The following is a 57,671-nucleotide window of genomic DNA, read 5'->3' on the forward strand; positions in this document are numbered from 1 at the left end:
AGCCTTATCACACTAAATGAGTTCACTGCCTATTGGAAGAACTGGTATCAATTACATGGAAGGCTGCATACCTTCTTATGTTACCATAGAATAAGAGGTTACTAGTTCAAAAGTAGGTGATTGCACGATGAAGCAGACACTAAATAAGAAGAATTTACAGCATAAAATCAATGACTTCAAGCGGTTTGGATTCACGCTTTTAGCCCTGAGTGTGTTTATGTACCTGGGTGTTGTGATCCCTTCCGAAACCGTGACACCGGTCAAGATGATGACCCTCATGTCAGGGACAGTAATTTTACTTGGACTTTCACTCGTCTTTTTTACGAAAGCGATAAAATATAAAAAAGCTCTGCAATCTGCGGATGAATAAAAAAATGGGCCCTTCCTCAGGGTCCATTTTTTTATGTCACCCATTCTTCACGAAAATAGATTATTTGCCGTCTCACATGTTGCAATCCGGAATAAGATGATAAAGCATTGGAAAGAATCGAAATTTGTAGAGAATAAAATGTTTACAATTCATGGATAATTGGATATACTAACCAATGTAAGAAAAAATCACACTAAAAAGGAGGTCGAAAAAAATGATCATTGCTGCATTGAACTCAGGAACAACAACAGAATATTATTTTAACCATTCGACCACCAGTGGGATGATTTTCATTTAAATTCTGAATTGAAATTTTAATGAAGCCGCGGGGAGAATGTGCTTGCCTGCGGCTTTTTTGTGCCGCTCGGGGAAGAAATCTCTGTGCGGTTTTTTAATGCCTGAAAAAGGCTTTGAAAGGGGTGATAAGTATGACACTGAATCTTTTATTCATGACGGTTACGTTTAAAAAGAAACAAGAATCGTTTGAGGAAGCAGAACATAACTGCAGCGTGATGAAGCAATATGAACAAACGAAAACGAGGCAGCAATTTACAACAAACATCTATTAATTTTGATGATCATGCAAGCAAATAAGGAGAGGAGAATGAAACGATGATGAATATACAGGAGAAGAGACGAAATGCGTTATGGGTAGAGAAGGATTCTGCCTAGATAGTCGAAAGAAGGTGGAAGAATTGTTTCTGAATATTTTAGTATGGACAGCTGTCTTTCATAAGAAAAAGAAAAAAAATGACAGATGATCAAAAGGGATGCCTCTTTAAAGCGGGGCATCCCTTTTTTCTCGTTAACAGAACTAGGCAGGATAAGGCGAATCCGGTCACAATTCTGTCATTTATTAGTAAAGAGTTGTTCACGAATGCCCCGGGAATTCCGAGGCAAAAGTGATACATTAATAGTAAGAAGGAAAGTTGATTCATGATTCAAAAAAGGAGTGAATGAGATGTTTTCCATGATAATGGGTCTTGTCTTAACATCTGTCATTGGTTTGATCATTGCTGCTGAAGTCAGTGTGGAATAGGGTTAGAAAATCAAAAAAGCGATCCATCCGGGTCGCTTTTTTAAAATAATTGAATTCTTGTCTTTCCATTGTGAATGCCATCCGCTCACATATTTCTTTTTTCTTTTTCTTCACGGTAGAACTCGTGAAACATTTTCATGAGCGCCCGTTTTTCTATTCGTGAGACATAGCTTCGGGATATACCCAGTTCTTTGGCAATTTCCCTTTGTGTCTTTTCTTCTTTTAAATCCAGCCCAAAACGGCCGACGATGACTTCTTTCTCCCGTTCATCCAACACGCAGATATATTTACGGACTTTCTCGAGCTCCATACTCAATTGTATCGTATCGATGACATCGTCTGTTTCTGATTTTAAAATATCGATCAGACTTATTTCATTTCCTTCTTTATCCTGACCGATCGGATCATGTAAAGAAACGTCTTTTTTGGTCTTCTTAAGCGCGCGGAGATGCATAAGGATTTCGTTCTCGATGCATCTTGCCGCATAGGTTGCAAGCTTTGTTCCTTTTCCTTCCGAATAGCTTTCGATCGCCTTTATCAAGCCTATGGTCCCAATGGAAATTAAATCTTCTGGGTCTTCGCCTGTATTCTCAAATTTTTTCACGATGTGCGCAACTAGACGTAAATTGTGCTCGATCAGCAGATTTCGTGCATGGTCATCGCCATCAGCCATCCTGCGTAAATACTTTTTTTCATCTGCTGCCGATAAGGGTTGAGGAAACGCGTTGTTTTTTACATAAGAGACGAGAAATATTAATTCCTTGAAGAAATACCCCAGTGCTGTTAGAACGCCAGACATATTTACACCTCCATGAAGGACTTATACTAGAAGCATATGAATCAGGAAGCGAGTCCTTGCACGTCCCTAAAAAGTATACAGGCCATTTGGCCAAATATAGAGGGTGATTGCCCATACAGAAGCTCTGCGGGACACATATATTAATCATAATAAGTAAGTAAGGAGGTAATCTTATGCCATATGGTTATCCTGGTTATCCCTATTATTACCCCCCGTATTACGGCGGCGGAGGGTTCTACTTTGCACTGGCAGTTGTCCTCTTGATCCTGCTCTTCCTATTCGGTGGCTGGTGGTACTACAACAACTGTTAAAAGAAAACCTCTAACCTCTAGCCGGCGGAGCTGGACAAAAGAAAAGCGGAGGCGGCTTGCTCAGAACTTCAGGAAGGACCGGCGATCATTGTCGCCGGTCCTTCTGTTTACACCTTTTTCAACGTAAACGAACTGATCATCAATAAAGATAAAATGATAGTAAAGAATAATACCAATTCACTAGGTATATATGGAATGGCTAAGTAGCTCAATGTTAATAGACAGCCTGCAGCGGTTATGGGCAGCCCGGTAAAATACCCTGTATTATCAGAAATATTAAAGCGAGCAAGCCGGAAGGCACCGCATCCGATATAGAAAATCGTGAAAAACATTCCCGGAAAAGAGAATTCATCTAAAATAGCTGTATAGATCAGCAAGGCAGGGGCCACGCCGAAAGAAATGATATCACTCATCGAATCCAGCTGTTTCCCGAGGTCCGATTCTATATTCAGTTTTCTCGCGGCCATTCCATCAAACCGGTCTGTTAATGCAGCGATGAAGATGAGGAGCAGACTTAGATTCAATTGATTGTGAAGAGTTGCAAGAATACTGAATCCTCCGAGGGACAGATTAGTTAATGTCAAGAGATTGGCGGTTTGTGATTTTAACTTTCTTACAGTATGGTCAACGACATCGGAGAGTAACAAAATGCATTCACCTCCTCTAAATCCATTTTACAAATCCTTATGCTAGTTTCAGTTAGAAAATGAATTCCTGCAGATAAAAATCCCTTTCCATATAGTATATAATGATAATTTATTATATACTTATTAAATTGCGAAAGGTAATCGTTTGTTAACGAAGGGAAAGGGTCAATGTGAAACAATCTATCTATCGTTTATGTATTGAACTGACAAATAAAAAATGGTCATCTTTTATATTGAAAAAATTTGTGCAGTCCCGTTTGAGTATGCCGTTTATTTCAAGCTTCATCCGGACATTCGAGATCGATGTAAACGAACTTGAAGGAAGTATAAAGGAATATCGGACACTCCATGACTTCTTCATCAGAAAGCTGAAAGAGGATGCGAGAGTGATCCATTATGGAGAAAATGATGCTGTAAGTCCCGTAGACGGGCTGCTTGCCGAAACTGGCACAATATCTGACGACCTTGAAATCAGGGTGAAAGGGAAAGCTTATTCTGTTCTTGAAATGTTAGGAACTAGAGAAAAAGCTTCATCTTATATTGGAGGAGAATTTGCTGTCTTTTATTTAAGTCCGGCGAATTATCATCGCATCCACAGCCCTATCGATGGGACTGTTCTGGATAGGTGGTCACTGGGGAGGCATTCGTATCCGGTGAATGACTTAGGACTGTTGTATGGCAAGGCTGCTCTCTCTAAAAATTATCGTGAGATTACTGAGCTCCAGCATCAGCTTGGGAAAGTGTCAGTCGTCAAAGTGGGAGCTATGTTCGTAAACAGCATTGAATATGTAACCGAACGCAATTCCTGGAAGCAGGGAGAAGAAGTGGCTTATTTCACATTCGGATCAACAGTCATTCTTCTATTTGAAAAAGACCGCTTCCGGTTCTCTTCAGGTAAAGCTGTTCCGCGTGAAGTGAAAATGGGAGAAATGATAGGGAAGTTCAATGGATAAAAAAAGAGGACGGATACCTGATCCGTCCGTTTTCTTATTTAGGAAGAAGCCTTTATGCGATGTGATAGTGACCGACGGTGAATTTCCATTTCGATGAGGCGAATGAACTCAGAGTTAAGTTTTAAATGGCATGCTTTGTAATAAGAATCCAACAACAGCTCGTCCGATAATTTCCTCATTAATTTCACCTCCAGATCGTTATATATTTTTATTTTGAAACATATCGTTAGTAAGTTATGAAGTAGTAATTAAACTTTACCAAATATATTTTTTCAGAACAAGCGTTCCTTTATCCACAGTTATCGGTGGATAAGTTGTGATTAAATTGTATACAACTGGTAAAATTACCTAACTTTATTATGGGAATAATGTGAATAAGGTTATCCACAGCAGTGAGGAGCCGGGAAATTTGTCGAAAAATATTTATGAATAGTTGTAATATTCATTGACCGGACCCATATTATATGGTTTATTTTGAATCTGCAAGTAAAATTGGTTATCATTGATTTAATTAAGGTTATAGTACGTTATAAATGATATAGAAATATGAGGTGTATAGACGGTGTTAAAGCATTTTTTACCTGATGAACAGGTTCAGGACATATTCAGTATCCGTCCGGAGTACTTAAAGGAAAAAGGAATAAAAGCGATCATTACAGATTTGGATAATACACTTGTTGAATGGGACAGGCCCAATGCGACGCCTAAGTTGATCCAATGGTTTAAAGAAATGCAGGAACATGGAATTCTTGTGACGATCGTTTCGAATAATAATCAAAAACGAGTCGGGGCATTTTCTGATCCTCTTGGCGTGCCATTCATTTTCCAGGCACGGAAACCGATGGGACGTGCTTTCAGACGTGCCATTAAACAAATGGGTGTGAAGAGGGAAGAAGCAGTTGTGATCGGGGATCAGCTTTTGACGGACGTACTTGGCGGAAACAGAAATGGTTTTCATACGATCCTGGTTGTTCCAGTAGCTCAATCTGACGGATTCATAACAAAGTTTAACCGGAAAGTCGAAAGAAGAATCATGAAGTTTTTCAAGCGGAAAGGATTGCTTGAGTGGGAGGAAAAGAAGTGAGTGAAGTAGTTTGTGTAGGCTGTGGTGTAGGGATTCAGACAGAAAATAAAGAAGGCATCGGTTATGCCCCGCCTTCCGCATTGCAGAAAGAAGAAATCATCTGTCAAAGATGTTTCCGGCTGAAGCATTATAATGAGGTTCAGGACGTTCCGCTGACCGATGACGACTTTTTAAAGATCCTGAATGAAATAGGGAATTCAGAAGGGCTGATCGTGAAAATAGTGGACATCTTTGACTTTAACGGAAGCTGGCTGCCTGGGCTTCATCGTTTTGTCGGATCCAACCCGATCCTGTTAATCGGGAACAAAGTTGACTTACTACCGAAATCGGTGAAGCACTCCAAGATGATCCACTGGATGAAGCATGAAGCGAGCCAATTGGGATTAAAGCCGATCGATGTCCAGTTGGTGAGTGCAGCTAAAGGGTTGGGCGTGGAAGAGGCGATCCGGTCGATCGAGAAGTACCGCAATGGGAAAGATGTATATGTGGTAGGCTGTACAAATGTCGGGAAATCCACCTTCATCAACCGAATCATCAAGCAGGTTTCCGGAGAACAGGATGTCATCACGACTTCCCATTTTCCAGGAACCACTTTGGATATGATCCAAATTCCGCTGGATGACAATGAATCCCTCATCGATACGCCGGGAATCATCAACCATCATCAAATGGCTCATTTCGTGGATAAGCAGGATTTGAAAATCATTACCCCTAAAAAGGAAATCAAGCCGAGAACGTTCCAGCTGAATCCTGAACAGACATTATTCTTTGGAGGTCTGTCCCGGTTCGACTTTTTAAGAGGGGAACGTCAGGCGTTTACTGCGTACTTCTCTAATGAATTGACGATTCATCGGACGAAATTGGAGAAAGCCGACGATCTTTATAAGAATCATGCAGGGGAGCTGCTGCAGCCTCCTCGCAGGGAGGACATGGAGACATTCCCTGAGCTTGTAAAGCATGAATTTAAAGTGAAAGAAGCTAAGACGGATATCGTTTTCTCTGGATTAGGCTGGATTACAGTGAATGAGCCGGGAGCCAGTGTTGCTGCCCACGTACCGAAGGGTGTAAGTGTATTCTTAAGAAAATCATTGATTTAGGAGGGGTAGAGTGGATGATCTATACGGTGTAATAGGATATCCGATTGCCCACTCCATGTCTCCTGTCATGCACAATGCAGCGTTCCGGGATGCAGGGATCCGGGCGGCATATGGCAGGTTTCATGTCTCAAACGATGAATTGCCTGATGCAATCAAAGGAATCAGGGCGCTCGGGTTAAAGGGCATCAATGTGACGGTTCCCCACAAAACGACCGTCATGCCTTTATTGGATGAAATAGATCCTTTGGCATCCTCTATTGGGGCTGTGAATACGATCGTTAACCGGGAAGGAAAACTGATCGGCTACAATACAGACGGCATAGGATTTGTGGAAGGATTGAAGAAGGAATTAACAGGTGATTTATCTAGTAAGTTAGTATTAATCATAGGAGCGGGCGGGGCCGCAAAGGCGATTTATTATACGCTGGCTTCATTTGGAGTAAGGAAAATCGATATTACCAATCGTTCGGAAGATAAGGCCGTCGACATGATCAACTCTTGTCCGGTGGATATCGAGTCGCATTACTGCCAGCTGCAGGAAGCCGAGATGAATTTGCATCAATATGATATCGTTATTCAGACGACATCGATCGGTATGTTCCCTAAAGTTGATGATTCCCCTCTTAAAGTTGGCAGGGTAAAAAGGGGAGCGGTGTTCTGTGATATCATTTATAATCCGCTTCAGACTTCCTTTTTGAAACAGGCTGAACATCATGGTGCAGTCATTCAAAATGGAATCGATATGTTTGTATATCAAGGGGCGCTGGCATTTACAAAATGGACACGGGTCACTCCTAATACGGATCTGATGAAAAATATCGTTTTAAAACAACTGGGAGGTTAACAATGTTAACAGGTAAGCAAAAGAGATATTTACGTTCGGAAGCACATCATCTATCGCCGATTTTTCAAGTTGGAAAAGGCGGCGTCAATGAAAATATGATCAAACAGATTGACGAAGCATTGGAGAAAAGGGAGCTGATGAAAATCAGTGTCCTTCAGAACTGTGAGTGGGATAAAACAGAAGTGGCAGAAGCACTTGTGAAAGGTACAGGCGCTGAACTTGTGCAAGTCATCGGCAGCACGATCGTACTTTACAAAGAGTCGAAAGAAAATAAGCAAATCACTCTGCCAAGATAAGGGTGAAAGGTAAATGAAGAAAAAAGTAGGGCTTCTGGGAGGAACCTTCAATCCTCCCCATATAGGCCACCTTGTCATAGCACAACAGGTCCTGGAAAAAGCACAGCTGGATGAAATACGGTTCCTTCCTAACCATGTCCCTCCTCATAAAAAGAATGATGAGACTGTATCCGCCGAACAGCGGCTGAGGATGCTTGAGGGAGCAATTAACGGAAACCCTAAATTTCAGATAGAGAAAATTGAACTTCAAAGGCAAGGCACTTCATATACGTACGACACTGTCAAAGCCTTGAGTGAGAGAGATCCCGAAATTGATTACTCTTTCATAATCGGAGGGGATATGATTGAATATCTCCCAAAATGGTTCCGTATTGATGAGCTTATTGACATGGTGCATTTCATCGGGGTGAACAGGCCCGCTTATTCTCATGAAACCCCTTATAACGTGCACTATGTGGAAGTGCCCGATCTTGCCATTTCTTCCTCCTATATTCGTGAGTCCGTAAAGGAAAACAGATCGATCCGCTATTTGGTGACCGATGAGGTGTATCGAATCATAAAGGAGGAGAGGCTGTATGGATAGACAGAAAGCGTTGGAGACTGTGAAAGAACATTTGACAGAACACCGCTTTATTCATACGTGCGGTGTAATGGAAACGGCCATTGGGCTTGCCCGTCAATATGGCGCTGATGTCAAGAAAGCTGAAACTGCGGCGATCTTTCATGATTACGCAAAATTCCGGGATAAAAATGAAATGAAACAGATGATCATATCTGAAGGTTTGTCACAAGATTTATTAGAATATAACAGTGAGCTTTGGCATGCTCCTGTAGGCGCGATCCTGGTAGAACGGGAAGCGGGTATTTGTGATACAGAAGTGTTGGATGCCATACGTTATCACACTTCCGGATGCGAAGATATGTCCACCCTGGATAAAGTGATCTATTTAGCTGATTATATAGAACCGAACCGTCATTTCCCCGGAGTGGAAGAAGTGAGGGAGTTAGCCAAGGAATCCCTTGATAAAGCATTAATAAAGGCACTTCAGAACACCATCGTGTTTCTGATGAAAAAAAACCAGGCAATCTATCCCGACACATTCAGGTTTTATAATAAACTGGTACTTGAACAGAGGAGATGAAAATATGGAACAACGTTTATTGGAATTAGCTTATAAAGCAGCGGACGACAAACGCGCAGAGGATATAGTTGTACTTGATATGAAAGGTGTGTCAATGATTGCGGATTATTTTCTGATCTGTCACGGAAACTCAGATAAGCAAGTCCAGGCCATTGCGCGTGAACTGAAAGACAAAGCAGAAGAGAACGGCTATACTGTAAAACGTCTTGAAGGATTTGATCAGGCAAGATGGATTCTTGTTGATCTTGGAGATATCGTTGCTCACGTCTTCCACAAGGATGAGAGAGGTTATTACAACCTTGAGCGTTTATGGGGAGATGCCTCATTCGTTGAGGTAAGCGAAAGTCTTTAATGAGTTATGAGCGTTTTGCCTATGTTTATGACTATTTAATGCAGGACGTCAATTATGACGGCTGGCTTGATTTTGTCAACCGCCAGTCCGAAACCTATGCTGTAAAAGGGAAAGACATTGTTGATATTGCATGCGGCACAGGGGAATTGTCTTTACGCCTTTCAGGGGAAGGTTATGCGGTAACCGGAGTCGATCTGTCTGAAGATATGCTTATGATTGCTCAGCAAAAAGCCCAGGATAGAAACAGCAAGCTGTCCCTTTTTCAACAAGATATGGCACAGCTGGATCTGGAGAGAGAGTACGATCTGATTACAATATTTTGCGATTCCCTCAACTACTTGGAAAAAGAAGAAGATGTAATCAATACGTTCAGGCATGTATACAATCATTTAAAACAGGACGGACTTTTTTTGTTTGACGTGCATTCCTTGTATAAAATGTCGCAAATTTTCATGAACCAGACATTTACGCTGACCGATGAAACCGTATCCTATATATGGGATTGTTTTCCGGGTGAAGCTCCCAATAGTGTGGAACATGAACTTACCTTCTTTGTCCGGGAAGAAGGAACCGACTTGTATCAAAAAGTAGAGGAGCTTCATAAACAGCGGACCTATCCGGTTTTACAGCTTACGGAATGGCTTGATCATGAAGGGTTCGAGGTGCTGGAAGTTTCGGCAGACTTTACAGAATTGCCGCCATCAGACGACAGCGAAAGGATTTTCTTCACATGCAGGAAAAAATAAACCAAGGAAGTCCATCGTGACCTCCCTGGTTTTTTTGTTTTGTTTTTGTAAAGAAGCAGGAGTTTAGCTATTTGTGTCGAAATAAAAATAAGGAGTCCATTTAGACTCCAAATTGAGATCGGGTTTCTGTCAGATCATCTTCAAATTTCTCTTGTGTTGCTTGGAATAGCTTCTCAAATACCTCTCCCAATTCCTTTTCCATTACAGCGATGCCTTTACCAGTTACACCGCCTTTCACACAAACTTTCTCTTGCAATGCAGGTAATGTGTAAATGTCTTTCTTCAATAAATCCCCCAAACCGACCAGCATTTCCGATGCCAGGACCGTTGCCGTTTCTCGATCTATTTCAGTCACCTCGACAGCCGCGTTGATAAATCGCTGAGTCAGATAACTAAAGAATGCCGGCCCGCAGCTTACGATGTCAGACGCAACCCTTGTGATATCCTCATCTATAACGACAGGAGCAGACACATGTTTTGCAAGAATTGTCAGTTCCCGTTTCCACTCTTCAGAGCAACGACTTCCAAATGTCAGCAGTGAAACCCCGCTAAGCGCACGGTTCGTAATACTTGGAATAAATCGTGCACAAGAACACGGTATGATGGATTGCAATTGATCTACACTGACTGGACTCGTTATGGACACTACACATTTATCCCTGGTGAAGCAATCCTTATTTTCCTCTATGACGCGATAAACATCATGCGGTTTCACGCAAACAAACACTATGTCAGAAGACTTTATGACTTCTTCATTTGAATTCATGACATGGCCGCCGTTTTTTTCTTGTATTTCCTTCGCTTTCTCTAATGTCCTATTTGTCATATTCAGGTCGGAAGGAGAAATTGCTTTTGATTCAATAAAAGCTTCTATAATCACTTTCCCCATATTTCCAGTTCCGATTATACCTACTTTCATATGCAGCCCTCCTTCTTTTACGATTTTTTCAATAAACGCTGTTGAAGTCCCTGCAAGCCTTCGTCATCGATATTATAGCTTTAGCTCCAATCAACTGATGAACGAATCAAATTATGCAATAGCCAATTAGAAACAGTTTTCTCCTACAACTTATGAAATACCGCCAGTGAATATTCCAAACGAGGTGAATTTCAAACATGCATCCCATTGTTGAAAAATACAAAAGTATCCTGTTGATAGCGGCATTCGCTGTGATTATATTAGTATTCTATCTTCTGGATTTTTCTAAGGGAGATTCGGAAGAAGGGGAGTTTACAACACTGAGTATCCAGGCTGAAGAGCCGAAGGCGATTGAACAGGAAGTATCAGAATTGCCGGCTGCGAAGGAAGAAAATACAAGCGTGTATGTTGATGTAAAGGGAGAGGTGAAGGAGCCGGGTTTATATGAAGTCAAAAAGGGAGAAAGATTGAAATTCGTCATCGACAAGGCTGGGGGCTTCACTCCGCAAGCAGACAGAAATCTCATTAATCTTGCCATTAAGGTAACGGATGAAATGCTTATCTATGTTCCTGAAATAGGGGAGGTAACCTCGACAGTCCCAGTCATTCAAGGAAATCAAAGCACCTCTCAAGAAAAGAAAATCAACCTGAATGAGGCTTCCGAGGAAGAGTTCGAATCATTACCGGGAATCGGACCTGCAAAAGCCGCCACTTTCGTACAGTACCGAGAAGAAAACGGTCCCTTTACTAAAATCGAAGACATCAAAAACATTACCGGAATCGGAGATAAGACATTTGAAAAATTAAAGGAATATATTTTTGTACAATGAATTGACGAACCATCAAGACTATTTATACACTTATAGAAAGACATGAACATCGCTGAAGGGAGAAAGAGAATGAAGAGAATTGCATGGCATCAATATTTCATGGCTCAAAGCCATTTGCTTGCGCTTAGAAGCACCTGCACCCGGTTGACTGTGGGAGCCACCATCGTACGTGATAAACGAATCATTGCGGGTGGATATAACGGTTCAATAGCAGGAGGGGACCATTGTATAGATGAAGGCTGCTATGTCATCGACAATCATTGCGTCAGAACCATCCACGCAGAAATGAACGCACTCCTCCAATGTGCAAAATTCGGAGTCGGAACAGATGGAGCTGAAATTTATGTCACTCACTTTCCATGCCTGCAATGCTGCAAGGCCATCGTTCAAGCAGGTATTAAAACGGTCTACTACGCAGCTGATTATAAAAATCATGCTTATGCAGCCGAGTTGTTTCAGCAGGCAGAAGTACGTGTCGAAAAAGTACCTTTTCATGAAAAAAGCCTGGATCCCAAAAATAAAGAAAAATCCCGCTTTGTCTTGGAGTTAATTGAGGAACTTCGTCACAATGGCGGTAATCAGGAATTGATTGAGAAATATGAACAGCAGTACATAAAGTTGTTTAATGAATAAAGTCATTCCCTCTTATTTTCTGCTTTTTTTGGCAGTATCGACCATTTCGGGAACCCTCCTGGCACTTCAATCCTATTGGGGTGCCTTCTTTCTTGCCTTACTTCTTCCGATGCTGCTGCTCAGGAAATCCTTCATATCCACGTGGTCTTCCTGCTCCTTTATATTCATTTCTTCGTTTGTGTTAACCACTATTCATGAAGATAATCAAATTTCTATCTTATCTCCCCAAACATCAATTCATAAACTAACGATTGAATCCATCCCCTTCATTGATGGGAATTCCTTACGGGGGTTTGGCAAACTTAACGAAGAAGGGATCGCTTTTCGATATCGGATTCCGACAGAAGACCAGGTTAAAACGGCAGAAGCGCTGAAACCAGGACTGACATGCAGGGTTTACGGAGACCTTGTGGAACTTTCAGAGAACTCAAACCCCAATCTGTTCAACTATAAAAGGTATCTGTATGAACGGGATATCCATTGGGTTTTGCAAGTGGATTCTTTTGAAGGATGCAGCCAAACGAAAGATGAATGGAAATACTTACTGGTACAGTGGAGATTCGCAGGGTTAACGTATATTGAAGAACATTTTCCATCAAAGACCTTCGGTGTGACGCAAGCATTGATATTCGGTGAGACAGGCAGGATTTCAGAAGAAATGATGAACTCATACCGTGCCTTGGGCATTGTTCACCTATTGGCGATTTCAGGCCTGCATGTCGGACTTGTTTACGGGATGCTTTATTTCATACTTCTCAGGCTTGGCATCACACGGGAGTCCTCCTTATGGATATCAATCATATTTTTGATAATTTACATGGTGATAACAGGCGGAGCCCCGCCGGTAATCAGGGCTTCATCTATGCTGATCATACTAATACTTGCAAGGAAATCTCCGATTAGAATAAGTAATTTGGACAGCTTATCCATCGTTTTTATGATCCTCCTTTTTTGGAATCCTTTTTCGGTATTCAATATAGGATTTCAGCTCTCATTTACCGTCAGCTTCTGCCTGGTTTTATCTTCTGAGGCGATTCTGACTTCTTCAATTTCCAATCTGATTCAATTATTCAAAGTGACCGTTATCGCACAACTATCTTCCTTGCCTATCATCCTATTCCACTTTTATGAGTTTTCTCTCATTGGGTTCTTAACCAATCTTGTATTTGTCCCTCTTTTTTCTCTTATCGTTCTGCCGATGGCATTGATATCATTTTTGATGGAACTCTTGGTACCCGGGGAGGTGTTGTGGCTGACCCACTCATATGGGTTGATTGTCAAGGGAATCGAGGCTTTTGCTTCTTTACTCTCCGCTATCCCATTAAATACAATGATACTGGGAAAACCCCCTGGTCTTGTCATCGTTTGTTATGTTCTTATGATTCTGTACGTATTTAGAAACTTGGAGAGAGGAGTATGGCGGCTTCCGTCAGTTATTCTGTGCAGTTTCGTTCTTATACATGCGGCGTTGAATCAATTCAACCCTTACGGTGAAGTCGTATTCATTGACGTAGGACAAGGCGACTCCACCCTCATCGACCTGCCATATAATGGAGGGACCTATCTGATTGATACAGGGGGAACTGTAGAATTTCCAAAAGAAGAATGGGAAAAGAAATCAAAGTCATTTTCTGTCGGGGAAGACGTGATCATTCCTTTTCTGAAAAGTAAAGGGATTATCAGTCTTGATAAGCTTATTCTGACTCATGGTGATATCGATCATATCGGAGGGGCTGAAGAACTGATTGAACATATTAGAATAAAAGAAATCTTGATAACTCCGAACAGCCAGGAGAAAAAAGAGATGAGGGAAATCATTTCACTTGCGGAAAAAAAGGGGATCCCTGTCAAACAAGTTCGAGCTCCTTACAGATGGGAAGCAAATAACCATTTTTTTCACGTCCTTTCACCGCGGGATGACGAATATGAAGGGAATAATGACTCTCTCGTTGTTTATTCTGAAATGGGGGGGATCGAGTGGCTGTTTACCGGGGATTTGGAAGAGAAGGGGGAAAGGGAATTCGTTGATTCTTACGATATAGAGGCAGAGGTATTAAAAATAGGTCATCATGGCAGTGATACTTCTACAAGCGAAGCTTTTCTTGAGGAGATACAGCCTTCGATTGCCGTCATCTCTGCAGGCAGGGACAATCGGTTCGGTCATCCGCACCCGGAAGTGGTAAAGAGGCTGAGAAAACAGGGGGTCAGGATTCATACTACTGCCGATCATGGTGCATTGACTTATCGTTTTTTGGGAAAACAAGGAACGTTTTCTGCCCAACATCCATAGTATGTAGTACCAACACACATTAAGCGCTAAAGAAAAAAGGGGCAGACCTAGAAAGTGTCAGGCCTTCAACCCAATTTATGTTACTTAGTTCAGTACCATATATGGAAATTGAAGAAACCGATTCTTTTTGGGTCTTCCCCTTATCTTCTTTTTTTCATTAAGATCCAATCAGCTTAATGACAGTCGCGATAACAAACATCGTAGCAAAAAATCCAAAAGAAACAATAAAGCCGACGCCTGAATCTACAGCATCATTTCTCTTTGATTGTACGTTTTTTTCAAATTGGTTCACAACTACCCCTCCTATTTCTATTCTAGTATAGAACATCAGTATTAAAAAATCTATACTTTCACTGTACATTTTCCTTTACTGACAAGAGTTGTCACCTATAAGTTGCCCACTCTGGGGTGACAATAATCACTACAAAGGAATACCGTCAGCGTGAAAGGGTCCTAGGTCTTTCCCGCAGACGTTAATATAGATATAGGGGGTGTCCCTCTTTGCCTGGGCGTCCCCTTACCACTTGTCAAATCCCCAAAGCTTTTTTAACATAGAGTAGATAAAAAAGATATTGGAGAGTGCTGACTTGGTTATTGACACATGGAAGAAAATTGAGAGATCTCAGTTTGCTGCTATCTATTTAGTATATGGAAATGAATCGTTTTTAATCAATGAAACGAAGCAGCGAATTGTTTCTGCTGCCTTGACGGAAGAAGAAATGGATTTTAACTTCTCAAGGTATGATTTGGAAGAAACGCCTGTGGAAGTTGCGATTGAAGATGCGGAAACCTTCCCGTTCATGGGGGAGAAGCGGGTCGTGATCCTGGACAATCCTGTTTTCCTGACTGCTGAGAAAACAAAGGAAAAAGTCGAGCACAATATCAAGAGGTTTGAACAATACATACAATCCCCCGCTCCTTATACGATTCTTGTGCTGACTGCACGTTATGAAAAACTTGATGAACGGAAAAAAATCACCAAAGCCCTGAAAAAAGATGCCGAAGTAGTAGAAGCAAAGAAACTCAATGAACAGGAGTTAAAGGTCTGGGTGAGAGAAAGGTCAGCTGCAAATTCTGTTCAAATCGATGAAGATGCAATCGAACTGCTGCTGACATTGGCCGGGACAAACCTGATGATGCTCACCCAGGAATTGGACAAGCTGTCGCTGTACGCGAGCGATACAAACCATATCGATACTGCTGCGGTAGAGAAATTAACCGCCCGTTCCCTTGAACAGAATATCTTTGCATTGGTTGACAAAGTTGTGCAAAGAAGGATTGATGAAGCGCTTCGGATTTATTATGACCTGCTCAAGCAAAATGAGGAACCGTTGAAGATACTTTCCATTCTTGCTGGTCAATTCAGGTTGATTTACGGGACGAAAGAGTTATCAAGAAGAGGATATGGACAGCAGAAAATTGCGTCTTATTTGAAAGTGCATCCTTTCAGGGTGAAGCTTGCTGCAGGTCAGGCCAAGCATTTCGATGACAGCCAACTGGCAAGGATCATTGAGATGCTCTCGGAAGGAGACTACGAAATCAAAACCGGCAGAGTCAAAAAAGAACTCATGATCGAGATGTTTTTATTAAAACTGAATGAGATTTAGAAAAGCGAAGGCGGCTCGTTCTGGGACGACAAGCATAAGGCGATCCATCCGGAAAGGCGCACTTTGCCTTTTTGGATGGATTGACTTATGACCTCGAGTCCCAAGCCGCCGGAGCTGGACAATAGAAAAGCGAAGGCTGCTCGTTCAGCCCCGACAAGCAAAAGATTAATGGGCTGGGAAGGCGTTCTTTGCCTTCTTGGCCCATTTAACTTATGACCTCGAGGGGCTAGCTGCTGGAGGTGGACAATAGAAAATCGGAGGCGGCACGGCAGGAAAGCAGAAATTATAAATGGTAGAACCCAAAAAAAACCACTGGATAAACTCTCCAGTGGTTTTCTTAATTGTCTAGCTCCAGCGCCTAGCCTCTCGAGACGTTTCAGCCTGACGAATGAAGTCAAAGAGCGACTTCACCCGTCGGTCCTCCAACGCTTTTCGGGGCTGAACAAGGCGCTTACGCTTTTCGAATTAGTTTGCTTTTTTCATTAGACGAGATTTTTGACGATCTGCAGCGTTTTTGTGGATAAGACCTTTTTGAGCTGCTTTGTCTAATTGACGAATCGCATCGTTAGTTAATTCTTTAACGTTTTCAGCACCGTTAGCAGCTGCAGCTTCTGCTTTCTTCACAGCAGTACGCATAGAAGATTTTACAGTAGCATTTTGAGCGTTGCGCTCGTTGCTAGTTTTAACGCGCTTGATAGCAGATTTAATGTTTGGCATTCCTGTCACCTCCTAAAAAAGGATCGAGATTCTATGTGACTCGATTTAAATTCCTAATCTATAAGAACAAATGATATTTTATCAAACGAATGGTGAGATTGCAATACTAAGGAAAGAAATAAACAAGTGAATGAAGCCCTGGTGAAAAGGTAAACCTAAAAAATAATCATGAAAGATTCAATGTTTGGAGGGTGACGGAAAATGGATAACGAAAAGAAAAGAAATCAGGAAGAAATAGACTTAAGTGTATATTCTGTACGTACGGATCTCGCAGTTGAAGCAAGAGAAATGGCGGTTTCCGAAAAAGGAAAAAAAGATTCTCAAGATACAGGCGAAGTAACCTCTGAGATAAAAGGTGTTGTCATTAAAGAGAGAGAGGAGGAAGGGGTGAAAATTTCCCTTGTCACAATCACTCCAGAAGGCGAAGAAAATATCGGGAAAAAAGCAGGGAACTATTTGACGATTGAAGCCCATGGGATACGGGAGCAAAACTCAGAGCTGCAGCAGCAGGTAGAGTCTGTTTTTGCGAAAGAATTCAGTCAATTCCTGGAAAGCAACAATATAGAAAAAAACGCCAGTTGTTTAATTGTAGGACTGGGAAATTGGAACGTTACTCCCGATGCCCTCGGCCCTCAGGTATGTGAAAATGTGTTAGTGACCCGGCACCTGTTTGAGCTTCAGCCGGAATCCGTCCAGGAAGGGTACCGACCTGTAAGTGCACTTGTTCCCGGAGTAATGGGACTGACCGGTATAGAAACAAGCGATATCATCTTCGGAGTGGTAGAGAAGTCCAAACCCGATTTCATCATTGCGATCGATGCCCTTGCTTCCCGGTCGATTGAGCGTGTTAACGCCACTATCCAGATATCCGACACCGGCATTCACCCGGGATCCGGAGTGGGTAATAAGAGGAAAGGGCTCGATAAAGAAACGCTGGGTGTTCCTGTCATCGCCATCGGAGTGCCAACTGTGCTGGATGCTGTAACGATTGTAAGTGACACCGTCGACTTCTTATTGAAGCATTTCGGGAAAGAAATGAAGGAAGGTGATCGTCCATCCCGCTCGCTCGCTCCTGCCGGTCTGACGTTCGGTGAGAGAAAGAAGCTTACCGAGGAAGACCTTCCTGAAGAAAAACATCGTCAAACTTTTATGGGAATAGTGGGTACTCTTGAAGATCAGGAAAAACGGAAACTGATTCATGAGGTGCTCGCCCCAATCGGCCACAACCTCATGGTTACGCCAAAAGAGGTGGACGTATTCATAGAAGACATGGCCAACTTAGTAGCGAACGGTCTGAATGCCGCACTGCATGAGGCAGTGAATCAAGAAAATGCCGGATTTCAGACAAGATAACGGACTTTTAAAAAAGCTGCAGGAGAGTGTTCCTGCAGCTTTTTTCTATTATGCGGCTAAAGAAATGTTGATTGGAGCGAAAGTGGTAAAAACGGAGTCTTGCACGAAAAATTACTAGAAAACTTTTCTCCTCATTGTTTAATCCTTGATATAAATCCTCATAATGACTACTAAATGCAGTTCTACTTTATCTATCAACAGCATAGCTTGTACTAGAGTAGATTTTAGGAAGGGTGAGGAAATGAGATCGTATAAAGCCACTAATTATGTAGTAGCGGTTAATATGACGACCATTTTAAAAGGGGTCATTATTTTAACGATGGCCATGCTCTCGGTCTTTTCCGTAACAGGCATCCTGACCTCGATGAAGCCCGAATATAGAATTACATCCGATTCAATAAATCAAGCGGCTTCCGGTGTAAAGGGGGAAGTACTGTATAAATTGTTAGCCTTGGAAAATCGGTCCTTTAACAGCATTTTAGTCAAAGAAGAAAAAGAACTTCCAAATATATCATCTCTACTATTCAGTGTAGCGACCAATGTCAGTTTCGACGATCCGAGGAGTTTCCTTGGAAGGGAGCTGCCCGGGTTTTCAATCTTTGATGGAGATATCCTGGTAGCCGGGGAAGGTACCGATTTTACGAATATGCCGATTGAATCAGTTCCTCCTCAGGAAGCTCTCGATCCAGAAAATGAAGCGCAGCTGAAAAATATTGAAGAGATCAACAAAGGTGATGAGAGCAGGGATGCAGGTACATCCGTTCTGACCACGGGTGATAAAAAGACGGTGCATCTTTACTTTACCCATACAAGGGAATCCTATCTTCCTTATTTGGATGGAGTATCAGAACCCGACTCTGCCATGCATTCAAAGATTAATGTCACAAAAGTCGGCGATATGCTGAAGTCGGACCTGGAACACTTGGGGATCGGCACCAGCATAGATAAGACGGATGTGATTCAAAAACTGAATGAAAAAGGGCTGGATTATTATAGCGCTTACCAGGAATCACGGCCTTTGGTCCAGACAGCGATGACAAACAATAAAGACTTATTATACTTGATTGATATACACAGGGATTCCCAAAGAAAAAATGTCACCACGACAGAGATAAATGGGAAGTCATATGCAAAGCTTGCCTTCGTGGTAGGTGAAGAGCATCCGAATTATGAGCAGAATCTGAGGGTTGCAACTGACCTTCATAAACTTCTTGATTCGAAATACAAGGGGCTTTCCCGGGGAGTCATTTCTAAAAAAGGAAGCGGTACAAATGGGAAATTCAATCAGGACCTTTCCGGAAATGCTCTGCTTCTCGAGTTTGGCGGGGTCGATAACACATTTGAAGAGCTGCAGCGATCATCTATCGTTTTTGCGGAAATATTCGCTGACTATTATTGGCAGGCAGAAAAGGTAGATCACAATCTTTCTCCTAAGCCGGTAAGGCAGTAAGACAAAGGGTGAAAAAGAATGGGTAAATTTATCATTAAATGCTTCGTTCTGATCTGTTTTCTCTTTGTAGGGGTGCTGATCGGCATGCAGCATGCCAACCAGGGAATTGTGGAAATGAAAGGCCACGAAAAAGAATCATTCACTTCTCCTGTCGGGGTGACGCAGGACGAAGAAGGGAATGTCGAAGCCAGTTTCCTTGGGAATGAGGTCGAAAGCCAGACCCTATCCGAAAAAAAAGAGAAACTTGAAGAAATGAAAGCTTTCAACGCGTTTTCATCAATAGGAAAAGCCCTTGCCGACCTGATAGAAGCAATAACCGGCAAGCTAGTTGAGTTTATTGCATCATTGATTTGATGCGCAACAGGCAATGGTCACTTCCTGGAACATTTCTAGTATAAAAGAATATAGTTGATTTATGGCACATTTCCGTCAGATAGAGACGAAACCAGCGAATACATGCATTTCTTCGCTGGTTTCGTTTCTATCTGTCGACCTTTCAGCATAGCTGAAAGGCGGGTGAAACGTTCGTTTCACCCTAATAAGCCTAAAATCGTTACTTTACCATCAAGAGCCTTCCGGTTTAGATTGAATAATATATACTGTACTGCTATAATTCAACATAGTGTACATGTGTGGATATAACAGGAGTTGAACGAAGAATGAACCGTGAAGAAAAATTGAAAAGACAATCGAAAATAAGAAACTTCTCTATCATTGCCCATATAGATCATGGTAAATCGACGCTTGCCGATCGTATTTTGGAGAAAACAAAAGCGTTGACGGCGCGTGAAATGAAAGAGCAATTACTAGATTCAATGGACTTGGAAAGAGAACGCGGAATCACGATTAAATTAAATTCCGTACAGTTGAAATATCAAGCGAAAGATGGCGAAGAATATATCTTTCATCTGATCGATACACCGGGACATGTCGATTTTACATATGAAGTATCCCGGAGCCTTGCAGCTTGTGAAGGGGCGGTACTCGTAGTGGATGCTGCTCAGGGAATCGAAGCCCAGACGCTTGCCAACGTGTATTTGGCACTTGACAATGATCTGGAAATCCTGCCGGTCATCAATAAGATCGACCTTCCGGCAGCAGACCCTGAACGGGTGCGTCAGGAAGTGGAAGACGTAATCGGACTGGATGCGTCGGAAGCAGTTCTTGCTTCTGCCAAGGCAGGGATTGGAATCGAAGAAATTCTTGAGCAGGTCGTTGAAAAGGTTCCTGCACCACAAGGAGATCCCGATGCCCCGTTAAAAGCATTGATATTTGATTCCCTATATGATGCATATAGAGGGGTTGTTGCTTATATCCGTGTGATGGAAGGAAGCGTCAAAGTCGGAGACAAGGTCCGTATGATGGCGACAGGGAAAGAGTTTGAAGTAACGGAAGTGGGTGTATTTACACCAAAAGCCACTGGACTTCAAGAACTGACTGTCGGTGATGTCGGGTACTTGACTGCAGCGATCAAGAATGTCGGAGATACCCGTGTGGGGGATACAATCACTCTTGCTAAAAACCCTGCACAAGAAGCGCTGCCTGGATACCGCCGCTTAAATCCAATGGTATATTGCGGTCTGTACCCAATCGATTCAAATCGCTATAACGACCTTAGAGAAGCACTGGAAAAACTTGAATTGAACGACTCTGCTCTTCAATACGAGCCGGAAACTTCCCAGGCTCTTGGGTTTGGATTCCGCTGCGGATTCTTGGGGCTGCTTCATATGGAAATCATCCAGGAGCGTATTGAACGTGAATTCAAAATCGATCTGATCACGACTGCACCAAGCGTAATCTATCATGTTCAGCTTACAGACGGGGAAGAAGTGAAGGTTGACAATCCATCTATGATGCCTGATCCGCAAAAAGTGGATTTTGTAGAAGAACCTTACGTCAAAGCGACGGTAATGGTCCCGAACGATTATGTAGGAGCCGTAATGGAGCTTTGCCAAGGTAAACGAGGCAACTTCATTGACATGCAATATATGGATGATACCCGGGTCAATATTGTCTATGAACTCCCGCTCGCTGAGATTGTGTATGATTTCTTTGATCAACTAAAGTCAAGTACAAAAGGATATGCATCTTTTGATTACGAACTGATTGGCTACAAGGAATCTAAGCTTGTGAAGATGGACATTTTATTGAACTCTGAAAACGTAGATGCTTTGAGCTTCATCGTTCACAGGGATTTTGCATACGAACGCGGGAAACTTATAGTTGAAAAACTGAAGGATCTCATTCCAAGGCAACACTTTGAAGTACCTATTCAAGCAGCAATCGGTCAAAAAATTGTAGCGAGATCTACGATTAAGGCCATGCGAAAGAATGTACTGGCTAAGTGTTACGGCGGTGACATTTCACGAAAACGTAAACTTCTTGAAAAGCAAAAAGAAGGTAAAAAGCGAATGAAATCAGTCGGTTCCGTTGAAGTTCCGCAGGAAGCATTCATGGCCGTCCTGAAGATGGACGATTCCGAAAAGAAATAATTTTTTTATGGGTAAAGGGGGAAAGAGACTTGTGACTCACAAGTTCTGCTTACCCCCTTTTCTCTATGATTGCCGTAAAAGGAGGGGAAAGACATGGCGAAATCAGCTTACATCCATATACCGTTTTGTGAACATATTTGCCACTATTGCGATTTCAATAAAGTATTCATGCAGGGACAGCCGGTAGATGAATATCTTGAATTGCTGGGACGGGAAATGAAGCAGCGGGTAAATAAAAATAATCATTTGGACACGATTTTCGTTGGCGGCGGTACCCCTACCGCCCTGAGTGCCAAACAATTGGATAAGTTGTGCAGGGAAATTAACGAAAATCTGCCGTTTTCTCAAGGGGAGTTTACATTTGAGGCGAACCCGGGAGATTTAACGGAAGACAAACTCAGGGTCTTGAAAGAACATGGCGTTAATCGATTAAGCTTCGGTGTCCAGTCGTTCAATGATGAACTGCTGAAGGGAATCGGCAGAAGCCACAAGAGTAAGGACGTGTATTCCTCAGTGGAAGCGGCTCAGAAAGTCGGTTTTACAAACATCAGCATTGATTTGATTTACAGCCTTCCCAAGCAGACCGAAGAAGACTTCAGGGACACACTTACAAAGGCTCTTGAACTTGGGCTCCCTCACTATTCAGCATACTCGCTCATCGTAGAGCCGAAGACCGTCTTTTATAACCTGATGCGTAAGGGCAAATTATCTCTCCCATCACAGGAACAGGAAGCGGCTATGTATGAAGTATTGATTGAAACGATGGAGAAATACGGCATCAACCAATATGAAATCAGTAACTTCGCTAAAGAAGGCTATGAAAGCAAACACAATCTGGTCTACTGGGACAACAATGAATATTATGGTTTAGGTGCAGGTGCACACGGATATATAAACGGAGTACGCTATTCAAACTTCGGTCCCCTGAAAAAATATATGGAACCCATCTCAGTAGGGGATCTGCCAACAATCCAGGAACATAAAGTAACCAGAGAAGAAATGATGGAAGAAGAAATGTTCCTCGGCCTCCGAAAAGTAGAAGGAGTCAGCAAAAATGCTTTCTCCGAAAAATTCGGCTGCTCAATCGAATCTGTCTTCCAATCTTCATTAGAAGAAATGCAGAACCGGAAACTGCTTCTGGTTGACGATGAACGTGTCGCTTTAACAAAGCAGGGACGTTTCCTGGGGAACGAAGTCTTTCAAGCTTTCCTAGGAGTAATCTAATTGATGTATCTGCAAACTGAAGTTGATTATAACGATCCTTTTTGCTTGTTTTGTTAAAGCTTTTTTGTTATTACCGGCTCCAGCTGTTGATTGGAGTGCCAGACGAAGACTCCTGCGGGAGAAGTGACCAATGTGAGACCCCGCAGGGAGGAACGACCGAGGAGGCTCACGGGTCACCCGCGGAAAGCGAAGTCTGGCATGGAAATCAACAGCGGTGTTCAGTGGCGTTAATAGATATTCTAGTATCAAGTAAGAACTGCAATGAGTTTAAGAAAACACCAAATCTAATATATTGACATCCCCAATCTGATTTGATAATTTATTAATTAGATTTAGCACTCATCCAATTAGAGTGCTAACAGAGGTGATGAATGTTGTTAACAGATCGACAACTTCTAATTCTTCAAGTTATCATTGATGATTTTATTCTTTCTGCTCAGCCTGTCGGCTCAAGGAGCTTGTCAAAAAAGGATGAGATTTCATTCAGTTCTGCTACCATCCGGAATGAAATGGCGGATCTAGAGGAGCTGGGGTTCATTGAAAAGACCCATACTTCTTCAGGTCGGGTCCCTTCTGAAAAAGGATATCGCTATTATGTGGACCATTTGCTTTCTCCTCAGAAATTGCAGAAGAAAGATATGCATGCACTGCGGTCGATCTTTTCAGAAAGAATATATGAATTGGAGAAAGTCGTACAGAGGTCGGCTAAGATCCTTTCTGAGCTGACGAACTATACAACCATCGTATTGGGACCAGAATTGAAGGAAAACAAACTGAAGAAGATCCAGCTTGTCCCACTGAATAAGGAAACTGCCATTGCCATCATCGTAACGGATAATGGACATGTAGAAAATAAATTGTTCCACATTCCGCCGACGATGGATGCTGCCGAACTTGAAAAACTCGTTCATATCCTGAACGACCGTTTAACAGGAGTACCAATACACGAATTAAACGATAAAATCTTTAAAGAAGTGGCCATTCTGTTAAAAGAACACATCCAGAACTATGATTTTATCCTGCATTCGATTACGGACTCCATCAACTCAACCGTTACCGACAAGTTGTTCTTTGGCGGCAAGACAAATATGCTGAATCAACCCGAATTCAATGACGTACAAAAAGTGCGGATGCTGCTTGAAATGATCGAGCAGGAAGAGAGCATCTATAATCTCATCCGGCCATCGGCATCCGGATTGAACATTAAAATCGGGAAAGAAAATAATCATCTTGCTATGGAGAATTGCAGTCTCATAACCGCAACTTATTCTATAGGTAAAGAGCAATTAGGTTCCATTGCAATCATCGGACCGACCCGAATGGAGTATTCGAGGGTTGTAAGTTTACTTAATTTCTTTTCAAACGATATGTCCCAGGTCTTGACGAAGCTGTATCAAAGCAATGATTAGTGGACATATTGTATAAAGGATTAACAGGCCCGGAACCACTGGATTCCGCGCCTTTGTTACGGAAAATGCTTCATGTATTTTAAGGAGGTGAACGTGATGTCAGAAGAAACAAAGAATGGGCAGGAAGAACAAGCGAATGCTGAAAACGAAGAAGTTGTTGAAGAAGTATTCGCCGAAGAGCCTCAGGAGTCTGAAGGGCAAGAATCAGATGAGCTTACACAACTGCAGGAAAAGCTTGATGAATCTGAAAATCGTTATCTTCGATTACGAGCAGACTTTGATAATTTCCGCCGCCGCATGAATGTTGAAAGCGAAGCGAAGGAAAAATATCGTGCTCAATCTCTTATCACTGAACTTTTACCGGCACTTGATAATTTTGAACGTGCCTTAAATATAGAAGTTGATAATGACCAAACGAAAACACTGCTTCAAGGAATGGAAATGGTTCACAGAAGCCTTATCGACGCATTGAAGAAGGAAGGCGTAGAACCGATTGAAGCTGTGGGTCAGGAATTTGATCCGCATCTTCACCAGGCTGTGATGCAGACGGAAGATGAAAACTACGGCAGTAATATCGTCGTGGAAGAGTTCCAAAAAGGTTACAAGCTTAAGGACAGAGTAATCCGTCCATCTATGGTAAAAGTAAACCAATAATATAGAAATTACATATCAATAGGGAGGTAAAATGACGATGAGTAAAATTATCGGTATTGACTTAGGAACAACAAACTCTTGTGTATCCGTTCTTGAAGGCGGAGAACCAAAAGTAATTGCAAACGCGGAGGGTAACCGTACAACTCCTTCAGTCGTTGCTTTTAAAAATGGTGAAAAACAAGTCGGGGAAGTTGCGAAACGTCAAGCAATTACGAACCCGAATACGATCATCTCAGTGAAGCGTCACATGGGAACTGATCACAAAGTAGAAGCAGAAGGAAAAGAATATACACCACAGGAAATTTCAGCAATGATCCTTCAGCACTTGAAGTCTTATGCAGAAGACTATCTTGGTGAAAAAGTTGAAAAAGCGGTTATCACAGTACCTGCTTATTTCAATGATGCAGAACGTCAAGCAACGAAGGACGCCGGTAAAATCGCGGGTCTTGAAGTTGAACGTATCATCAACGAACCTACTGCTGCTGCACTTGCATACGGTTTGGATAAAATGGATGAAGATCAAACGATCCTTGTTTATGACCTTGGTGGCGGTACATTTGACGTTTCAATCTTAGAGCTTGGCGACGGGGTGTTTGAAGTACGCTCAACTGCCGGTGACAATCGTCTTGGCGGAGATGATTTCGACCAAGTGATCATCGACTACCTGGTAGCTGAATTCAAGAAAGAAAACGGCATTGACCTATCCAAAGATAAAATGGCTCTTCAACGTCTTAAAGACGCTGCCGAGAAAGCGAAGAAAGATCTTTCAGGTGTTACTTCAACACAAATCTCACTTCCTTTCATCACAGCTGGGGAAGCAGGCCCCCTTCACTTGGAAGTGAACCTGACAAGAGCTAAATTTGAAGAACTTTCTTCTGATCTTGTAGAACGCACAATGGGACCAACTCGTCAAGCAATGAAAGATGCAGGTCTTTCTGCAAGCGAAATCGATAAAATCATCCTTGTTGGTGGTTCGACTCGTATCCCGGCTGTTCAAGAAGCGATCAGAAAAGAAACTGGTAAAGAACCTTCTAAAGGTGTGAACCCTGATGAAGTTGTAGCGATGGGTGCTGCAATCCAAGGTGGAGTCCTAACAGGAGACGTTAAGGACGTTGTATTACTAGACGTTACACCACTTTCACTTGGTATCGAAACAATGGGCGGTGTATCGACAAAGCTGATCGAGCGTAATACAACGATCCCGACTTCTAAATCTCAAGTATTCTCAACTGCTGCTGACAACCAGACTGCTGTTGATATCCATGTACTTCAAGGTGAGCGTCCGATGGCAGCAGATAACAAAACGCTTGGCCGTTTCCAATTATCTGATATCCCGCCGGCACCACGCGGAGTACCTCAAATCGAAGTTAAATTCGATATTGATAAAAACGGTATCGTGAATGTAAGCGCGAAAGACCTTGGAACAGGTAAAGAGCAAAACATCACGATCAAATCTTCCACTGGTCTTTCAGAAGATGAAGTGGAACGCATGGTGAAAGAAGCGGAAGAAAATGCTGAAGCAGATAAAAAGCGCAAGGAAGAAGTTGAACTTCGCAACGAAGCGGATCAACTAGTATTCCAAACAGAAAAAACGCTAAAAGATCTTGAAGGCAAAGTGGACGAAGCAGAAGTGAAAAAAGCGGAAGATGCGAAAGCTGAACTGAAAGAAGCGATCGAAAAAGACGATCTTGATCTTATCCGTGAAAAGAAAGATGCACTTCAGGAAATCGTTCAAGCATTGACTATGAAGCTTTATGAGCAAGCTCAAGCAGAAGCACAAGCTGCTCAAGGAGAAGAAGGTCAAGCTGGAAAAGACGATGATGTCGTGGATGCTGAATATGAAGAAGTAAACGACGACAAGAAATAAGAGTAATGAAGCAAAAAGTCAAAGTCAGGACGGTTCTTGGCTTTGACTTTTTCTATGAGATTGGCTCTGAAAAAAGGGATTCCATGTTTTTATTGATAATCAATGGAACTCAATGTTAAAATAACCTTTATGCAAACGATTCGGGAGTGGTGTTTTCATGAGTAAACGGGACTATTATGAAGTTCTGGGTGTCGGAAAAGGCGCCTCTAAAGATGAAATAAAAAAAGCATACCGCAAACTCTCCAAAAAATATCATCCTGATATTAATAAAGAGGCGGATGCAGATCAAAAGTTTAAAGAAATATCAGAAGCATATGAAGTATTGAGTGATGATCAAAAACGTACTCAATATGATCGATTCGGTCACACAGATCCTAACCAGGGCTTCGGCGGCGGTGCTGACTTTGGCGGCGGCGGCTTCGGAGGTTTTGAAGATATCTTCAATACATTCTTCGGAGGCGGCGGAGGACGCAGAAGAGACCCGAACGCGCCTAGACAAGGTGCCGATCTTCAGTATACGATGTCACTTAAATTCGAAGAAGCGGTGTTCGGCAAAGAAACTGAAATCGAAATACCGAAAGAAGAAGAATGCGACACATGCCATGGATCGGGGGCGAAACCTGGAACGAAGGTCAATACATGTTCACATTGTAACGGATCGGGTCAATTGAATGTTGAACAAAATACTCCGTTCGGCCGCATTGTAAACAGACGTGTATGTCATTACTGTAACGGTACGGGGAAACAGATCAAAGAGAAATGTTCTACATGCGGCGGCGCAGGAAAAGTTCAGAAACGCCGTACAATCAATGTGAAAATCCCTGCAGGAATCGATGACGGGCAGCAGCTTCGTGTGACAGGACAAGGTGAACCTGGAGTGAACGGAGGCCCTCCTGGTGATTTATATGTAGTCTTCCATGTGCGTTCCCACGATTTCTTCGAGCGTAATGGAGACGACATTTACTGCGAGATGCCGGTCACTTTTGCGCAAGCGGCGCTTGGAGATGAAATCGAAGTTCCGACCCTTCATGGCAAGGTGAAACTGAAGGTGCCGGCCGGGACTCAGACAGGCACGAGATTCAGATTGAAAGGTAAAGGAGTACCGAATGTACGGGGGTATGGTACGGGAGACCAGCATGTACAAGTAAAGGTAGTCACTCCAACTAAATTAACAGATAAGCAAAAGCAATTATTAAGAGAATTTGCTGATATCAGCGGGCAGGTGCCTGATGAGCAGCATGAAAGCTTTTTTGATAAAGTAAAAAAAGCCTTTAAAGGCGAATAACTCAGAACGGAGTTGGTAGATCAATGAAATGGTCAGAAATCAGTATCCTTACTACAAATGAAGCAATTGAACCGATTTCAAATATCCTTCATGAATCAGGTGCTAGCGGAGTGGTCATCGAAGACCCTTTTGACTTGATTAAAGAAAGAGAGGATATGTTTGGAGAGATCTACCAACTCAATCCTGAGGATTATCCAAGTGAAGGTGTATTGGTGAAAGCCTATTTGCCAGTAAACAGTTTTCTTGGTGAAACAGTGGAAGAAATCAAGCAGGGCATTACAAATCTCGTTACGTATGATATTGATATTGGTGAAAACAAAGTGGAAATATCAGAAGTGAATGAAGAGGAGTGGGCCACAGCCTGGAAGAAATACTACCACCCGGTTAAGATTTCCGATAAATTCACCATTGTGCCGACATGGGAGGACTATACTCCAGTGCACAGTGATGAACTGATCATCGAACTCGATCCGGGAATGGCGTTTGGTACAGGCACACACCCGACCACTGTCATGTGCATCCAGGCACTTGAGCGCATCGTGAAGCCGGGTGACGCTGTGATAGATGTAGGAACGGGTTCAGGTGTGTTATCCATTGCAGCTGCACTACTGTCAGCTTCGGATGTAAAAGCCTATGATTTAGACGAGGTTGCAGTCAGATCAGCCCGATTAAATGTGAAGCTGAATAAAGTACAAGACAGAGTGACGGTTGATCAAAATAATCTCCTGAATGGCATATCAGGCCAGTCGGATGTGATTGTGGCAAATATATTGGCTGAAATCATTCTCCGATTTACAGAAGATGCATATGAGCTTGTGAAGCCTGGCGGATATTTCATCACTTCCGGAATCATTCAGCCAAAGAAACAGCAGGTCAAGGATTCATTGGAAGCTGCAGGGTTCATGATTGAAGAAGTGATGGTGATGGAAGATTGGGTTGCCATCATAGCCCAAAAACCAACTTTGGAGTGAAGCAGTATGCAGCGATATTTTATAAACGATCAATATAGTGAAGATGGACCGGTTGTGATTTCAGGTGAAGACTATCATCATATCGTGCGTGTCATGAGGATGAAAGAAGATGATCGCATCTTTGTGGTTTTCCCTGATAGATCCTCGGCTGTTGCCCGTATTGAAACGATTTCCAGTGACTCTGTCGAAGTCAGAGTAGTAAAATGGGAAACAGAGACAAAAGAGCTTCCTGTCAAGGTAGCAATAGCGAGCGGGCTGCCGAAAGGGGATAAATTGGAGTTAATCTTCCAAAAGGGTACGGAGCTTGGAGCGGATCAATTTATCCCTTTTACCGCGGATCGCTCCATTGTGAAATGGGATGAGAAAAAAGCGAAAAAGAAGCTTGATCGCTGGGAAAAGATCGTGAAGGAAGCAGCGGAGCAGTCTCACAGAAATGTCGTTCCTTCTGTATCCCCACCTGTTTCATTCAAAGAATTATTGACTCTGGGTAAACAATTTGATTATACACTAGTGGCATACGAAGAAGAGGCGAGGTCAGGAGAAAAAGGCAATCTATCTAATGTGCTGACTTCCGTCAAAGACGGTCAGAGTATCCTGGTTGTGTTCGGTCCGGAAGGCGGTTTAAGTGAAAAAGAAGTACAACTTTGTAAGGAAGAAGGCTTCTTAGCGTGCGGGCTCGGCCCTAGAATATTACGGACTGAGACGGCGCCGTTGTATGTCCTGTCAGCCATAAGCTATCAATTAGAATTAATGAGGTGAGTGCAATGCCATCAGTAGCGTTTCACACATTGGGTTGTAAAGTGAACCACTATGAAACGGAAGCCATTTGGCAATTATTTAAAGAAGAAGGATATGAACGTGTCGACTATGATTCAATAGCTGATGTTTATGTCATCAATACATGTACGGTAACGAATACGGGAGACAAGAAAAGCAGGCAGGTCATCCGCCGGGCAATAAGAAAAAACCCTGACGGCGTCATCTGTGTCACTGGATGCTATGCACAGACATCCCCTGGTGAAATCATGGCGATCCCTGGAGTGGACGTCGTGGTAGGAACGCAGGACCGACGCAAGATGCTTACGTATATCGAGGAATACAAAGAAGAACGCCAGCCTATCAATGGCGTAACGAACATCATGAAGAACCGTGTTTATGAAGAACTCGATGTACCTGCGTTTACCGATCGTACCCGCGCTTCCCTGAAGATTCAGGAAGGCTGCAATAATTTCTGTACATTCTGCATCATCCCTTGGGCCCGCGGCTTGATGAGGTCACGCGACCCTGAAGAAGTAGTCAATCAAGCACAGCAGCTTGTGGATGCAGGCTACAAGGAAATCGTTCTGACTGGAATTCATACAGGCGGTTACGGAGAGGACATGAAAGATTATAATCTTGCTATGCTTCTTCGCGACTTGGAGCAAAACGTAAAAGGATTGAAACGGATCAGGATTTCATCCATTGAAGCAAGTCAATTAACAGATGAAGTAATCGAAGTAATCGACCAATCCAATATCGTGGTCCGTCATCTGCACATACCTCTGCAATCGGGATCTAATACGGTCCTTAAGAGAATGCGCAGAAAGTACACGATGGAATTCTTCGCTGAAAGACTCGAGAAGCTGAAAAAAGCATTGCCAGGCTTGGCGGTCACTTCTGATGTCATCGTCGGTTTCCCCGGGGAAACAGAAGAAGAATTCATGGAGACTTATAACTTCATTAATGAAAATAAGTTTTCAGAACTTCATGTATTCCCATATTCCAAACGTACCGGCACACCGGCAGCACGCATGGACGATCAGATTGATGAAGATGTGAAAAATGAACGAGTTCACCGCCTCATCGAGCTATCCAATCAATTGGCAAAAGAATATGCTTCTGGATTTGAGAATGAAGTACTTGAAGTCATCCCTGAAGAAGTATACGATGATGGCCGCTATGTAGGTTATACGGATAATTACTTGAAGGTTGTCTTCCCGGCTACAGAAGATATGGTCGGTGAGCTTGTGAAAGTGAAGATAACTAAAGCAGGTTACCCACTGAATGAAGGTCAATTCGTACGGGTATTGGAAGATCAGAATGAAAGTACCGGTGAGAAAGCAGTAATTTGATGAATTTTCATGCAGAATTCTTACAAAAGCCGAGAGCTTTTGTAAGAATTCTGTTTTTTTTGCAACGTTTTAAGGGAAAGTGATGATGCTCTGATTGGAGAAAGAGGTATTATTGAGTGGAGATCAACTCTTTATGATCCATTCTCTGGATATATGATCCAAAATCAAGATTTATGATCCATTTCGAAGTTTTATGATCCTTTCTCGGGATATATGATTCGTTTTAGAAATTCATGATCTGATGAGAATGATTCTAAATAATAGCAGACATATAATGTAAACAGTCTCAGCCAGGATCCCGGCAGAATGAAAATGATCAATCTAACGACTTTCTAAAAATTATCTATTGCTAAGTAAGGAATAAGGTTGTAAACTAGTAATGTTCATACTAATAGATGTATTCTATTTTTTTTAACTGATTAGTGCAAACGATTGCACTCAAATTATCTATATACAAAAACGTTATTACGTATTTTCAATGAACAAAATGTAAGCGTTTGTATCTTATAATAATTCGATGAGGTGTTATGATGGAAAAGGCATGGCGTAAGGAAGCTGTAGGTTATCAAATCTACCCTAGAAGTTTTCAGGATTCAAATGGGGATGGGATTGGAGATCTTCAGGGAGTCATACAGCGATTAGATTATATTAAAGAATTGGGTGTAGATGTGATTTGGATCTGCCCGATGTATAAATCACCTAACGATGATAACGGTTATGATATTTCTGATTATCAGGATATCATGGAAGACTTCGGAACGATGGAAGATTTCGATCAATTATTGGAAGAGGTTCACCGTCGTGATATGAAACTGATCATCGACCTGGTCCTTAATCACACAAGTGACGAACATCCCTGGTTCATCGAATCGGCAAGTTCGAAGGATAACCCGAAACGCGACTGGTATATCTGGCGTGACGGTAAGGGCGGAAAGGAACCGAACAACTGGGAAAGTATTTTCGGAGGTTCTGCCTGGAAATATGACGAGAAGACGGACCAGTACTTCCTTCACGTATTTTCCACAAAACAGCCGGATTTGAATTGGGAAAACGAAGAAGTAAGGGATGCATTGTATGACACAGTAAACTGGTGGCTCGATAAAGGAATCGACGGATTCCGTATTGATGCAATCAGTCATATCAAGAAGCGCACTGGTCTGCCTGATATGCCGAACCCTAAAAAGAAAAAATATGTTTCTTCGTTTGATATGCATATGAATCAAAAAGGCATTCATACCTTCTTACAAGAGTTTAAAGATCGCACGTATGCAAATTATGATGTCATGACAGTCGGCGAAGCAAATGGAGTAAAAGCTGATGAAGCGGAGCTCTGGGTAGGCAAGGAAAACGGTAAGATGGATATGATCTTTCAATTCGAGCACCTGGGATTATGGGATGCTGAAACAAATCCGGATCTGGATATCGTCGAACTGAAGAAAGTGCTGACCCGTTGGCAAAAAGGGCTTGAAGGAAATGGATGGAATGCACTGTTCATCGAGAATCACGACAAGCCGCGCGTAGTGTCCACCTGGGGAAATGATAAGGAGTACTGGAAAGAAAGTGCCACTGCAATGGCAGCGATGTATTTCCTCATGCAGGGGACTCCGTTCATCTATCAAGGTCAGGAAATCGGGATGACGAATGTACAATTCCCTTCCATCGAAGACTATGATGATGTCGCAGTGAAGAACCTATACCGGTTAAAACGTGAAGAAGGTGTGAAGCACCAGGACATCATGGAAATCATCTGGGCTTCCTCCCGTGATAACAGCCGTACACCTATGCAATGGTCCGACGAAGAAAACAGCGGTTTTACAACCGGGACGCCTTGGATGAAAGTGAATCCGAATTACACAACCATCAATGTGAAAGCCCAGGAAAAAGATGAGGATTCGATCCTTTCTTTCTACAAGAAGATGATTTCCCTTAAGAAAAGTGCAGATGTGTTCACGTATGGGACATATGATTTGCTTCTGCCTGAAGATGAGCAGATCTATGCGTACACCCGCACAGGGGAAATGGACAAAATGCTTGTAGTTACGAACCTATCTACTAAAGAGGCTGTCTGTGAACTGGAATTAAAGGTATCTTCTGAGAATTTGCTTTTGGCTAATCATGATGCAGAAGCACATGCTTTAACAGATACGTTGAACTTAAAGCCGTACGAAGCGAGAGTTTATCGTGTAAAATAATAAATTTGAAAAGGGCTGCCCGATTGATATAATACGGGCAGCCTTTTCGAATTGCGTGAAGTTTGTCGTGCTTTTAAACCAATGCCTGTAAACACTTTCAAAAAAGATAATTACCAAAAGAAAAATTGGACATGATAAAAGAAAACCTCGTTTTTTTCCGTATGATTTGATATGATATAAGAGGTACGGACAACTGCTAAAGGAGAGATAATATGACTGTAAATATTGCAAGTATGATTGATCATACTTTACTTAAACCAGAATCAACAAAAGAACAAGTTGAAGTTCTTTGCCAGGAAGCGAAAGAATTCAAATTCGCATCTGTTTGTGTAAACCCGACTTGGGTGAACTATTCAAGCGAACTTTTAAAAGGTACAGAAGTAAAAGTATGTACTGTAATCGGTTTCCCTTTAGGAGCTTCCACTCCTGAAACAAAAGCTTTCGAAACGAAAGATGCGATTGAAAAGGGTGCTACTGAAGTGGACATGGTCATCAATATCGGTGCTTTAAAGAGCGGCGATTACGATCTTGTCAAGCGTGACATCGAAGCTGTTGTTGCAGCTTCAAAAGGCAAGGCTTTATCTAAAGTGATCATTGAAACTTGCCTATTGACTGATGAAGAAAAAGTGAAAGCTTGCGAATTATCAGTTGAAGCCGGTGCTGATTATGTGAAAACATCAACTGGATTCTCAACTGGCGGTGCGACTGTCGAAGATATCGCGCTAATGAGAAAGACAGTTGGACCTGACATCGGTGTGAAAGCTTCAGGCGGAGTGCGTTCTGTTGAAGATGCACAGGCAATGATTGACGCAGGTGCTACTCGTCTTGGAGCCAGCTCAGGAGTCAAAATCGTACAAGGTTTAACTAGTGATTCTGATTATTAATCAATAAATTTGAGCCGGATGGATTTCTGTCATCCGGCTTTTTATATTTTTCAGGTGCGATACGAGACTCGTCTTGAAGCCATGCTAATACGAAAACTGACTGAATTGACCTCATATCAAACATCCTCTAAAGTCCTCTTATCATTCCGACTCAATTCCTCAGGTGCACCTTCTCAATGAATCGGGCAAATTTATAAGAAAAAGGCAGGACCAACAGCGAACAAAGTATGTTGAAGATCACACTTGCGTGGGCGAGCTGCATATCAGGAGAGCTTGCAAGCTTCTGGACGATTGTACCCAATAAAGGAATCAGCGGGATAAAGACCAGGACGCCGATGACATTCAGCCAAATATGTGCGAAAGCGGTGAGCCGTGCTTGTACCCCTCCACCGATGCTTGCAATGAATGCGGTGATGCATGTACCGATGTTTGCGCCGAGCATGATGGCGATACCTGCATGCAGATCGATTGACTGGGCGGCCAAAAATCCCATTGTGACTCCCGTGACCACTGTACTCGATTGAATGAGTGCAGTCAATACACATCCGATGAGCAGCGCAATCAGTATATGACTGTTCATTTTTTCTATGTAAGTATGAAGAAGCGGGTGTGTGGTCAAAGGTGCTGCTACCCATTGGATCCCCTGTATGGAAGCAAAAATCAGACCAAAGCCGGTAAAGATCAAACCAGTACTCCTGATCGTCTCCTTCTTGAACGCAAGCAGTGCGCATCCGATGATAATTGAAGGTACTATAAGATAATTCATATTCAAAGTAAACATTTCAAGTGTAAAAGTCGTCCCGATATTGGAGCCGAGCATGATTCCGATGGTTTGCCTGAATGGGATGATCCCCGATGATGCAAGGCCGACAGTCAGCACCATCACTGCTGAGCTGCTGTGGATGAAGGCTGTCACGACTGTCCCAGTGACAGCACCTTTTGCAGGGGAGTCCGTCAAGAAATGCAGCCACTTCTTCACCTTCATGCTTGCAATTTTAAATAATCCCGATCGAAGCCAAAGCATTCCTAATAAAAAGCTAAAGATAAGCAGGATGAATAAGATAAGGTTCAAAATCATGCGGGTCCCTCCACTTCGGTACGTGCTTACCATAAATGTATGGGAGCAATGAGGGAGACATGCCTAATAATACAAGCAATTATGCAGAAGTTGTTGACCTATACGAAGACATATATTATAATGGCAAAGTACATGGATTTCTTTATTATATAAAGGATTCATCCAAGAAAGACATACACTTTCTGTCCCCTTGTGACAATGAAACAAGGGCTAAGCCAAACCTATTGGTAAAGTAAAGAGGCGATTTATCGTCTTGGGAAAAATGGTACTATCCATTTTCTTGACTTGAACATGTAAGTGTAGTGTGTTCGGAGGGAGGGAAAGAGAGATGTCAAAAACAGTTGTTCGTAAAAACGAATCGCTTGAAGATGCTCTTCGTCGCTTCAAACGCTCAGTTTCTAAAACAGGAACTTTACAAGAGTTTAGAAAGCGCGAATTTTATGAAAAGCCAAGCGTAAAACGCAAAAAGAAATCAGAAGCTGCAAGAAAGCGTAAGTTCTAAGAGAGGGTGTAACCATGAGTCTTCTCAATCGTTTAAATGATGATATGAAACAAGCGATGAAAAATAAAGAAAAAGAGAAACTTTCTGTTATCCGCATGCTTAAAGCGTCACTTCAAAATGAAGCGATTAAATTTGGGAAACAGGAGCTCTCTGAAGACGAAGAGTTGACTGTCCTTTCTAGAGAAGTCAAGCAACGGAAAGACTCCCTCCATGAATTTACGAAGGCCGGTCGGGATGATCTGGCTGAGAAAGTTCAAGCAGAACTGACTTACGTCGAAATATATATGCCTAAACAGCTTTCCGAAGAAGAAATTTCAGCCATTGTTCAAGAAACGATGGTTGAAGTGGGTGCTTCTTCAAAAGCTGATATGGGCAAACTGATGGGGGCTATCATGCCTAAAGTAAAAGGGAAAGCTGATGGAGCTCTCGTCAATAAACTTGTTCTTCAACATCTATCATAACAACCAAAACCGAGAAGCTGTCAGTTTCTCGGTTTTTTTATGACTTCGGATGAAAGGCTTTTCATACATGCTTGAGAAACCTTCACGATATAGCATAATATTTTTGAAAAAGATGAAACTATTAGGATGGTTCATTCGTACATAAACTAGCAAGGAATATGATTGAAACGAGGGGGTTAAGGTGAGAAGAGGTATACTGATCTTTTATATGATGATCCTTGGATTCAGTTTTCTGCTTCCGGTATCCGGACTCGCTGAACAGGATAAAAATGTATATGTCATACCCATCCAAAAAGAAGTGGAGAAGGGGCTGCATGCATTCCTTCAAAGAGCATTGGAGGATGCGGAAAACAATCAAGCGGAAACGATCATTTTTGATATCGATACACCTGGAGGCCTTGTGGACGCTGCAGGGGATATCGGCCAGCTACTCGATGGAGTGGAAGCTGATACGGTTGCTTTCGTCAATAATAATGCATTATCTGCAGGGGCCTTCATTGCGCTTCATGCAGATGAAATCTATATGGTTCCCAATGGACATATGGGATCTGCAGCCGTAATCGATCAGGCGGGAAATGCAGCAGACAAAAAAGCGCAAAGCTACTGGCTATCTGCAATGAAAAGTGCCGCTGAATCAAGTGGCAGAGATCCTCTTTATGCACTTGCAATGGCTGACGAAACGGTAGAAATTCCGGAGCTTGGCATAGAAAAAGGGGAATTGTTGACGCTTGGTTCGAAGGAAGCACAAAAAGTCGGCTACTCAGAAGGTACCGTCAATAATCTGAATGAATTGTACAAAGAGCTTGGAGTCGATAAGGCCTCGGTTCATGTCGTGGAAGAAACCTTTGCTGAAAAATTGGCAAGGTTCATCACGAATCCAATCGTGGTTCCGATTTTATTATCACTGGCAAGTTTAGGATTGGTGGTTGAGTTGTATTCACCGGGATTCGGTGTAGCCGGCTCCATCGGGTTAGCCTCATTGCTTTTATTCTTCTATGGGCATCTAGTGGCAGGGCTTGCCGGATATGAAACGATTATTCTGTTTGTGATAGGGATTATATTGATTGTTGCAGAGTTCTTCCTGCCCGGGGGAATAGCCGGGGGTCTTGGTGTCGCGGCAGTACTGGGCAGTATCATGCTGGCGGGAGGCAACCTTATGCAAATGGGGATATCCATTCTTATCGCGTTATTCATTGCTGTGATTGCCATGATTATATTTGTAAAGGTGTTTGGTAAAAAGATGAAACTATTCAATAAGATTATTTTGAAGGATTCAACCAATACCGAAAGCGGCTATGTTTCGAATGCGAACAGGCTCGAGCTCATTGGGAAGATCGGGGAAACGAAAACACCGTTAAGGCCATCTGGGACCATCATTATCGATGATGAAAGAATCGATGCAGTGACGGAAGGCGGTTATATAGCTGTAAATCAAAAAGTGAAAGTCGTGAAAGTGGAAGGTTCCCGTATAGTGGTGAGGGATCTTTCATAAAAACTGTGATTCAATCTCTTTAGTGCTTAATGGCTGCTGAAGAATCGAATATAAAAGAATCTAAAATTTTTTGCAGGAGGGTAATTACATGGTAATCGGACCTAGTACTATTTTATTAATTGTTGCCATTGTTGTAGGTTTTATTTTATTGGCTGTATTATTCACGTTTGTACCTGTCATGCTGTGGATTTCTGCTATAGCTGCAGGTGTGAGAATCAGTATCTTTACATTAATCGGGATGAGGCTCCGCCGGGTAATCCCGAGCAGGGTGATCAATCCCCTCATTAAAGCTCATAAAGCAGGGATTAGTGTAAGCATCAATCAGCTGGAAAGTCATTACTTGGCCGGCGGTAATGTCGATCGTGTTGTAAATGCATTGATCGCAGCACACCGTGCAAACATTGAATTGACATTTGAACGCTGTGCAGCCATTGACCTGGCAGGACGAGACGTTCTTGAAGCGGTTCAAATGAGTGTAAATCCAAAAGTCATTGAAACACCATTCATCGCCGGGGTGGCAATGGATGGGATTGAAGTGAAAGCAAAGGCACGTATTACCGTTCGTGCCAACATTGACCGACTGGTGGGTGGAGCAGGTGAAGAAACGATCGTTGCCCGTGTAGGTGAAGGGATTGTCTCTACGATCGGTTCTTCAGATAATCATAAAAAAGTGCTGGAGAATCCTGATATGATTTCTCAGACAGTCCTATCCAAGGGTCTTGATGCAGGGACAGCATTTGAAATTCTTTCGATTGATATCGCGGATGTTGATATCGGCAAGAACATCGGTGCAGAGCTGCAGACCGAACAGGCAGAGGCAGATAAGAACATCGCACAGGCAAAAGCGGAAGAAAGAAGAGCAATGGCTGTTGCGAATGAACAGGAAATGAAAGCAAGAGTAGAAGAAATGAGAGCAAAAGTTGTGGAAGCTGAAGCAGAGGTTCCATTAGCTATGGCAGAAGCATTGCGTTCAGGCAATATCGGTGTAATGGATTATATGAACATCAAGAATATTGATGCAGATACGGATATGAGGGACTCCATCGGAAAACTAACGGGCGATAAAAAGGATGGCAAAAATCCAAAAGGTGAATAATACCCCCGGGTGAGAAAGGAGATTTCTCCATGGAAGGTCTAATCGTTGCCGTCATAATCGGGTTACTGACGACAATTTTCAATCGGGCGAAAGAATCGTCTCCTGAAGAAAATCGGCAAAAGCCAAAACCAATTGGGACGGGAAGGCCCGTACAGACTTACAGGGAAGCACCCCGTACGAAACAGGAAGATGAACCTGTTTACACTTCTGCTGAACAGGAGCAGCCTGTCTATACTCTTCAAACCAAATTTGAAGAAAAGAAGAAGGACATCGAGAACACGTACGCCCAATTGAAAAAGCAGGAAGAGGGCTATAAAAAACAAGCCCAAAAGCAGCGGGATAAGGTGAAATCCATTAAAGAAATGAAAGAGTCACCTTACGCCATTAACTTTGAGAACAAAGACGATATCGTAAAAGGGTTCATTTTCTCGGAAGTATTCGGCCCTCCGCGCGCAAAAAAACCGCATAATCGAAAATAACAGTGATGAATCCCCTTTTCATTTCATAAATATGAGATGAAAGGGGGTTCTTTTTTTATGGCGAAAAATTGGGTACAGCAAATGCGAAAATGGATGACGCAAACCATGGACCTGCCTGAAGATGTCATGATGGACCTTCCGCGCGTCACAATGATTGGACAAATCCATATCTATATAGAAAACCATCGGGGACTGTTGACGTTCACCGACCGTGAAGTAAGGCTCCTGCTTAAACAGGGGCAGCTATTGATCAGAGGGGAACAATTTGTCATAAAAATGATTCTGCCGGAAGAAATACTACTCCAGGGGAAAATCATAGAAGTTACTTATCTAGAAAACTAGGAGGGAAGAATTTGAAAAACCATTGGATTACCTCGTTAAGGGGAAAGGTATTCGTTAAAATGGAAGGCAGGCTGATTGAGAGGGTCATCAATCAATTACTGCGATCGAATATATCCATCTGGAATGTTAAAAGAGCCGGTACAGATACGATAACGTTCTATCTAGCCTTAGAGGATGTACATAACTTCAGAAGAGCGGTACGGTCATCAGAGTGCAAGGTAACATTCCTCAGGGGGCAGGGAGGTCCATTCCTGCTGAAACGTGCGTTCAAGAATTCAGGTTTTCTCCTTGGCGGCTTATCTTTTCTCATAATCGTCATTCTGTTATCAAACATGGTATGGGGCATTCAGATCAAGGGGGCAACCCCGGAAACCGAGTATAACATCCGCAAGGAACTTACAGCGATGGGGGTCACGACCGGAAAACTGCAATTCTCGATCCCGGATGTTGAAAGCATTCAGAGAGAGCTTTCCGCGAGGATGGATAATATAACATGGGTGGGTGTCGAATTAAGAGGGACAACCTTTCATTTCCAAGTCGTTGAAAAGAATGCTCCTGAACCAATCGAGTCAACAGGTTTGCAGCACATAGTCGCGAAGAAGGAGGCTATTATCGTAAACATGTTTGTGGAAGAGGGGGATCCCCAGGTCAAGGTTAATGATTATGTAAAAAAAGGACAACTACTCGTATCGGGCGTGATCGGGAATGAAAAAATGCCTAAAGGGGTTCCCGCAAAAGCAACGATTATGGGAGAAACCTGGTATATAACAAAAGTGGAACTTCCCTTGAAAACAGATTTCGTCGTGTTCAGCGGCAATGAAAAAAGAAAGCATTATATAGAAATCGGTTCTTTGAGAATTCCGATATGGGGTTTTGGGAATCCTGAGTTTAAAGAATCCGTGACGGAAGAAACGGAAAAGCCTGTTAAGTTCCTGAAGTGGCAGCTGCCGATTGCGTATATCGATCAGAGCATGAAAGAAAAGGAAAATGTTGAAAGGTCGTATACGAAGGAGCAAGCGGTTCTGGAAGCGAAAAAACTTGCCAAAAGTAATTTGGCATCTTCCCTCCCCGATGATGCCGAAATAATCGGTGAAAAAATTTTGCAAGAAAAGGTGGAGAATGGTAAAGTTAAGGTGAATCTTCACTTCAAAGTAGTAGAAAATATTGCTGAAGGACAACCAATTATTCAAGGAGACTAATTAATGTCAGATGATATCTTAATGAAATTACAGCTGGAAAATCCGAACGAAGCAGTGGCTTTATTTGGGGTTTCAGATTCTCACCTTAAATTAATCGAAAAAGAGTTAGATGTTTCAATTGTTACAAGGGGCGAAGAATTGCTAGTTTCAGGGAAAGAAGATCGTACGGAGCTGGCCCTTGAAATTTGTGACCGTTTAGTGAGTGTCATCCGTAAAGGCATCAATATCAGCCAGAGGGATGTCCTTCACGCCATTCAAATGGGTAAAAACGGAACGTTGGAGTATTTCATTGATTTGTATAATGAAGAAATAACGAAAAATGCCAAGGGGAAATCGATTAGGGTAAAAACCCTTGGTCAAAGACAATATATTCACGCCATCAGGAAACACGATATGGTTTTCGGTATCGGCCCGGCAGGTACCGGAAAGACGTATCTCGCAGTCGTGATGGCAGTTCATGCGTTGAAAAATGGAGAGGTTAAGAAAATAATCCTTACGAGACCTGCTGTTGAAGCTGGTGAAAGCCTCGGTTTCCTTCCCGGGGACTTAAAGGAAAAAGTAGACCCGTATCTGCGCCCGCTTTATGATGCATTGCATGATGTCCTGGGGGCTGAGCATACAGCTCGTTTAATTGAAAGAGGGACGATAGAAATAGCTCCCCTGGCGTATATGAGGGGCCGTACACTAGATGATGCATTCGTCATCCTGGATGAAGCGCAAAACACCACCCAGGCCCAAATGAAGATGTTCTTGACGAGACTTGGATTCGATTCAAAAATGATCATCACCGGAGACCGCTCTCAAGTGGACCTGCCAAGAGGCGTCGAATCCGGATTGATTTCCTCGGAAAGAATACTGAAAGATGTGAAAGGTGTCTCCTTCATCTATCTTGAACAGGCAGACGTAGTAAGACATCCGCTAGTTGCCAAAATCATAAATGCTTTTGAAAAAAACGAAAAATAAAAACAGCTTATAAGATTGACTTTGCCTTTTATAGGCGGTCAATCTTTTTTGTGTGACTTAAATTCTTTTTATGGATCCTGATTGGCTCCAGCTGATGATTGGAGTGCAAGACGAAGACTTCTACAAGAAAAGCGGAAGGGCTTTGCTCAGAGGCGTGTGGCATAAGACGAATCGGCCTGGAAGGCGCTCTTAGCCTTCTTGGTCGGTTTGGCTTATGACATGTGCCTCTAAGCCCTGCAGCTGGACAGTTCCTCCCCCTGTAAAAGGACAGGAGGCTCCCCACTCACCCGCGGAAAGCGAAGTCTTGCACGGAAATCAACAGCGGTGTTCAAAGAGAAGTTTACGAAACAATCCTTTTCTATGATAAGAATAGATAATTAAGACAAAAACTGTTATGATTTTACATAATTAGAGGAATGGTTCACCATAACATATGACATAGTACGGTCAATCTTGACCCGTTAAGATTACAGGGGGTATTTTATGCAAACGCACCCATTATTACATAAAATAAGAATGTTTCTGAGTTACCGGTTATTCACTAACTTAATGTTTATCCTTCTGGGGATCATCGTATTTGGCATCCTTTACGGCAACGTTAAGCCAAATCCGCTTGATATCAGTCTATACGGGGAAGCGCCGTCCACTATCAGGGCGCCTAAAACACTCGAAGATAAGGAAGCCACAGAAAAGAAAAAAGAGGTAGCAAAAGCAGAAGTGGGAAAAGTGTACAGCACAAAAGATGGTGCTGTTAATAACGCTGTCATGCTTGTCAGTTCTTTAATCGACAGTGTCCTTGAAGTAAAAGCTGAGTCTGTAAGAGAAACCCCTCCGGAAGAAGAAGAGATCAACCCTCAGAGCCCCAATGTAAATAAGCAGCTCGAGGAACTTAAGAAACGTCTTCCTGAGAGTAACGATAATATCGTAACAAAAGCACTGACCGATAAAGTCCTGAAAACGCTGTTGTCTGCGACTGAAACTGATTTGGAAAGAGTCGAATCGATTGTAACGACCCAGCTGCAGGTCATCATGCAGAACAAAGTTAAGGAAGAAGAGTTAAGAGAAGCAAAAGTAAACCTGGAAGAACGGATAAAGAGCTTCACATTCACTGGAGACTTATCTGATGCAGCAGTCGCTCTGGGAAACGTTGCGATAGAGCCGACCGAATATTATGATGAAGAAAAAACGGAACAGCTGAAGAAACAGGCAGTTGAAGAGGTTCAGCCCGTTAAAATCCTCTATGGTGAAGTCATAGTAGAAGAGGGTAAGCTGGTCACTCCCAATATCTATGAAACATTGAATGATTTTGGTATGGTAGAAGAAGATTTTTCTTTAAAGCCTATCATTGGACTGGCTCTGTTTATCATAGTGATCATCAGTTCGCTGTATTATTTCTTTTATACACTTGAAGTAAAGGAAGAGCAGAAACAGAACTACTTAATCTTAACGAGCATTGTGTTTGTCATTTCACTGTTAATCATGAAGATAACAGGATTATTGAAGCAGCTGGAGATCAATGACATTGCGTTCTTGTTTCCTGCCGCTTTCACGGGAATGATCCTTCGCATCCTGCTGAACGAACGGATTGCCATGATGATGGTGTTTATCATTTCAGCTTGTGCGAGTATCGTGTTTAATGAAAAGTTTTCCGGTTCCATCGACATCGAGGTTGCGATGTATACCTTGTTCAGCGGTGTGGCTGGAATATTGACTCTTGTCAGCAGGAATCAGCGTACCAATGTCTTACGGGCAGGTATTTATGTGGCTTTCGTAAATTTATTGATCATTGCCTTTCTTGTACTGTTAAGTGATGTATCCTATACAAGTACTGAATATATTTACTACCTTGTGTTTGCGCTGGTGTCTGGAATCGGATCTTCCATTTTGACAATCGGATTTCTTCCATTCTTTGAAACAGGATTCGGTATCTTGTCTTCTATGAGGCTGGTTGAACTTTCAAGTCCGAATCAGCCATTACTTAAGAAATTGCTGACGGAAGCACCGGGAACATATCACCATAGTGTGATGGTGGCGAATCTTGCTGAATCTGCCTGTGAAGCCATCGGTGCGAATGGACTGCTGGCCAGGGTCGGATGTTATTATCATGACGTGGGGAAATCGAAGCGGCCGCATTTTTTCATAGAAAATCAGATGAATATTGAGAATCCGCATGATCGAATGTCTCCTGAAACAAGTAAAACCATCATCATCAACCATGCCTCGGATGGTGCAGATATGTTGAGGAAATATAAGCTGCCTAAAGAAATCATCGATATAGCTGAACAGCATCATGGCACAACGCTGCTTAAATATTTTTATTATAAGGCGAAAGAACAAGGGAAAGATGTTACTGAAGAAGAGTACAGATACCCGGGACCTAAGCCGCAAACCAAAGAAACTGCGATTATCAATATCGCTGACAGTGTAGAGGCAGCAGTCCGGTCAAAGAATTCCCCGACTCAGGAGGAAATCAAAAACCTTGTCGCATCGATCATGAAAGATCGTCTGAATGACGGTCAATTCAATGAATGCGATATTTCGCTAAAGGAACTTGAAAAAGTAAAGACAGCCCTTTGTGAAACGTTAAATGGTATTTATCATCCAAGGATTGAATACCCTGAACTTAATGCTAAAGGAGAATAAAGCATGACACTATCCATCGACTTTATAGATGAGACTGAACAACTATCAGAAGAAGAAATAGGGCAGATTGAAGAGATATTGAATTTTGCTGCCGACAAAGAAGAAGTAGAGGAACATAGTGAAGTTTCGGTTACGTTCGTTTCAAATGAACGGATCCGGGAGATCAATCGTGAGTACCGCCATAAAGATCAGCCTACTGATGTCATTTCTTTTGCCCTTGAAGAAATGGGGGAAGACGAAATCCAAATTATCGGTGTAAATATGCCGAGGGTATTGGGGGATATCATCATTTCTGTTGAACGTGCGAAAGAGCAGGCAGAAGAATATAACCATTCTTTTTCCCGGGAGCTTGGGTTCCTGGCGCTCCATGGCTTTCTCCACTTATTGGGGTATGATCATATAGAGGAGCAGGATGAAAAAGAGATGTTTCAGAGACAAAAGGATATCCTTGATGAGTATGGGCTCAAAAGAGAGTAGATTCGGGGTGAAACGTCTTAGGAAATCCTTTGGATATGCTTGGCAGGGAATCAGATTTGTGTGGTCATCGGAGCAGAACTTCAGGATACATACAGCAGCGGCGGTCGTTGCTGCTGCGCTTGGTGTGCTTCTATCCGTTTCAGTTACCGAGTGGATCATCCTTATCCTACTTATTTTTTGCATGATGGCACTTGAAACGATGAACACAGCAATCGAAAAAGCGGTCGATCTGGTGACTGACGATTATCATCCGCTCGCAAAGGCTTCCAAAGACGTGGCGGCTGCTGCTGTTTTATTATTTGCGATCGGTTCATTCATCATTGGATGCATCATATTTATTCCTAAGATATTTAATTAGTAACCAGTTTTCTCAACAGCTGTTGTTGCTTGCCGGAAGAGATTTTAACTGTTTCTAGCTGTTGATTGGAGTGGAAGACGAAGACTCCTGCGGGAGAAGTGACCAATGTAACCCCACAGGAGCGCAGCGACGAGGAGGCTCACAGGTCACCCGCGGAAAGCGAAGTCTTTCACGGAAATCAACGGCGGTGATCAACAGATTCAATTTAAAAAATGACCTTAAAGAGGCTGTGTGAAGAGGTTTTCTTCCTGCAAGCCTCTTTTTGATTTGAAAACGCTCTAATTGTTGTATAGAATAAGTTAAGCGCGCAAAAGCAAAGCACCTGCAAATAGTTTGAATTATCTAACTATTTCGTTACAAAATGATAACAGCCCATTTTCTTTTATGAAAATTATAGTAAAATGAAATATGTAAGGGTCAAAAGGAGAGTAAATCGAATGAATAAAGAACAACTAATCAAAGAAGCAAAAGCCGCACGAGAAAAAGCATATGTACCTTATAGCAAATTCAAGGTCGGTGCCGCTCTTCTTACGAAAGATGGAAAAGTCTATCACGGATGCAACATTGAAAACGCTGCATATAGCATGTGTAATTGTGCAGAAAGAACGGCTCTCTTCAAAGCTTACTCAGAAGGAGACAAGGATTATTCCATGATAGCTGTAGTCGCGGATACAGCAAGGCCTGTACCTCCATGCGGTGCATGCCGACAGGTCATATCCGAGCTTTGTGCAAAGGAAATGAAAGTGGTATTGACGAATCTTAAAGGCGATGTTGAAGAGTTAACCGTTGCCGAGCTATTGCCAGGAGCTTTTTCACCGGAGGACTTAAATGAGTAACAAAGAAAAAAACGCAGCATACAAATCCGGATTCATTTCAATTATCGGCCGCCCCAATGTAGGCAAGTCGACGTTCCTGAATCGTGTAATCGGTCAGAAGATTGCCATTATGAGTGACAAACCGCAAACGACCCGGAATAAAGTTCAAGGTGTCTTGACAACCGAACAATCCCAAATGATTTTCATTGATACTCCAGGGATCCACAAGCCTAAGCACAAGCTTGGTGACTTTATGATGAAGATCGCTCAAAACACATTAAGAGAAGTAGACATCATACTCTTCATGGTAAATGTGGAAGAAGGACTTGGGAAAGGAGATCAATTTATCATTGAGAAGCTGAAAGGAGTCAAGACTCCGGTGTTTCTCATTCTTAATAAAATAGATCAAATTCATCCTGATGAATTATTGCCGATCATTCAGCAATACAATGAACTTTATCCTTTTGCGGCTACAGTACCGATCTCAGCACTGGAAGGGAATAATGTAGAACACCTCCTTGGACTGATTCAGGAGAACCTTCCTGAGGGACCGCAGTTTTACCCTGCCGATCAAATTACTGACCACCCTGAGCGTTTTATCGTATCAGAACTGATTCGTGAGAAAGTCCTTCATCTGACAAGAGAAGAAATTCCACACAGTATAGCGGTTGTCATTGATAAGATGGAAAGAAAAGATGATAAGAACCTGATTGATGTCCTGGCCACCATCATAGTGGAACGGGATTCACAAAAAGGGATCATCATCGGAAAACAGGGATCCATGCTGAAAGAAGTAGGAAAGCGCTCACGTATGGATATAGAAAACCTGCTTGGTTCTAAAGTGTATCTCGAATTATGGGTGAAAGTTCAGAAAGATTGGAGAAACCGGGCTTCAAATCTGCGCGACTACGGTTTCAATGATGATGAGTATTGAGTTTCAGTTTTTAAGAATGTCAAGCGATATCAATTAACAATATTTAGTTCACATGCTTTTATACAAAGATGCTAACTCTAATCACAAGAAAGCTTTGAAGTCTTGCTAGTTTAAATCCAGAAAGGTGGGTTTTTGATGTTAGACTTAACTTGGAAAGTGTTTTCGCAAACAGGTAACATCGACACGTATTTACTTTTTAAGGAGCTTGAAAAAGATAGGGTTGAAGAACCATATCAATTGGAAGAAGAGATATCGGAAGTCGACTTCCCCCTGACGTAATAGGTTGTCATCACCCGGGTGGTGTAAATTCGGGAGGTGGCCAATATGCTGCAGAAGTGTGAAGGAATTGTGATCAGAACAAACCATTATGGTGAATCAAACAAAATAGTTACAATATACACCAGGGAATTTGGGAAAATCGGATTGATGGCAAGAGGGGCTAAAAAGTCAAACAGCCGTCTTTCCGCTATTTCCCAATTGTTTACATATGGTTATTTTATGTTTATAAAAGGCAGTGGTTTAGGAACTCTTCAACAAGGGGAGATTGCAGAATCACTCCGGCATGTAAGAGAAGATTTGTTTAAGACGGCATATGCTACATACATCGTGGATCTCCTCGATAAAAGCACGGAGGACCGAAAGCCTAATCCGTTTCTTTTTGAACTGCTGTACAAGGTGCTGCAGTATCTTAACGAGGACTATGATCCGGAAATATTAATGCATATCTTTGAAATGAAAATGCTGCCTGTTTTAGGTCTGCACCCTCATTTAAATGGCTGTTCTGTCTGTGGTGAGACCGAGGGGACATTCGGTTTTTCATTTAAAGAAAACGGATTTATCTGCCACCGTTGCCTGGAACAAGACCCTTATCATTTGCCTATATCTCAAGGAACCGTAAAATTATTAAGGCTGTTTTATTATTTTGACATTAATCGTTTAGGGAACATCTCTGTAAAAGACGAAACCAAAGTTCAGCTCAAACGGGTAATCAGGACTTATTACGATGAAAATTCAGGCTTAACATTGAAATCCAGAAGATTTCTTGATCAAATGGATAACCTTAAGGACTTATTCTAGTTTTAAAGCATATTGTGATTTTTGGCTGGCTCTCTTTGGGGGCCGGCTTTTTTAATGTTAGAATACTGTATGGATAGAAGGGTGAGGGGTGCTTGCTTCTCTAGTGTGGCGGGGGTATTCAGGGAAGGCATTTGTTGAAAAATCGGTAGTTCGCTCATAAATTTAAGATTTCGCACATAAAATGAAAATTTCGCACATATATCAGGAATTTGGCTCATAAAATTCCGCTCATAAATCGCCGGTAGTACCCATAGCGGTGTTGGCAATGATTCCCCCGTTCACCAATTCCACCTCACCAAAAAGCATCCAAAACAAAAAAAGCGCCCAAAAGGATAACCTTTTGGACACCATTTAAAACATATTAAAATTGAATCTTCTCCATCAAGAAGGATTTTACTTCACTGATCGGCATTCTGACCTGATCCATTGTATCGCGGTCACGCACAGTTACCTGTCCGTCTTCCACTGAATCAAAATCAAATGTGATGCAGTAAGGAGTACCGATTTCATCTTGACGGCGGTAGCGTTTACCGATTGAAGCAGTTTCGTCGAAATCGATCATCAAGTCTTTTGACAATTCTTCATATACTTTAAAAGCTTCGTCGGAAAGCTTCTTCGATAAAGGCAGGACTGCCGCTTTGAACGGAGCGAGTGCCGGATGGAAGCGAAGAACCGTTCTTGAATCGTTCTCTAATTCTTCTTCTTCATATGCATCGCATAAGAAAGCAAGGGTCACACGGTCAGCACCAAGGGATGGTTCGATGCAGTATGGTACATATTTTTCATTTGTCTGAGGATCCATATAATGAAAATCTTCATTAGAGTGTTCCATATGACGTTTAAGGTCGAAGTCCGTTCTGTCGGCAACTCCCCAAAGCTCTCCCCAGCCGAATGGGAATTTGTATTCGATATCCGTTGTGGCGTTGCTGTAGTGAGACAGTTCTTCTTTATCGTGATCACGTAAACGCATGTTTTCCTCGTTCATACCCAGGTTAAGCAGCCAGTTTTTACAAAATTCACGCCAGTAAGAGAACCATTCCATGTCCTCGCCGGGCTTACAGAAGAATTCCAGTTCCATTTGTTCAAATTCACGGGTTCTGAATGTGAAGTTACCTGGAGTGATTTCATTTCGGAAGCTCTTCCCAACTTGAGCAATACCGAATGGCATCTTTTTACGCATTGAGCGCTGAACGTTTTTGAAGTTCACAAAGATTCCTTGAGCAGTTTCCGGACGTAAATAGATCTCATTCGTAGAAGACTCGGTAACACCTTGGTGTGTTTTGAACATCAAGTCAAATTGACGGATCTCCGTGAAGTTCTGACTACCGCAATCCGGGCACTTGATCTCATGTTCCTTGATGATTTCTTCCATTTTGTCAAAAGGAAGACCATCCACGATCATTTCAATACCCTTCTCATCAAGCGCATTTTCGATAATTTTGTCTGCACGATGGCGTGTCTTACATTCTTTACAGTCAATCATCGGATCATTGAAGTTTCCGACGTGTCCGGATGCCACCCATGTTTGCGGGTTCATTAAGATGCTTGCATCAAGCCCGACATTGTACGGGGATTCCTGAACGAATTTTTTCCACCATGCTTTTTTAATATTGTTCTTCAGTTCTACGCCTAATGGCCCGTAATCCCATGTGTTTGCAAGGCCTCCGTAAATTTCGGAGCCAGGGAATACGAATCCGCGATGTTTTGCTAAATTTACTACTTGTTCCATTGACATGTAAAGTCACTCCTTTTTATTAGTTCACTCAATGTTGATTTCCGTGCAAGTCTTCGATTTCCGCGGGTGACCCGTGAGCCCCGTAGCTGGACAGGTCTCACATTGGCCACTCCCCGGCGGGCGTCTTCGTTTTGCACTCCGATGCAACAGCTGGGACCGGTCTAAACATCAATGCTCATTTCCAGCCCAAACAGTTGAGAGAATAAAAAAAGCTCGTCCCTAGGCAATTGCCTAGGGACGAGCTTGTTACTCGCGGTTCCACCCTAGTTGATATACGATGTTCTCGTATACCCACTTTCGATTCAATCTGCTCAGGACTGCCGTTTCCTTGCATTCCGGGCTTTCACCATCCCCGGTCGCTTAAGTTTGCAAGTACTTATATATCCGTCTCAGCTACTATGTGGTTGTAAGATGAAAACATTTTATCATGCCTACAATAAAATAACAACTATCACTGCACAATGATAAAAAATTTGATGTTTTAATAAAAAAAAGATACTCTTTGATAATATGCATAGTGTTGTCACAATGTGATGACAATATTCTCTTTTCATTTTCCGTAAATAGTATATAATATTTATTATAAAGTATAACATTAATCGTTTGTTCGTTAGGTGGTGAGTAACAATCGAACTAAATAAAAGGCAAGAACTAATTTTGCAGATCGTTAAAGACAATGGGCCCATCACGGGTGAACAAATCGCCGATAAATTAAATCTGACAAGGGCGACGCTTAGACCCGACCTTGCTATTCTTACGATGGCGGGTTATTTGGATGCAAGACCGAGAGTCGGTTATTTTTATACAGGTAAAACGGGTACTCAGCTCTTGACAGAAAACCTGAATAAAATTTATGTTAAAGACTATCAATCCATTCCGGTTGTCGTGAATGAGAATGTGTCAGTATATGATGCCATTGTTTCGATGTTCCTTGAGGATGTGGGTACTTTATTTGTAGTGGATGCAAATACATACTTAGTTGGTGTATTATCCAGAAAGGATCTCCTCCGCGCAAGTATTGGAAAGCAAGAACTCAGTACATTGCCTGTGAATATCATAATGACAAGAATGCCAAATATCACAACATGTGAAAAGGACGATCTATTGATCGGTGTGGCAAAGGATCTCATTCATAAGCAAATTGATTCTGTTCCTGTAGTGAAGAAGACCGAGAACGGAGATATGGAAGTCACCGGAAGGATTACAAAGACCAATATAACAAAAGCATTTGTTGCACTGGCAGAAGAAGAGTAGAAGGTGGTGAACGATCGTGAAAGAACCGATTATTTATGTTGTTTCCGACTCAGTGGGAGAGACTGCTGAATTAGTTACTAAAGCGGCCATTAGTCAATTTAATGGTTCCAATACGGTCATCAAACGCTTTCCGTATGTAGAGGACTTTGAAAATATTGATGAAGTCATTTCCCTGGCAAAACTGAATCAGGGGCTGATTGTCTACACGCTGGTCAAGCCGGATATGAGGGCGTATATCAAAGAGCAGGCAGATAAAGAAGAACTATACGCATTTGATATTATCGGTCCATTAATGGATAAGTATCAGACCATTTATCAAAAGGAACCTCTGTTCGAACCGGGTACAGTCAGAAAGCTGGATGATGATTACTTCAAGAAGGTGGAAGCAATCGAATTTGCGGTGAAATATGATGATGGAAGGGATCCAAGAGGGATCTTAAAAGCAGACATCGTGCTCGTCGGGGTTTCCAGAACAAGCAAAACCCCCCTTTCCCAGTATCTTGCCCATAAACGATTCAAGGTGGCCAATGTCCCGCTTGTTCCAGAAGTGGACCCCCCTGAAGAACTATTCAAAGTTTCTCCGAAGAAGTGTTTCGGATTGAAAATCTCTCCTCAAAAGCTAAATACCATCCGGAGGGAGCGGCTGAAATCACTGGGGCTGAATGATGAGGCGAGTTATGCCAACATCAAGCGAATAGAAGAAGAGCTGACTTACTTCGAGAAGATTTCAGAACGAATGGGCTGTCATGTCATCGATGTGACCAATAAGGCAGTAGAAGAAACAGCCAATATCATAACGAATATTTATCAGCGTATGAACAACTCTTAATTAAGAACGATCCTATCCTATAATGGGGAGGGTCGTTCTTTCATTTTGGTAAGCAAAAATCCAAAAAATTCTTTCAGGTAAATTAGTGGTCAAACTTGTCCGATTATACTATAATAAAAAATTGTGATAAAAATATTTAAAATAGGTTTAGACTAAACTCTTAAGGAATAAACTAATTATTGTGATATGTCAAGTCTCGTCTCCAATTTTTTTCGATATTCTACCTGAATTCCATGGAAAAGTTCCTGTGGAGAGAAGGATAATACGGAGTGATGTAGAATAGTTAGTAATAGCAAACAAAAATCTACAGTTTTTGTAGATGCAGATGCTTGCCCGGTCAAACAGGAAATCATTCGGATTTCAGGAGATTTTGGTTTTGAAGTGGTCTTTGTCGCATCCCATGCCCATCAGAAGAATACTCCCGATGAGGGCAGATGGGTGTACGTGGACAGTGAGAAAGAAGCGGCAGACCTGTATATTATGAACCATGTCCGGACGAATGATATTCTCGTGACACAGGATATAGGACTCGCAAGCTTGGTACTGCCGAAAAAAGTTTATGCCCTCTCCCCAAGGGGAAAGGTCTACAGAGAAGAGAGTATTGTGACGGCGCTCGATTACCGTTACGTGGCAGCGAAGGAAAGACGTAAAGGGAATTATGGTAAGGGGCCAAAGCCTTTTACGAATGATGACCGGGAAGAATTTTCATCGCGATTCGAGGAAATTTTGTCGAAGATTGCAGGAAAATAATCATTCTTACCGAATGCATTAAGAGGGAAATGAAAACCAGGTGATATACAGTGTCTGATAGGATCCCTGAAGAAACAATAAATAAAATATTATCTTCTACGGATATCGTAGATGTTGTCAGTGATTATGTACAGTTGAAAAAGCAAGGCCGTAATTATTTTGGCCTGTGTCCTTTTCACGGAGAAAACACTCCATCCTTCTCTGTATCGCCTGACAAGCAGATCTTTCATTGTTTTGGCTGCGGAGCAGGAGGGAATGCTTTTACATTCTTAATGGACGTCGACGGCCTCTCTTTTATAGAGGCAGCACAAAAGCTTGGAAGCAAAGTCGGAGAAGAAATAGCAGTCTCCACGTCTTCAAATGCACAAGATGCGCCTCCTAAAGAAGATGAAAAGCAAATGCTCCAGGCCCATGAGCTATTAAGTAAATTTTACCATCATCTCCTCCTAAACACAAAGGAGGGTCAGGAAGCCCTTGAATATTTACTTTCAAGGGGATTCACGACCGAGAGTATCAGTAAATTCCAGATTGGCTGGTCCTTGCCAAGCTGGGATTTCACCGTCAAGTTCCTGCAAAAACGCGGATACTCCCTTGATTTGATGGAAGCGGCAGGATTATTGGTAAGAAGGGAAAAAGATCAATCGTTTCTCGATCGTTTCAGAGGCAGGATCATGTTTCCCATTACTGATCCGAAAGGAAAAGTAGTCGCATTTTCAGGAAGAAGCCTTCACTCTGATGATGAACCAAAATACTTAAATAGTCCTGAAACCAAGATATTTAATAAAAGCCGCATTCTTTACAATTATCATGAGTCTAGAACGATTATTAGAAGAAAGCAGCAAGTAATCCTTTTTGAAGGCTTCGCCGACGTAATTTCCGCAAGCTCGGCATCAGTTGAAAATGGAGTGGCCACGATGGGTACTTCATTGACTGAAGGGCAAATAGGATTGATCAAGCGATTGACCGATTCCGTTGTCATCTGCTATGACGGTGATTCGGCAGGTGTGGAAGCCGCCTTCAGAGCGGGTAATATGCTTCTTAACCATCATTTATCCATCCGGGTAGCTATGATACCTGAACGATTGGACCCTGATGACTACATCTCAAAGTATGGCAAAGAGAGATTTCAACAGGATGTAATAGGGGCCAGCTTGACGTTTATGGCATTTAAGCTGCGGTATCATAAGGTGAACAAAAATTTAAATGATGAAGGAGACCGCCTTCAGTATATAGAAGACATACTTAAGGAAATTACCCAGCTGAGCAATGCGGTTGAAAAGGACTATTATATCAGGTACCTGGCAGATGAATTTGATGTTTCGTTAGATGCCCTGCAGCAGCAGCTTGCTGAAGTCGATGGGGCAAGGAACGGAAAATCGAAGCCTGCTAAACAAGCCCCGCCGCAGAAACCGCATCTTCCAAGGGTGCAGACTAAATTGCTGCCTGCTTATCAAACGGCAGAAAGACGGCTCATTGCCTATATGCTGAAAGATCCTAACACAGCATATAAGGTTCAGGACTGGCTTGCAGGAACCCACCTCAATATTGATGAACATCAAGCTATCATTACTTATTTATTCGGTTATTACGAGGAAGGGATGCCTCCGGGTGCCAGTTCATTCATCGGATATCTGCCGGATGAAAGACTTCGCAGGATCGTGACAGAAATTGAAATGATGTCCATCAGTGATGAATGCACAGATCAAGAGTTACTGGATTATGTCCAATCCGTTTTAAAACATCAAAAGATGTTGAAGATAAAAGAAAAAGAATCAGAAAGAAAAGAAGCACAAAGGCAAAATGATTTTCGTAAAGAAGCTCAAATAGCAATGGAAATCTTACAGCTGCGTAAGTCTCTATAAAGTTTTGTTTAAGGAAGTTGGAAGGAGGGGAACACATGGCTGAAAAGTCCGCGCGTTCCAAACAAATAGCGTCAGAATTATCCGTTGATCAGGTGAAAGAATTTTTAGTAAACCAAGGGAAGAAGAGAGGCGTCCTTACTTATGAGGATATTGCCGATAAACTATCCGGTTTTGAGTTGGATTCAGACCAGATGGATGAGTTCTACGAACATTTAGGTGAGCAGGGTGTCGAAATCATCAATGAAAATGAAGAAGATGACGATCCCGGTGCCGGTGAGCTGGAAAAAGAAGAGGAAGAAGAATTTAACTTAAATGACTTAAGCGTTCCTCCCGGAGTTAAAATAAATGACCCCGTAAGAATGTACCTGAAGGAAATCGGAAGAGTCGATCTTTTATCAGCAGAAGAAGAAATCAATCTTGCAAAAAGAATTGAAGATGGAGATGAAGAAGCTAAACGCCGTCTGGCGGAAGCTAACCTTCGTCTTGTAGTCAGTATTGCCAAGAGATATGTAGGACGTGGAATGCTATTCCTCGATTTGATCCAGGAAGGTAATATGGGTCTGATTAAAGCGGTAGAAAAATTTGATTACCGTAAAGGCTACAAATTCAGTACGTATGCTACTTGGTGGATTCGTCAGGCAATCACTCGTGCAATTGCAGACCAGGCAAGAACGATCCGTATACCGGTGCATATGGTTGAAACGATCAACAAGTTGATCCGCGTACAAAGGCAGCTGTTACAAGACCTCGGCCGTGAGCCTTCTCCAGAGGAAATTGCGGAAGAAATGGATCTTACACCTGAAAAGGTAAGAGAGATTTTAAAGATAGCCCAAGAGCCTGTATCACTAGAAACACCGATTGGTGAAGAAGATGACTCACATCTTGGTGATTTCATTGAAGATGCAGAAGCGCAGTCTCCTTCTGAGCATGCCGCTTATGAATTATTAAAAGAACAATTGGAAGATGTTCTGGATACTCTTACTGACCGCGAAGAGAATGTCCTTCGTTTACGTTTCGGACTTGACGATGGCAGAACCCGTACACTCGAAGAAGTTGGAAAAGTATTCGGTGTAACGCGTGAACGTATTCGTCAGATTGAAGCGAAAGCACTTCGTAAATTACGCCATCCTAGTCGGAGTAAACGACTCAAGGACTTCTTGGAATAGGATGATTTTCTGGCCTCTATCATATTAAATGGTAGAGGTTTTTTTCTTGAAATTTAAAGGGATTATCCCAAGTGCTGACGAATTACAACAGAAGAATCATTTTCAGAAAGTGAGAGCATTATGTCTAAATCTAAACACGGCAGGCAAGCTGTGATTATTAACGAAATCAAATTTTGGAAGCAGAATAATATGCTTCCGGATCATTATTGCGACTATTTACTGGCACTTTATACCAAAGGTGAAGAAAATCTTTCGAATCCATCTCATAAAAAAGGCAAAATTAAGCCGTATTACATGACCAGTCTGCTTTCGGCAGTCGTTATGTCAATTTCATTATTTGTCATTTATTTTACTGAATTGTCAGTCGTTTTGCAAACAGCGATTTTGACAGGTTTTGTCGTATTACTAATTGGATTGGGAATTTATTATTCTAAGAAAAAAATTTCTACTGTATCAATTCTTATTTCAGCAGCTTTCATCATTCTTCTATTATCCATCAGCATCACGGAAGAGGTTTTTGATGGATCTCCACTCATAGCCTATGCCGCCTTGTTTTTGAATTGTCTTCTATGGATTGTCCTCGGGTTGAAGCGAAGGCTGATCTATTTTACATTGTCTGGAGCAATAGGTGGACTATTGTTAGTAATCTCTATATTGCGATAACTTCCGAATATTAAAAAGTTTTTTAAAGTTGAGAAAATTCACCATTCCCTCTTATAATAGGAATGAGAGCGCATTCATAGAAATCTTGATAGGCTTTCGTGGTTTAAAAGTCTGAACCATTTCAGGCTTTCATTCATCAAGTTATTACAAGGGGGATAAGGATGAATTTTGACTTAACGCAAGAACAGGCAATGATTAAAAAGACGATCAGGGAATTTGCTGAGGAGGAAGTTGCTCCGGGTGCATTGGAAAGGGATCGTACAAAAGAATTTCCTAAAGAAATCTTTAAAAAGCTTTCTGATTTAGGCATGATGGGTCTGCCGTTTCCTGAAGAATATGGAGGGGCTGGAGCGGATACAGTCAGTTTTGCGATTGTGACGGAAGAGTTAAGCAGAGCTTGTGCTTCTACAGGAATCACATATTCTGCGCACATTTCTTTAGGGGGCGCACCAATCAATTTATTCGGGACCCATGAGCAAAAGGAAAAGTATCTTACACCGATTTGTACAGGGGAATCGTTCGGAGCTTTCGGACTGACAGAACCTAATGCAGGGTCTGATGCAGGAGGAACACAGACCACTGCAGAAGATAAAGGCGATAAATGGGTGATCAACGGTAACAAGTGTTACATCACGAATGCAAGTTATGCTGACCACTTGGCTCTGACTGCAATCACAGGCAGAGAAAATGGGAAGAAAGAAATCAGTGCGATTATCGCCCCTACCAAGGCAAAAGGATTCACTGTGATTGATAACTACGAAAAAATGGGGCTGCATTCTTCCAACACGACTGAATTGGTGCTTGAAGATGTAGAAGTGCCAAAAGAAAACCTGCTTGGTAAACGCGGGGAAGGATTTAAACAATTCCTTGTCACCCTGGACGGTGGACGTATCGGTATTGGTGCCATGGCAGTAGGTGTGGCACAAGC

Annotated in this window: 61 protein-coding genes (2 of these 61 running past the window's edge); 53 read left to right on the forward strand and 8 right to left on the reverse strand. The window is 42.3% G+C overall.

Translation table 11 applies throughout. The features are described from left to right. The 3 genes from ACXAFV_RS08010 to ACXAFV_RS08020 form a co-directional block, all read left to right on the forward strand. A protein-coding gene (locus ACXAFV_RS08010) for a bifunctional cystathionine gamma-lyase/homocysteine desulfhydrase (protein WP_475125600.1) crosses the window boundary here: on the forward strand, positions 1-16 show its 3' portion. Its footprint begins 1,121 nt before the window's first position; only the last 16 of its 1,137 coding nucleotides appear in the window; its start codon lies off the left edge, out of view; its stop codon occupies positions 14-16. Between the two features lie 111 nt (positions 17-127). Next, a complete protein-coding gene (locus tag ACXAFV_RS08015; protein ID WP_475125602.1) occupies positions 128-370 on the forward strand; it encodes a YrhC family protein in 243 nt (80 codons plus the stop codon). 428 nt (positions 371-798) lie between these two features. Beyond that, a complete protein-coding gene (locus tag ACXAFV_RS08020) occupies positions 799-939 on the forward strand; it encodes a YrzI family small protein (protein WP_475125603.1) in 141 nt (46 codons plus the stop codon). Positions 940-1,494: 555 nt separating this feature from the next. On the opposite strand, the gene sigK is transcribed toward ACXAFV_RS08020, so the two are convergent. After that, entirely contained in the window at positions 1,495-2,208 is a 714-nt protein-coding gene (gene sigK, locus ACXAFV_RS08025) for an RNA polymerase sporulation sigma factor SigK (protein WP_475125605.1), read from the reverse strand. A gap of 173 nt (positions 2,209-2,381) precedes the next feature. Here sigK and ACXAFV_RS08030 point away from each other — a divergent pair, with 173 nt between their 5' ends. Next, positions 2,382-2,519 carry a hypothetical protein gene (locus ACXAFV_RS08030; protein WP_175990961.1) on the forward strand — a complete coding sequence of 46 codons (138 nt, stop codon included), beginning with the start codon at positions 2,382-2,384 and terminating at the stop codon, positions 2,517-2,519. A gap of 107 nt (positions 2,520-2,626) precedes the next feature. On the opposite strand, the gene pssA is transcribed toward ACXAFV_RS08030, so the two are convergent. Next, entirely contained in the window at positions 2,627-3,166 is a 540-nt protein-coding gene (gene pssA, locus ACXAFV_RS08035; protein ID WP_475125606.1) for a CDP-diacylglycerol--serine O-phosphatidyltransferase, read from the reverse strand. A gap of 170 nt (positions 3,167-3,336) precedes the next feature. Here pssA and ACXAFV_RS08040 point away from each other — a divergent pair, with 170 nt between their 5' ends. After that, positions 3,337-4,119 (forward strand): phosphatidylserine decarboxylase, encoded by a 783-nt coding sequence (locus tag ACXAFV_RS08040; protein ID WP_475125608.1) that lies wholly within the window; start codon positions 3,337-3,339, stop codon positions 4,117-4,119. A 38-nt stretch (positions 4,120-4,157) separates the two neighbouring features. On the opposite strand, the gene sda is transcribed toward ACXAFV_RS08040, so the two are convergent. After that, on the reverse strand, positions 4,158-4,298 hold the full coding sequence (sda, locus tag ACXAFV_RS08045; protein ID WP_475125610.1) for a sporulation histidine kinase inhibitor Sda: 141 nt from the start codon (positions 4,296-4,298) through the stop codon (positions 4,158-4,160). Positions 4,299-4,681: 383 nt separating this feature from the next. Between sda and ACXAFV_RS08050 the strand changes: the two genes are divergently transcribed. From ACXAFV_RS08050 to ACXAFV_RS08085, 8 genes are read left to right on the forward strand one after another with little or no spacing between them, the layout of a single operon-like run. Further along, positions 4,682-5,203, forward strand: a complete 522-nt coding sequence (locus tag ACXAFV_RS08050; protein ID WP_475125612.1) for a YqeG family HAD IIIA-type phosphatase — start codon at positions 4,682-4,684, stop codon at positions 5,201-5,203. Beyond that, positions 5,200-6,300 (forward strand): ribosome biogenesis GTPase YqeH, encoded by a 1,101-nt coding sequence (gene yqeH / locus ACXAFV_RS08055; RefSeq protein WP_475125613.1) that lies wholly within the window; start codon positions 5,200-5,202, stop codon positions 6,298-6,300. The genes ACXAFV_RS08050 and yqeH overlap by 4 nt, the downstream gene beginning before the upstream one ends. Before the next feature lie 10 nt (positions 6,301-6,310). Beyond that, a complete protein-coding gene (aroE, locus tag ACXAFV_RS08060; protein ID WP_475125615.1) occupies positions 6,311-7,144 on the forward strand; it encodes a shikimate dehydrogenase in 834 nt (277 codons plus the stop codon). 2 nt (positions 7,145-7,146) lie between these two features. Further along, the gene (gene yhbY, locus ACXAFV_RS08065) at positions 7,147-7,440 is read left to right on the forward strand and encodes a ribosome assembly RNA-binding protein YhbY (RefSeq protein WP_475125616.1); all 294 of its coding nucleotides are present in this window, start codon (positions 7,147-7,149) and stop codon (positions 7,438-7,440) included. A gap of 13 nt (positions 7,441-7,453) precedes the next feature. Continuing rightward, the gene (locus ACXAFV_RS08070; protein WP_475125618.1) at positions 7,454-8,023 is read left to right on the forward strand and encodes a nicotinate-nucleotide adenylyltransferase; all 570 of its coding nucleotides are present in this window, start codon (positions 7,454-7,456) and stop codon (positions 8,021-8,023) included. Beyond that, positions 8,016-8,582 carry a bis(5'-nucleosyl)-tetraphosphatase (symmetrical) YqeK gene (gene yqeK / locus ACXAFV_RS08075; protein WP_475125619.1) on the forward strand — a complete coding sequence of 189 codons (567 nt, stop codon included), beginning with the start codon at positions 8,016-8,018 and terminating at the stop codon, positions 8,580-8,582. The genes ACXAFV_RS08070 and yqeK overlap by 8 nt, the downstream gene beginning before the upstream one ends. A gap of 4 nt (positions 8,583-8,586) precedes the next feature. Then, positions 8,587-8,934, forward strand: coding sequence for a ribosome silencing factor (rsfS, locus tag ACXAFV_RS08080; protein ID WP_475125621.1), 348 nt, complete (start codon positions 8,587-8,589; stop codon positions 8,932-8,934). Then, positions 8,934-9,680 (forward strand): class I SAM-dependent DNA methyltransferase, encoded by a 747-nt coding sequence (locus tag ACXAFV_RS08085; protein WP_475125622.1) that lies wholly within the window; start codon positions 8,934-8,936, stop codon positions 9,678-9,680. Before rsfS ends, ACXAFV_RS08085 begins: the two co-directional genes overlap by 1 nt. A 100-nt stretch (positions 9,681-9,780) precedes the next feature. Here the strand turns inward: ACXAFV_RS08085 and comER are convergent, their stop codons facing one another. Then, on the reverse strand, positions 9,781-10,599 hold the full coding sequence (gene comER / locus ACXAFV_RS08090; protein ID WP_475125624.1) for a late competence protein ComER: 819 nt from the start codon (positions 10,597-10,599) through the stop codon (positions 9,781-9,783). Between the two features lie 197 nt (positions 10,600-10,796). Here comER and ACXAFV_RS08095 point away from each other — a divergent pair, with 197 nt between their 5' ends. From ACXAFV_RS08095 to ACXAFV_RS08105, 3 genes are all read left to right on the forward strand, one after another. Beyond that, positions 10,797-11,429: a helix-hairpin-helix domain-containing protein gene (locus ACXAFV_RS08095; RefSeq protein WP_475125625.1), complete on the forward strand. Its 633-nt coding sequence runs from the start codon at positions 10,797-10,799 to the stop codon at positions 11,427-11,429. Positions 11,430-11,498: 69 nt separating this feature from the next. Next, positions 11,499-12,062, forward strand: coding sequence for a ComE operon protein 2 (locus ACXAFV_RS08100; protein ID WP_475125627.1), 564 nt, complete (start codon positions 11,499-11,501; stop codon positions 12,060-12,062). After that, entirely contained in the window at positions 12,055-14,352 is a 2,298-nt protein-coding gene (locus tag ACXAFV_RS08105) for a DNA internalization-related competence protein ComEC/Rec2 (protein ID WP_475125628.1), read from the forward strand. The genes ACXAFV_RS08100 and ACXAFV_RS08105 overlap by 8 nt, the downstream gene beginning before the upstream one ends. A 157-nt stretch (positions 14,353-14,509) precedes the next feature. On the opposite strand, the gene ACXAFV_RS08110 is transcribed toward ACXAFV_RS08105, so the two are convergent. Beyond that, complete coding sequence (locus ACXAFV_RS08110; protein WP_044339687.1) at positions 14,510-14,644, reverse strand: YqzM family protein; 135 nt, start codon at positions 14,642-14,644, stop codon at positions 14,510-14,512. A 295-nt stretch (positions 14,645-14,939) separates the two neighbouring features. Between ACXAFV_RS08110 and holA the strand changes: the two genes are divergently transcribed. Continuing rightward, complete coding sequence (holA, locus tag ACXAFV_RS08115) at positions 14,940-15,959, forward strand: DNA polymerase III subunit delta (RefSeq protein WP_475125630.1); 1,020 nt, start codon at positions 14,940-14,942, stop codon at positions 15,957-15,959. A gap of 465 nt (positions 15,960-16,424) precedes the next feature. Here holA and rpsT read toward each other — a convergent pair whose 3' ends face one another. After that, positions 16,425-16,676 carry a 30S ribosomal protein S20 gene (rpsT, locus tag ACXAFV_RS08120; RefSeq protein ID WP_446243670.1) on the reverse strand — a complete coding sequence of 84 codons (252 nt, stop codon included), beginning with the start codon at positions 16,674-16,676 and terminating at the stop codon, positions 16,425-16,427. Positions 16,677-16,877: 201 nt separating this feature from the next. On the opposite strand from rpsT, the gene gpr reads away from it, so the two are divergent. The 14 genes from gpr to deoC all read left to right on the forward strand — a co-directional run bounded on the left by gpr (position 16,878) and on the right by deoC (position 34,568). After that, positions 16,878-18,029: a GPR endopeptidase gene (gene gpr / locus ACXAFV_RS08125; RefSeq protein ID WP_475125631.1), complete on the forward strand. Its 1,152-nt coding sequence runs from the start codon at positions 16,878-16,880 to the stop codon at positions 18,027-18,029. 241 nt (positions 18,030-18,270) lie between these two features. Further along, positions 18,271-19,479, forward strand: coding sequence for a stage II sporulation protein P (gene spoIIP, locus ACXAFV_RS08130; protein ID WP_475125632.1), 1,209 nt, complete (start codon positions 18,271-18,273; stop codon positions 19,477-19,479). An 18-nt stretch (positions 19,480-19,497) separates the two neighbouring features. Further along, positions 19,498-19,833 carry a DUF3679 domain-containing protein gene (locus ACXAFV_RS08135; RefSeq protein ID WP_475125633.1) on the forward strand — a complete coding sequence of 112 codons (336 nt, stop codon included), beginning with the start codon at positions 19,498-19,500 and terminating at the stop codon, positions 19,831-19,833. Positions 19,834-20,138: 305 nt separating this feature from the next. Continuing rightward, a complete protein-coding gene (gene lepA, locus ACXAFV_RS08140) occupies positions 20,139-21,971 on the forward strand; it encodes a translation elongation factor 4 (protein WP_446243666.1) in 1,833 nt (610 codons plus the stop codon). A 93-nt stretch (positions 21,972-22,064) separates the two neighbouring features. After that, positions 22,065-23,195, forward strand: coding sequence for a radical SAM family heme chaperone HemW (gene hemW / locus ACXAFV_RS08145; protein ID WP_475125634.1), 1,131 nt, complete (start codon positions 22,065-22,067; stop codon positions 23,193-23,195). Positions 23,196-23,569: 374 nt separating this feature from the next. Next, positions 23,570-24,604 carry a heat-inducible transcriptional repressor HrcA gene (gene hrcA / locus ACXAFV_RS08150; RefSeq protein WP_475125636.1) on the forward strand — a complete coding sequence of 345 codons (1,035 nt, stop codon included), beginning with the start codon at positions 23,570-23,572 and terminating at the stop codon, positions 24,602-24,604. A 96-nt stretch (positions 24,605-24,700) separates the two neighbouring features. Continuing rightward, entirely contained in the window at positions 24,701-25,258 is a 558-nt protein-coding gene (gene grpE, locus ACXAFV_RS08155) for a nucleotide exchange factor GrpE (RefSeq protein ID WP_475125637.1), read from the forward strand. Positions 25,259-25,295: 37 nt separating this feature from the next. Then, a complete protein-coding gene (dnaK, locus tag ACXAFV_RS08160) occupies positions 25,296-27,125 on the forward strand; it encodes a molecular chaperone DnaK (RefSeq protein WP_475125639.1) in 1,830 nt (609 codons plus the stop codon). A gap of 157 nt (positions 27,126-27,282) precedes the next feature. After that, positions 27,283-28,410 carry a molecular chaperone DnaJ gene (gene dnaJ, locus ACXAFV_RS08165; protein WP_475125640.1) on the forward strand — a complete coding sequence of 376 codons (1,128 nt, stop codon included), beginning with the start codon at positions 27,283-27,285 and terminating at the stop codon, positions 28,408-28,410. A gap of 23 nt (positions 28,411-28,433) precedes the next feature. After that, positions 28,434-29,381 (forward strand): 50S ribosomal protein L11 methyltransferase, encoded by a 948-nt coding sequence (gene prmA / locus ACXAFV_RS08170; protein WP_475125641.1) that lies wholly within the window; start codon positions 28,434-28,436, stop codon positions 29,379-29,381. A 6-nt stretch (positions 29,382-29,387) separates the two neighbouring features. Next, on the forward strand, positions 29,388-30,140 hold the full coding sequence (locus ACXAFV_RS08175) for a 16S rRNA (uracil(1498)-N(3))-methyltransferase (RefSeq protein ID WP_475125642.1): 753 nt from the start codon (positions 29,388-29,390) through the stop codon (positions 30,138-30,140). A gap of 5 nt (positions 30,141-30,145) precedes the next feature. Further along, positions 30,146-31,492, forward strand: a complete 1,347-nt coding sequence (gene mtaB, locus ACXAFV_RS08180; RefSeq protein WP_475125644.1) for a tRNA (N(6)-L-threonylcarbamoyladenosine(37)-C(2))-methylthiotransferase MtaB — start codon at positions 30,146-30,148, stop codon at positions 31,490-31,492. Between the two features lie 530 nt (positions 31,493-32,022). Further along, positions 32,023-33,684, forward strand: a complete 1,662-nt coding sequence (locus ACXAFV_RS08185; protein WP_475125645.1) for a glycoside hydrolase family 13 protein — start codon at positions 32,023-32,025, stop codon at positions 33,682-33,684. A gap of 212 nt (positions 33,685-33,896) precedes the next feature. Next, on the forward strand, positions 33,897-34,568 hold the full coding sequence (deoC, locus tag ACXAFV_RS08190) for a deoxyribose-phosphate aldolase (protein ID WP_475125646.1): 672 nt from the start codon (positions 33,897-33,899) through the stop codon (positions 34,566-34,568). Between the two features lie 151 nt (positions 34,569-34,719). On the opposite strand, the gene ACXAFV_RS08195 is transcribed toward deoC, so the two are convergent. After that, positions 34,720-35,646: a Na/Pi symporter gene (locus tag ACXAFV_RS08195; RefSeq protein ID WP_475125647.1), complete on the reverse strand. Its 927-nt coding sequence runs from the start codon at positions 35,644-35,646 to the stop codon at positions 34,720-34,722. A gap of 328 nt (positions 35,647-35,974) precedes the next feature. Here ACXAFV_RS08195 and rpsU point away from each other — a divergent pair, with 328 nt between their 5' ends. The 15 genes from rpsU (at position 35,975) to recO (ending at position 48,484) form a co-directional block, all read left to right on the forward strand. Continuing rightward, positions 35,975-36,148: a 30S ribosomal protein S21 gene (gene rpsU, locus ACXAFV_RS08200; RefSeq protein WP_032087602.1), complete on the forward strand. Its 174-nt coding sequence runs from the start codon at positions 35,975-35,977 to the stop codon at positions 36,146-36,148. Positions 36,149-36,162: 14 nt separating this feature from the next. Next, complete coding sequence (locus tag ACXAFV_RS08205) at positions 36,163-36,609, forward strand: GatB/YqeY domain-containing protein (RefSeq protein ID WP_475125648.1); 447 nt, start codon at positions 36,163-36,165, stop codon at positions 36,607-36,609. A gap of 181 nt (positions 36,610-36,790) precedes the next feature. Continuing rightward, positions 36,791-38,101 carry an NfeD family protein gene (locus ACXAFV_RS08210; protein ID WP_475125650.1) on the forward strand — a complete coding sequence of 437 codons (1,311 nt, stop codon included), beginning with the start codon at positions 36,791-36,793 and terminating at the stop codon, positions 38,099-38,101. An 88-nt stretch (positions 38,102-38,189) separates the two neighbouring features. After that, positions 38,190-39,197, forward strand: a complete 1,008-nt coding sequence (gene floA / locus ACXAFV_RS08215) for a flotillin-like protein FloA (protein WP_446243652.1) — start codon at positions 38,190-38,192, stop codon at positions 39,195-39,197. A 29-nt stretch (positions 39,198-39,226) separates the two neighbouring features. Further along, positions 39,227-39,676, forward strand: coding sequence for a hypothetical protein (locus tag ACXAFV_RS08220; protein ID WP_475125651.1), 450 nt, complete (start codon positions 39,227-39,229; stop codon positions 39,674-39,676). Between the two features lie 57 nt (positions 39,677-39,733). Beyond that, a complete protein-coding gene (yqfC, locus tag ACXAFV_RS08225; RefSeq protein ID WP_032087606.1) occupies positions 39,734-40,018 on the forward strand; it encodes a sporulation protein YqfC in 285 nt (94 codons plus the stop codon). Positions 40,019-40,029: 11 nt separating this feature from the next. Next, complete coding sequence (gene yqfD / locus ACXAFV_RS08230) at positions 40,030-41,217, forward strand: sporulation protein YqfD (protein WP_475125653.1); 1,188 nt, start codon at positions 40,030-40,032, stop codon at positions 41,215-41,217. Positions 41,218-41,220: 3 nt separating this feature from the next. Then, entirely contained in the window at positions 41,221-42,180 is a 960-nt protein-coding gene (locus ACXAFV_RS08235) for a PhoH family protein (protein WP_475125654.1), read from the forward strand. Positions 42,181-42,663: 483 nt separating this feature from the next. Next, positions 42,664-44,823: an HD family phosphohydrolase gene (locus ACXAFV_RS08240; RefSeq protein WP_475125656.1), complete on the forward strand. Its 2,160-nt coding sequence runs from the start codon at positions 42,664-42,666 to the stop codon at positions 44,821-44,823. Between the two features lie 3 nt (positions 44,824-44,826). Beyond that, positions 44,827-45,300 (forward strand): rRNA maturation RNase YbeY, encoded by a 474-nt coding sequence (gene ybeY, locus ACXAFV_RS08245; RefSeq protein WP_475125658.1) that lies wholly within the window; start codon positions 44,827-44,829, stop codon positions 45,298-45,300. Beyond that, positions 45,275-45,658 (forward strand): diacylglycerol kinase, encoded by a 384-nt coding sequence (locus ACXAFV_RS08250; protein WP_475125659.1) that lies wholly within the window; start codon positions 45,275-45,277, stop codon positions 45,656-45,658. Before ybeY ends, ACXAFV_RS08250 begins: the two co-directional genes overlap by 26 nt. A 401-nt stretch (positions 45,659-46,059) precedes the next feature. Then, entirely contained in the window at positions 46,060-46,494 is a 435-nt protein-coding gene (locus ACXAFV_RS08255; RefSeq protein WP_475125660.1) for a cytidine deaminase, read from the forward strand. After that, entirely contained in the window at positions 46,487-47,407 is a 921-nt protein-coding gene (gene era, locus ACXAFV_RS08260) for a GTPase Era (RefSeq protein WP_475125661.1), read from the forward strand. Before ACXAFV_RS08255 ends, era begins: the two co-directional genes overlap by 8 nt. 135 nt (positions 47,408-47,542) lie before the next feature. Then, a complete protein-coding gene (locus ACXAFV_RS08265) occupies positions 47,543-47,686 on the forward strand; it encodes a YqzL family protein (protein WP_175991002.1) in 144 nt (47 codons plus the stop codon). A gap of 45 nt (positions 47,687-47,731) precedes the next feature. Continuing rightward, positions 47,732-48,484, forward strand: coding sequence for a DNA repair protein RecO (gene recO, locus ACXAFV_RS08270; RefSeq protein WP_475125662.1), 753 nt, complete (start codon positions 47,732-47,734; stop codon positions 48,482-48,484). A gap of 361 nt (positions 48,485-48,845) precedes the next feature. Here recO and ACXAFV_RS08275 read toward each other — a convergent pair whose 3' ends face one another. Next, a complete protein-coding gene (locus ACXAFV_RS08275; protein ID WP_475125663.1) occupies positions 48,846-50,219 on the reverse strand; it encodes a glycine--tRNA ligase in 1,374 nt (457 codons plus the stop codon). Between the two features lie 627 nt (positions 50,220-50,846). Between ACXAFV_RS08275 and ccpN the strand changes: the two genes are divergently transcribed. The 7 genes from ccpN to ACXAFV_RS08310 form a co-directional block, all read left to right on the forward strand. After that, positions 50,847-51,473, forward strand: coding sequence for a transcriptional regulator CcpN (gene ccpN, locus ACXAFV_RS08280; protein WP_475126098.1), 627 nt, complete (start codon positions 50,847-50,849; stop codon positions 51,471-51,473). Positions 51,474-51,486: 13 nt separating this feature from the next. Further along, positions 51,487-52,302 carry a pyruvate, water dikinase regulatory protein gene (locus ACXAFV_RS08285; protein ID WP_475126099.1) on the forward strand — a complete coding sequence of 272 codons (816 nt, stop codon included), beginning with the start codon at positions 51,487-51,489 and terminating at the stop codon, positions 52,300-52,302. Between the two features lie 279 nt (positions 52,303-52,581). Beyond that, the gene (locus tag ACXAFV_RS08290) at positions 52,582-53,052 is read left to right on the forward strand and encodes a YaiI/YqxD family protein (RefSeq protein WP_475126100.1); all 471 of its coding nucleotides are present in this window, start codon (positions 52,582-52,584) and stop codon (positions 53,050-53,052) included. A 50-nt stretch (positions 53,053-53,102) separates the two neighbouring features. Further along, the gene (gene dnaG / locus ACXAFV_RS08295; RefSeq protein WP_475125664.1) at positions 53,103-54,914 is read left to right on the forward strand and encodes a DNA primase; all 1,812 of its coding nucleotides are present in this window, start codon (positions 53,103-53,105) and stop codon (positions 54,912-54,914) included. Between the two features lie 35 nt (positions 54,915-54,949). Beyond that, entirely contained in the window at positions 54,950-56,080 is a 1,131-nt protein-coding gene (gene rpoD / locus ACXAFV_RS08300) for an RNA polymerase sigma factor RpoD (RefSeq protein ID WP_475125665.1), read from the forward strand. Positions 56,081-56,200: 120 nt separating this feature from the next. Beyond that, positions 56,201-56,743: a hypothetical protein gene (locus ACXAFV_RS08305; protein WP_475125667.1), complete on the forward strand. Its 543-nt coding sequence runs from the start codon at positions 56,201-56,203 to the stop codon at positions 56,741-56,743. Positions 56,744-56,904: 161 nt separating this feature from the next. Next, positions 56,905-57,671, forward strand: the 5' portion of a protein-coding gene (locus ACXAFV_RS08310; protein ID WP_475125668.1) for an acyl-CoA dehydrogenase family protein. Its footprint extends 379 nt past the window's final position; the window shows 767 of its 1,146 coding nt (coding positions 1-767); the start codon lies at positions 56,905-56,907; its stop codon lies beyond the right edge, outside the window.

The organism is Rossellomorea sp. ABR4_012, from assembly GCF_056159545.1.

What these genes read in the sequence shown, in the direction of transcription:
- ACXAFV_RS08015 (WP_475125602.1), top strand. Translation starts at nt 128, where the DNA reads ATGAAGCAGACACTAAATAAGAAGAATTTACAGCATAAAATCAATGAC.
- ACXAFV_RS08020 (WP_475125603.1), top strand. Translation starts at nt 799, where the DNA reads ATGACACTGAATCTTTTATTCATGACGGTTACGTTTAAAAAGAAACAA.
- sigK (WP_475125605.1), bottom strand. Translation starts at nt 2,208, where the DNA reads ATGTCTGGCGTTCTAACAGCACTGGGGTATTTCTTCAAGGAATTAATA.
- ACXAFV_RS08030 (WP_175990961.1), top strand. Translation starts at nt 2,382, where the DNA reads ATGCCATATGGTTATCCTGGTTATCCCTATTATTACCCCCCGTATTAC.
- sda (WP_475125610.1), bottom strand. Translation starts at nt 4,298, where the DNA reads ATGAGGAAATTATCGGACGAGCTGTTGTTGGATTCTTATTACAAAGCA.
- yhbY (WP_475125616.1), top strand. Translation starts at nt 7,147, where the DNA reads ATGTTAACAGGTAAGCAAAAGAGATATTTACGTTCGGAAGCACATCAT.
- ACXAFV_RS08070 (WP_475125618.1), top strand. Translation starts at nt 7,454, where the DNA reads ATGAAGAAAAAAGTAGGGCTTCTGGGAGGAACCTTCAATCCTCCCCAT.
- yqeK (WP_475125619.1), top strand. Translation starts at nt 8,016, where the DNA reads ATGGATAGACAGAAAGCGTTGGAGACTGTGAAAGAACATTTGACAGAA.
- rsfS (WP_475125621.1), top strand. Translation starts at nt 8,587, where the DNA reads ATGGAACAACGTTTATTGGAATTAGCTTATAAAGCAGCGGACGACAAA.
- ACXAFV_RS08085 (WP_475125622.1), top strand. Translation starts at nt 8,934, where the DNA reads ATGAGTTATGAGCGTTTTGCCTATGTTTATGACTATTTAATGCAGGAC.
- comER (WP_475125624.1), bottom strand. Translation starts at nt 10,599, where the DNA reads ATGAAAGTAGGTATAATCGGAACTGGAAATATGGGGAAAGTGATTATA.
- ACXAFV_RS08095 (WP_475125625.1), top strand. Translation starts at nt 10,797, where the DNA reads ATGCATCCCATTGTTGAAAAATACAAAAGTATCCTGTTGATAGCGGCA.
- ACXAFV_RS08100 (WP_475125627.1), top strand. Translation starts at nt 11,499, where the DNA reads ATGAAGAGAATTGCATGGCATCAATATTTCATGGCTCAAAGCCATTTG.
- ACXAFV_RS08105 (WP_475125628.1), top strand. Translation starts at nt 12,055, where the DNA reads ATGAATAAAGTCATTCCCTCTTATTTTCTGCTTTTTTTGGCAGTATCG.
- rpsT (WP_446243670.1), bottom strand. Translation starts at nt 16,676, where the DNA reads ATGCCAAACATTAAATCTGCTATCAAGCGCGTTAAAACTAGCAACGAG.
- gpr (WP_475125631.1), top strand. Translation starts at nt 16,878, where the DNA reads ATGGATAACGAAAAGAAAAGAAATCAGGAAGAAATAGACTTAAGTGTA.
- spoIIP (WP_475125632.1), top strand. Translation starts at nt 18,271, where the DNA reads ATGAGATCGTATAAAGCCACTAATTATGTAGTAGCGGTTAATATGACG.
- ACXAFV_RS08135 (WP_475125633.1), top strand. Translation starts at nt 19,498, where the DNA reads ATGGGTAAATTTATCATTAAATGCTTCGTTCTGATCTGTTTTCTCTTT.
- lepA (WP_446243666.1), top strand. Translation starts at nt 20,139, where the DNA reads ATGAACCGTGAAGAAAAATTGAAAAGACAATCGAAAATAAGAAACTTC.
- hemW (WP_475125634.1), top strand. Translation starts at nt 22,065, where the DNA reads ATGGCGAAATCAGCTTACATCCATATACCGTTTTGTGAACATATTTGC.
- grpE (WP_475125637.1), top strand. Translation starts at nt 24,701, where the DNA reads ATGTCAGAAGAAACAAAGAATGGGCAGGAAGAACAAGCGAATGCTGAA.
- dnaK (WP_475125639.1), top strand. Translation starts at nt 25,296, where the DNA reads ATGAGTAAAATTATCGGTATTGACTTAGGAACAACAAACTCTTGTGTA.
- dnaJ (WP_475125640.1), top strand. Translation starts at nt 27,283, where the DNA reads ATGAGTAAACGGGACTATTATGAAGTTCTGGGTGTCGGAAAAGGCGCC.
- prmA (WP_475125641.1), top strand. Translation starts at nt 28,434, where the DNA reads ATGAAATGGTCAGAAATCAGTATCCTTACTACAAATGAAGCAATTGAA.
- ACXAFV_RS08175 (WP_475125642.1), top strand. Translation starts at nt 29,388, where the DNA reads ATGCAGCGATATTTTATAAACGATCAATATAGTGAAGATGGACCGGTT.
- mtaB (WP_475125644.1), top strand. Translation starts at nt 30,146, where the DNA reads ATGCCATCAGTAGCGTTTCACACATTGGGTTGTAAAGTGAACCACTAT.
- ACXAFV_RS08185 (WP_475125645.1), top strand. Translation starts at nt 32,023, where the DNA reads ATGGAAAAGGCATGGCGTAAGGAAGCTGTAGGTTATCAAATCTACCCT.
- deoC (WP_475125646.1), top strand. Translation starts at nt 33,897, where the DNA reads ATGACTGTAAATATTGCAAGTATGATTGATCATACTTTACTTAAACCA.
- ACXAFV_RS08195 (WP_475125647.1), bottom strand. Translation starts at nt 35,646, where the DNA reads ATGATTTTGAACCTTATCTTATTCATCCTGCTTATCTTTAGCTTTTTA.
- rpsU (WP_032087602.1), top strand. Translation starts at nt 35,975, where the DNA reads ATGTCAAAAACAGTTGTTCGTAAAAACGAATCGCTTGAAGATGCTCTT.
- ACXAFV_RS08205 (WP_475125648.1), top strand. Translation starts at nt 36,163, where the DNA reads ATGAGTCTTCTCAATCGTTTAAATGATGATATGAAACAAGCGATGAAA.
- floA (WP_446243652.1), top strand. Translation starts at nt 38,190, where the DNA reads ATGGTAATCGGACCTAGTACTATTTTATTAATTGTTGCCATTGTTGTA.
- ACXAFV_RS08220 (WP_475125651.1), top strand. Translation starts at nt 39,227, where the DNA reads ATGGAAGGTCTAATCGTTGCCGTCATAATCGGGTTACTGACGACAATT.
- yqfC (WP_032087606.1), top strand. Translation starts at nt 39,734, where the DNA reads ATGGCGAAAAATTGGGTACAGCAAATGCGAAAATGGATGACGCAAACC.
- ACXAFV_RS08235 (WP_475125654.1), top strand. Translation starts at nt 41,221, where the DNA reads ATGTCAGATGATATCTTAATGAAATTACAGCTGGAAAATCCGAACGAA.
- ACXAFV_RS08240 (WP_475125656.1), top strand. Translation starts at nt 42,664, where the DNA reads ATGCAAACGCACCCATTATTACATAAAATAAGAATGTTTCTGAGTTAC.
- ybeY (WP_475125658.1), top strand. Translation starts at nt 44,827, where the DNA reads ATGACACTATCCATCGACTTTATAGATGAGACTGAACAACTATCAGAA.
- ACXAFV_RS08250 (WP_475125659.1), top strand. Translation starts at nt 45,275, where the DNA reads ATGAGTATGGGCTCAAAAGAGAGTAGATTCGGGGTGAAACGTCTTAGG.
- ACXAFV_RS08255 (WP_475125660.1), top strand. Translation starts at nt 46,060, where the DNA reads ATGAAATATGTAAGGGTCAAAAGGAGAGTAAATCGAATGAATAAAGAA.
- era (WP_475125661.1), top strand. Translation starts at nt 46,487, where the DNA reads ATGAGTAACAAAGAAAAAAACGCAGCATACAAATCCGGATTCATTTCA.
- ACXAFV_RS08265 (WP_175991002.1), top strand. Translation starts at nt 47,543, where the DNA reads ATGTTAGACTTAACTTGGAAAGTGTTTTCGCAAACAGGTAACATCGAC.
- recO (WP_475125662.1), top strand. Translation starts at nt 47,732, where the DNA reads ATGCTGCAGAAGTGTGAAGGAATTGTGATCAGAACAAACCATTATGGT.
- ACXAFV_RS08275 (WP_475125663.1), bottom strand. Translation starts at nt 50,219, where the DNA reads ATGTCAATGGAACAAGTAGTAAATTTAGCAAAACATCGCGGATTCGTA.
- rpoD (WP_475125665.1), top strand. Translation starts at nt 54,950, where the DNA reads ATGGCTGAAAAGTCCGCGCGTTCCAAACAAATAGCGTCAGAATTATCC.
- ACXAFV_RS08305 (WP_475125667.1), top strand. Translation starts at nt 56,201, where the DNA reads ATGTCTAAATCTAAACACGGCAGGCAAGCTGTGATTATTAACGAAATC.